Raw genomic sequence first — 57,671 nt, forward strand, 5'->3', positions numbered from 1 at the left:
GGTTCCGGCGACGATCGGGAAAAAGGGTCGGCATTTTAGCCAAGTTGGCGCCGGGATGCGCGGTTTGTCGGATAAAGCGCTGCCGTGGACGTCGTCACCTTGAATCGACCACTTCCACGTCAAACCACAAGTGGTCGATGCCCTGCCTGACTAGTGCCGATGCCTGCGTACCAGGGTGATACCGTGAAGGTCGAAATCACCCTTGACCCGGAGTTCGTCGCCGCTCACCAGTTCGTATGCCAGAATCTCGACCTGGCCCCTGTAGTGATCGGCATCACGATCAAAATTGACGGTCACCGTGCCGCTATCGGTGACATACCAGCCCGATGCCGAGGCGATGGCGCCCAGCCGCGTGAGTTCAGGGTCGACATTAAAGGTATAGGTGCCGTTTTGGACGTCAGGCAGCAAGCCGATCAGAATGGTTCGTACGGGGCTGTTCTCGCTTTCCTGTATGCCGCTTATCTCGATGGTGTGGTGCAGTGTCAGATAGAGCAGGTCTGCGTTGAAGTTTGCAACACCGTTAACCGTCGCGGTGAAGGTGCCAGTGGTTGCCTTGTAGGTGTTCATGATCCAGTCCCTCTGTCGCCTGCATACCCAATCGTCTGCAGGATGAGCTCAAGCATATGAGTCGTGGACAAGGGCGATCTACTGTCAGAAATGACAGGTTCCTAGACGTTTTCTCGATATAGGGCTCGCGGTATCGACTATAAGACGCGGCTACTTTAAGACGCGGCTACTTTCGGCGTTCATGGCAAATGTACTGTCGCACGTCGGGACGCGACTGAGAAAGCCGAGGCCGTGATTCCCCACTGGCCCAGCCAGTAAGTGATGATCAGCAAGTAGGGCGCGGCTTCGAATGCCACCACGAACCGGTTGATTCCGATCAGCGTATCGGAAAACACAAACGATACTGCGCCCGCCGCCGCCAGCAGCGCCGAGCGTCTGGGCACCTCGCTGCCCAAGCGGGCCAGGGCCCGCCACAGCATGGCACTGATCACCAGGGCATAGATCACCACCGGCACCAGCAATGGGCCCAGGCCATGGGCGATCAGGATGCTCAACAAGCTTGCACCGGCTATCAGGGCCAGCACCAGGGCGACAAGCGCCGGGCGGCGGCAATCGCTGAAATAGGCTTTCAGGTAGCTCAGGTGAGCGCACAGGAAAGCGCCGAGGCCGAAAATGAAGAGATCGCCGGGCCACGCCAGCAGCACATCCCCCACCAGGGAAAAAATCAGTCCCAGGCTGATCCAGCGCCGGTAATCGGTTGGCTGGGCATCATGCAGCCAGCCCAGCAGTGCCAGTACCGGAAGGGGTTTGACCAACAGGCACAGCAGGGTTGCGTGGGTGCTCAGGCCGTAGAGAAAGGTTCCCGCGCCCATCAGGGCGAGAATCAGCCAGGGCATGTCAGTTCACCACGATCGGGCAGTCGAAGCTTTGCACGGGCGGGACTTCCGGTTCCCAGGGCTGCTGATAGGTCAGGCGCAGACGCCCGGTGCCGGCGGCGAAGGCCTGGAAGCGCCAGGTCGATTGCCCGGCGGCGCCGATCACATCACTGTTCTGCGGATTGCGATAGACCTCCGGTCCCAGGCTTTTCAGCACGCCACCGGCGGAGTCCTGGATGGCCCAGCGATAACCGGTGGTGGGATTGCTCGGCAGGCTGAGGATCATGTTCTGCCCGGTCTTGAGCTGCATCGGGCATTCACGCTGGTTTTCCACCGTGACGTTCTGGCGGGGTTGCTGCGCGCAGGCGGTCAGTAGCACAAGGCTTGACGCAAGCATCAGGCGAATCGGGGTCATAGTGTCTCCAATCATTACAGCGGTGACGGAGCATAACCCAAGATTCGCCCGCTGCCATTGCCTCGGGCATCTGATCGTTCCCACGCTCTGCGTGGGAATATCTCACTGGACGCTCTGCGTCCGCTCCCGATTTGTGACGCGGAGCGTCACGGGCTGCGCGCCCACGCGGAGCATGGGAGCGATCATCGGCTCCAAGTTTCGCACCGATACCTGATCGTTCCCACGCTCTGCGTGGGAATGCCTCACTGGACGCTCTGCGTCCGCTTTGCCGCCCTCAGAACAATACCTTCGCCACATCGGCGAAACGCTTGGCGAAGTGCACGGTGATGCCTTCCTTCAGGTAGTCCGGCAACTCCTCGAAATTGCCCCGGTTCGGTTCCGGCAGGATCAGTTCGTGAATCTTCTGCCGCCGCGCCGCGATCACCTTCTCGCGCACGCCGCCAATCGGCAGTACGTGCCCGGTCAGGGTCAGTTCGCCGGTCATGGCCACGCCCTTCTTCGGCGGCTGGTTGCGGGCCAGGGACAGCAGGGCGCTGGCCATGGTCACCCCGGCACTCGGGCCATCCTTCGGCGTGGCGCCTTCCGGCACGTGCAGGTGGACAAAGGCCTCGTCGAAGAACCGCGGATCACCCCCGAACTGCTTGAGGTTGGAACTGACGTAGCTGTAGGCGATCTCCGCCGACTCCTTCATCACCTCGCCCAACTGCCCGGTCAGCTTGAAGCCGCGATTGAGGGTATGGATCCGCGTCGCTTCGATCGGCAGGGTCGCGCCACCCATGCTGGTCCAGGCCAGGCCGGTGATCACACCGGTGCCGCTCAGTACCTGCTCGTTGCGGAACACCGGCATGCCGAGGGACGCTTCGAGGTCCTTGTTGCCGATCTTGATCGTGCTGTCCGGCGCATCCAACAGCTTGACCACCGACTTGCGCACCAGCTTGCCCAGCTGTTTTTCCAGTTGGCGCACGCCGGCTTCGCGGGCATAACCGTCGATCACCGCGCGCAGGGCGCTATCGCTGATGGACAGGCTGCTTTTCGCCACGCCGGCCTTTTCCAGCTGCTTGGGCCACAGGTGGCGCTTGGCGATCGCCAGTTTTTCCTCGGTGATATAGCCCGACAGGCGAATCACTTCCATGCGGTCCAGCAACGGGCCGGGAATCGAGTCCAGGGTGTTGGCGGTGCAGACGAACAGCACTTTCGACAGGTCCAGGCGCAGGTCCAGGTAATGGTCGAGGAAGTCGACGTTCTGTTCCGGATCGAGGGTTTCCAGCAGCGCCGAGGCCGGGTCGCCCTGGAAGCTCTGGCCCATCTTGTCGATCTCGTCGAGCATGATCACCGGGTTCATCACTTCGACGTCCTTCAGCGCCTGCACCAGCTTGCCCGGCTGGGCACCGATATAGGTGCGGCGATGGCCCTTGATCTCGGCCTCGTCGCGCATGCCGCCGACGCTGAAACGGTAGAACGGTCGGCCGAGGGATTCGGCGATGGATTTGCCAACGCTGGTCTTGCCCACGCCCGGCGGCCCCACCAGCAACACGATGGAACCGCTGATCTCGCCCTTGTAGGCGCCGACCGCGAGGAATTCGAGAATCCGCGACTTGATGTCATCCAGGCCGGCATGGTGCTGGTCGAGAATCTTGCGCGCATGCTTGAGGTCGAGCTTGTCTTCGCCGTACACGCCCCAGGGCACGGACGTCGCCCATTCCAGGTAGTTGCGGGTGACGGCGTATTCCGGCGAGCCGGTCTCGAGGATCGACAGCTTGGCCATTTCCTCGGTGATGCGCTTCTGCGCCTGGGACGGCAGGACCTTGCCCTGCAAGCGCTGCTCGAACTGTTCGATATCGGCGCTGCGGTCGTCCTTGGTCAGGCCCAGCTCCTGCTGGATGACCTTGAGCTGTTCCTTGAGGAAGAACTCACGCTGGTGCTCGCCGATCTTGCGGTTCACCTCGGCGGAGATTTCCTTCTGCAGGCGCGCGACCTCGACTTCCTTGCGCAGCATCGGCAGGACTTTCTCCATGCGCTTGAGCATCGGCACGCAATCGAGCACTTCCTGCAACTCGTTACCGGTGGCGGAAGTCAGGGCGGCGGCGAAGTCGGTCAGCGGCGACGGGTCGTTGGGGCTGAAGCGGTTGAGGTAGTTCTTCAGTTCTTCGCTGTACAGCGGATTGAGCGGCAGCAGTTCCTTGATCGCATTGATCAGCGCCATGCCGTAGGCCTTGACCTCGTCGGTCGGCTCGCTCGGCTGATGCGGGTATTCGACTTCCACCAGGTACGGCGGACGGTGGTGCTTGAGCCAGGTGCGGATACGCACGCGGGTCAGGCCCTGGGCGACGAACTGCAATTTGCCGCCATCGCGGCTGGCATGGTGGACCTTCACCAGGGTGCCGTACTCCGGCAGGCTCTTGGTGTCGAAATGGCGGGTGTCTTCGGTCGGCGTATCGACGAAGAACAGGGCCAGGGAGTGATGCTCGGACTTGCTCACCAGTTCCAGGGTTTCGGCCCAGGGTTCTTCGTTGACGATGACCGGCAGGACCTGCGCCGGGAAGAACGGACGGTTGTGGATCGGGATGATATAGACCTTGTCCGGCAGGTTCTGTCCCGGCAGGGCCAGGCCGGTACCGACGCTCGCATGGGTGTCGGAGCTGCCTTCGGTGCGCTCGGCGTCGGCCTGTTGGGTCGGATGATCGGGGAATTCTTGCTGGTTGCTCATGGGGCACCTGCACAGTTGAGTATGCAAGTTAGATGGGGCGAGCCCACGGTGGTTTCAATGGCCTGGGGCTATAGCTTTGTTCAATCCGGCCGATAGTCGAGGGAGAGACTTGTACATGTCTGTTTTTAATGTAGAACTTTTTTCCGGGTAACGGTCGTTCGTCGGGTCGGTTCAAATAGTGGCCAAAGGCCGCATTTGTTACGTGATCTTCTGCGCGGCGCCCGGTAATCTGCACCGCAGAACCCTTTGCCAAGGCAGGCCATCCTTAACCCTACGAACTCATGAGTAGTTGCTGCATGGCCCGCCCGACCTCGTTGCTTGGATTGTTTCTATGTGTTGCCGGTTTGCTGTCGAGCGGCCTGAGCCAGGCCGCCGGTTTCCAGGCCGAGATGGTCGATCAGCAGGGCAAGCCCCTGGTGGGCGCCGTGGTGACCTTGCAGGGCAACGCCACCGCCGCCACCTATCCCCTCAAGGCCGACATGGACCAGCGCGACAAGCAGTTCGCACCCCATGTCCTGGCGGTGCACACCGGCACCCAGATCAGGTTTCCCAACAGCGACAACATCCGCCACCAGGTCTATTCGTTCTCGCAGCCCAAGCGCTTCGAGCTGCGCCTCTATGAAGGCACGCCGTCGGACCCGGTGCTGTTCGACAAACCGGGGATCGTCGTGCTGGGCTGCAACATCCATGACTGGATGCTTGGTTATGTCTATGTCACCGATGAGCCCTGGTTCGCGGTCAGCGATGAGAAGGGCCGGATCGCCTTCGACAAGCTGCCGGCCGGCCGTTACCGCGTGACGCTCTGGCACCCTCAGGTGACGGATATGCAGCCGCAACCGGGAGGCGAAATCGAAGTGCCGGCCACGGGCCTGAAGCAGCGCTTGAGCCTGACGATCCAACCACTGTCGCCGGATGCTCCGTCGGCGCCAGCTCCGAGTGCCTTTGGCGATGCCTTCAATAAAGCTCTCAGTGAAACTGCGCAGTAGTTTCCAGGCACGGGTCGCCTGTGTCCTGATCCTGCTGTTGCTGGTGGTCGTCGGCGCGCTGTACTTCAGCGTCAAGGTGGCCACCAACGACGCGGTGCGCAGCCAGGCACGCGAGCAATTGGACGTGGGCGCGCGGGTCTTCGAACGCCTGCTGGATGTGCAGAGCCGGCGCCTGGGCGACGGCGTGCAACTGCTGGCGGCCGACTTCGGCTTTCGCGACGCGGTGTCCAGCGGCGATTCGGCGACCATCCGCTCGGTGCTGATCAACCACGGCAAGCGCATCAACGCCAGCGACATGATCCTGCTGAGCATGGACGGCAAGGTCCTCGCCAGTACCCTGGCGGACCAGCCCGACGGTACGCCGTTCCGTTATGACCAGGCCCTGCGCGAGGCGCGCCGCAACAAGCAGGCGACCTTGATCGTGCCGTTGCAGGGCAAGCCGCACCTGCTGGTGGAAGCCCCCGTGCTGGCGCCGTTGCCGATCGCCCGGGTGGTGATGGGCTTCTCCATGGACAACGCCTTCGCCTCGGAACTGCGCTCGCTGACCAACCTCGAAGTGTCGTTCCTCACCGTCGATCACCAGCAGCCCGGGGAACTGGTCAGCACCCAGCCGGGCTCCCTGGCGTCGAGCATTGTCCGGTTGATGCTCGAGGCCTCCCAGGGGCGCCAGTTGCAGATGACCGAGCATCTCAACCAGAGCTTCCTGAGCCAGTCGCTGATGCTCGCCAGCAGTACCGCGAGCAGCGACAGACAGGTCATCGCTCTGCTGCAAAGTCCGCTGGATGCGGCCATGCAGGCCTTCGCCCCGCTGGATCAGAAAATCCTCCTGATCGCGTTGATCTCGCTGCTGGCCTCGCTGGCCGGGGCGCTGTTGCTCGCCCGCAGTGTGTCGCAGCCGGTGCGCTCGCTGGCGCAGGCGGCCGAGCGGATCGGCCAGGGCGACTACCAGACGCCGCTGGCGTTGCAACGCAGTGACGAACTGGGTCTGCTGGCGACGGCCTTCAATTCCATGCAGAGCGAGATTGCCGAGCGCGAGCAGGAGTTGGCGCACAACGCCCTGCATGACCGCCTGACCGGCCTGCCCAACCGGGCGCTGGCGATGGAACGCCTGGGCAGTGCGATAGCTGCCGGTCGTCCCGTGGCCCTGGTCTACCTGGAGATCGACAACCTGCGCTCGGTCGACGATAGCGGCGGACCCGGTGCCGTCGACCTGATGCTGCAGAACGTCAGCCAGCGCCTGCAAGCGGCCTTGCGCCCCGGCGATACCGTTGCCCACCTGATCGCCGGTGAGTTCCTGTTGCTGCTGCAGAATGTCGGCAGCGACGGCGCGGTGGCCACCGCCGACCAGATCCAGCAACTGCTGCTCAAGCCCCAGCGGGTAGCCGGTCACGATATGGCCCTGGATTGCCGGATGGGCATCGCCGCATTTCCTGCCGACGGCCAGGCTCCGGAAGAACTGCTCGGGCGCGCCGCCATCGCCATGAAAGACGCCGAGCAGATGCCCGGACGCCTGCAGATCTACCAACACGGGCGCGACCTGGCCCACCGCCGCCAGATCACCCTGATCCGCGACCTGCGCCATGCCGCGGCCAACGGCGAACTGCTGCTGCATTACCAGCCCAAGCTGGATATTCGCCAGGGCCGCGTGCGCCAGGCCGAAGCCTTGTTGCGCTGGCAGCATCCGCAGTTCGGCATGGTCTCGCCGGCGGAGTTCATCGTGCTGGCCGAACGCACCGGCAGCATCCAGGTGCTGACCCGCTGGGTGATCGAAGAGGGCATGCGCCAACTCGCCGAGTGGAACCTGCGTGGCTTGCGCTTGCAGCTGTCGTTGAACATTTCCGCGGACGACCTGCTCAGCGGCGACCTGGCCGACCGTGTATCGGCGTTGCTCAAGATCTACCGCCTGCCGGCCGAACAACTGATCTTCGAGATCACCGAAAGCGCGGTGATGCGCGAGCCGGAGCAGGCGCTCAAGGTCCTGCACCGCTTGCGCGAGTGCGGCATCAGCCTGTCGGTGGATGACTTCGGCACCGGTTACTCGTCACTGGCGCACTTGAAACGCCTGCCGGTACAGGAACTGAAGATCGACCAGTCCTTCGTGCGCAACCTGGATGAAACCAGCGAGGACGCGGTGATCGTCCGCTCGACCATCGAGATGAGCCACAACCTCGGGCTGAAGGTGGTCGCCGAAGGCGTCGAGTACGCCCACAGCCTGCGCCTGCTGGAGCGTTGGCAGTGCGACACCGCCCAGGGTTACCTGATCAGCCGTCCGCTGACCGCGACGGCCTTCGAGGCCTGGGTTGCCCTACCTTTGAGTTCACCGTCCGTCATGGTTCATTGAGTGATATGAAACGTCGTTTTCCTGCATTGTGCCTGTTGAGTCTTGCCTGTCTCGGTGCGGGCGCCGCCCTGGCCGATAACGGCCGTCTGATCGCCACCGGCGGCGCCAGCAGCCTGGAAGGCGCGGCGGGTGGTGGCATCACACCGTGGGCGGTCCTGACCGGCTACGGCGAGCAGAACGAATGGAGCGCCACGGCGTTCGCCACCACGGTCAATGTCCCGGACTATCGGCTGGATGTGGCCGGGGTCGCGGCGTCCTATGACAACCGCGTGGAAGTGTCCTTCGCCCGCCAGCGTTTCGACCTGGGGTCGCTGGTGCACAAGCTCGACCTGCCCGAGGATCATCTGGGACAGGACATCATCGGCCTCAAGGTGCGCCTGTTCGGTGATCTGATCTACGACCAGTTGCCGCAGGTATCCCTGGGCCTGGAGTACAAGCACCAGACCAACTTCGACATTCCCGAACTGGTGGGCGCCAAGCGTGACCAGGATGTCGAAGGCTACCTGACCGCCAGCCGCCTGTTCATGGGCGCGGCCTTTGGCTACAACGTGCTGGTCAACGGCGGTGTGCGCTACAGCCGGGCCAACGAACTGGGGTTGATGGGCTTTGGCGGCGACCGTCGCGACACCCGTAGCGTGCTCAAGGAAGGTTCGGTGGCGGTGCTGTTCAATCCGCGCTGGGCCATGGGCGTGGAATACCGGCAGAAACCGGACAACCTGTCGTTCGCGGGGGAAAGCGACTGGGCCGACCTGTTTGTCGGCTACTTTCCCAGCAAGCATGTGTCATTGGTGCTGGCCTATGCCCGGCTGGGTGAAATCGCCACCCTGGACAACCAGAACGGCCCTTACCTGTCCGTGCAGGGGAGTTTCTGATGCGTGCCTTGAAACTGCTGGCGATGATTGTCCTGCTGGCCGGTTGTGCCCAGCAGCCGCCCAAGGATGACAGCCTCTATCGCGACCTCGGCGAGCGCGCCGGGATTACCCGCATCGTCGAAGGCACGCTGATCCACATTGCCCGGGATCGAAGAATCGCCGAGCGCTTCCGCAAGATCGATATCCAGCGTCTGCGCGACAAGCTGGTGGAGCAGTTCTGCGTCGAGGCGGGCGGACCTTGCGTGTACACCGGGGATACCATGGCCGAGAGCCACAAGGGCCAGAATGTCAGTCGCAGCGATTTTAATGCCCTGGTGGAAGACCTGATCGCGGCGATGGATGATCAAGGCATTCCGGTGCCTGTGCAAAACCGCCTGATTGCGCGGCTGGCACCGATGCGCGGTGAAGTGATCGACCACTAGGTTCTGACGCGGTCAATGTGGTCGCTTGTGCAGGCCATGTGGGAGCTGGCTTGCCAGCGAAGGCGTCCGAGCGGGCGGTGCAGGGCTCAAGGGCCTCTTCGTGGGCAAGCCCACTCCCACAATGACCATCGCGTCAGGCGCACATCTTGTGCACGCCGCGATCCTTGTGGGAGCTGTGTACGAGCGCGGCTGCCGTTGGTCAGGACTGTCATTTCTGACAGTAGAGTCTTGCCTCGCGTTCTTCTAGGGTCCTGTTCTACACACCGCCTGTTCATGAGCGCCCAATCGGTTGCGCGCTTTGCCGTCGCAGGTGCCGCGTAGCCAAGGAGCCAGGGTCATGGGCGATGAAATGGTTGTAACGCAGGACGGACGTGGGATCGCTGTGAAGATTGCGGCACTGCTGGGGTGGTTCGCGTTGCTGCTTCAGCTGTATCTGATCCTGGCTTCGCGCTGGCAGGGCGATAAAAGCCTGCTGGGCGGGGTGGATATCTTCTTCAGCTACTTTACGGTCCTGACCAATATCCTCGTGGCGATCGTGCTGACCTGCGCGGCGACATCGGGGGATTCGGCGCCGCGTCGCTTCTTTCTCAAACCCACTGTCCAGACTGGCGTGGCTGCCGCCATCGTGGTGGTCGGGCTGGCGTACAACCTGCTGTTGCGCGAGACCTGGAGCCCAGAGGGCTTGCAGTGGTGGGCCGATGAATTACTGCACGACGTGATGCCGGTACTGTTTGTGATCTATTGGTGGCTCTGCGTGCCCAAGGGCACATTGCACTGGCGGGATCTCTGGCCGTGGCTGCTCTATCCGTTGGTCTATTTCATCTATGCCCTGGTGCGTGGGCACTTTGTCGGTTCCTACCCCTATCCCTTTATCGAAGTGGACAAACTGGGTTATCCACAGGTGTTTATCAACGCCTTGATGATATTGGTGGGGTTCGTGGTGGTGTCGCTGGTGCTGATTGCCCTGGATCGGTGGAAAGGCAAGCGTTGATTACCTGAAAAGGTTTCAGTGAATTTGATATTAATCGCTAATGATTATTGGGTACTGTCAATATTGACAGTACCCAACTGTGCATGATTGAGGGAGTCTTGAGTCCGATGGCAATGCAGCCGTCTTTAACAGGAGTCGCTGATCATGAGTATGAAAATCGATTCAAGCGTAGATATTATTTCATTTTTTGTGGGTGTAGGCCTCGATGTAGCCGAGTTTGGAACCATCTGGGATGTAGAGCCTGGAGAAATCCAGAACAGGACAGGGGTACTGGTTCGTATACCGGCTAATACAGACGTACCCTATTCCGCGGGAGATGTAATGGAAGATGGCTGGAAGGACACCAGAATCCCGGGAAGCATAGCATTGCCGGTTCCAATCCCTCGTCCTGGCGATAAGTGGTCCTATGAGGGGTATAGGCGGTATTGTTCCGCGGAAGGTGATCTCTCGAAACTCTCGGAAAGTGGTATTACACCGTTCGCTACAAGTCACGCAGGGGAATTGCTTTTTAAGTTTGGGAGGGAAGGGCGAGCGTTGCCCGTATATAATGGAGGTCACGCTGATATGATCAATGATACCGGCAGCATGCATGTGGGTATCAATGTTCCGGCGGATGAGTTGCATACGGTTAGTGGTAGCGTAACAATTGCGCTGGGAATGTTTCGCCCCTCAAACCAATTAGTCACTTTTTCTTTTGATGTAAGCGATGGATGGCTCGATATGTCCCAGACGAGGCGGCTTGGCTGGGCGGATTTTCTTGACGACATCGCGCCGAAAAGTGATAGAGGGCATTATTTGACGCTTGAGGCCCCCGCGGTGGCTCAACGTGATGCACGCTGGAATATCAATTATACGTTGTATGATGGTACGGTCGTTACCGAGTGTGGGCCCAACGGGGTGAATTCACAGGCTATTGAAGGAGATAGCCGTTTTCCCTATAGCGGAGAAGGTGCCAGGTACGGTCAGCTTATTTACTCTTGGGGCGGTGTGGTTCGACCTGTGTGGCATGGTGGCGCGTCCTTCGAAGAGTATTCTGGGGAGGGGCATTTATACATGAGGATGAATGATTCAGAAATGGGCAATAACCAGGGTTATATCCATGTCCTGGGGAGTTGAGCCCTGCGTGCTTGTCTGAGCCGTTGTCCGCCTGTGTGCGAAGCTGACCTTCAGGTTGTGGAGGATGTATGGGGTTATGCCGTGAAATTTATAATACGTGGGGAAGCAGGCAGGTTATCCAGTTGATCAAAAAGCCGGTCAGGTTAGCTGGCTGGCTTTTTGATCAGGTGTTTAGAGCAAGGCGATAGCGCCAAGGGTCATTAAGTGGGGAAGAAGTTTACACGGATGCTATTGTATGCATCAGTATTTCCCCATATAAAATTATCATCTTCATTAAGTCCGATTATTCTTTTGTGAATGGGGACGGTAATTTCATACTTTTTTCCGATGAACGTTGCCAACCCTTCTTGGCGATTGGAGAATTTTCCGATTTCGGGTACTATTTCTTCTGGTGCCCACGTTGCGGATATTTTGCCAATAAAACCCTTCACCGGCTTTCTAGTGATATTCGAAAGGGTTTGAGCGAAAGAGGAACTTCCGCCGTCGGCTGAGTGGCACATCAATAGACGAATATAGTCATAGTTTTTAACATCGTAGCCAAGGCTTTTTGCCAGGTCTACGGCCTCGCCTGGACCGAGTAGTTTTCCACCGACAACCATTAGTGCTGACTCATCTCCCGGAGGAATAGTGCCATGAACATTGAAAGTTAAGCGTTTTCCTCCTTTGAACGCTTCTTGACTCAATGTAAGACTGTCTTCGGTTAATTTTATTTTTTCTATCGGTCCTCCCAGGACTTGGGTTATTTTTCTTGTTTGTCCAAAGTGCTCGGTCGATAAGGACGCGGCCCGTCTGAAGTCGCGGAGGGTGGAATAGATGGTTTTTCCTGCACGAAATGAACCATAGGCAATATTCGAAAGTCCCAAGCCAAGGGATGCCCAGCCTAGTTTTTCCGAAAGTTTTGGATTGCTCCTTTCAGTCAATGCGCTGGCTATACCAAATGAAGTAGCGGCGATCTCTGTCCCTAGAAGCGCACCTCCCAATAGAAGCGAGGTGCCACCGGTCGGTATGGCCGCCATGATTGCCACTCCTCCCCAGAGAATCGTACTAATCAAACTTCCATGATTGATTGATGAGTCGTCTTGTACATTCATCCAATGGCTGGCATGCCCGGTCGGATCGCTGTAGTTGATGGGGTCCGAGCAGTAACTGTAACTATTTATTCCTCCTGCACCAAAGGGGCTTTGGCTATCGGGCGATTGGAAGCGCAGGATGACGGGGCTGTAGGTTCGATAACCATTGCCCAAGTGGTAGAGTCCTGTTACTGAATCCATGGGTTCGCCATTGAAGCCGAGGAAAGATCGATTGTTATTATCAAGCGGCCTGTAGCCATGCGCGGTGTAAGAAAAGTAGGAGGCTGTTTTGTTGATGGTGTCGTAGCTGGCGATGAGAGAACCATGTGAGTCCTTCAACTCCATGCAGCGGGTGGTCTGGGTGGCTCCTGTAGTGTGGTCAAATACAGATTTTACCTGGATGCAACAAGAGTTACTTGAGTTGAGCTGGCTATTGGTGACCGAATGCGTTTGTCCCTGACCGACCGAGAATATATTTTCAGATTGGGCAAATACAGAGGATCCTTTATAAAAGAAATTCTGGGTGCGAAGAGCGCTTTTTGTTCCCGCTATCCGGTTATAGGCATCATACGTATAAGTGATGGCGATGCTTTGATCGGCTGAAAAGACTTCTTTTAACTGCCCAAGGCTGTCGTAGCTCAGGGTTCTTCCGGCTTCGTCTTTAGTCAGCCGTCCGGCGCTATCATATTCAAGGAGTATCGAATTGGGGTAAGCTGGGTGTGTGTTGGTGATGGAGCTTAGTTGAGTCTTATCATAGGGGTTGTCATAATGGTACGATGTGATGTTTGTCTCGGCACCAAATTGGCTGGTGCAGGTTGATATGTTATTCAGGGCGTCATAAGTGAAGTTCTGCGCGGTGAGTGTGTTTCCCCAGGGGTCCACTGGACATTCAGTACCGTAGTAGGAGCAAGTCTGCAGTTGCCCCGAAGGAAAGTAGGTGAAGGTTTCCTGACGGATTAAGATGTTGTCTCTGCTGAATGTTATGTTGCTGATTAACCAGTCGGGTTGATAATTGCATGCTATTGTTAATGTTGGAAATCCTGCCGTAGAAAAAACACGGCTTGTTTCACGATGGTTTTCATCGTACGTGTAGCTAATGCTTGTCGTCGTGCCGGAGCCAGCGTCGTATACGTCCTCTTTTATTAATAAACCTGAGTTGTCATGATACAGCTGTGTATTTATTGTGGGACTGGAAGAACCTATGTAGCGGCCATTCTGATTGTAGTGATAGGTTGTTTCGTTTCCAAGGAAATCGGTTTCTGACGTTAATAGGCCGTTTAGAGAATATCGATAGGTGGAGGATTTGTTGGCTTCGTTATTGAGGTTTGAAAGTTCTTCTGTCAGCAGAGAGCCATTCGCGTTGTAGTAGCGATTTACAGAGGCTCCCGGTATTCTATACGCTGTTTCTGAAAGGTTGCCAGGTGTTTGATAAGTATATGCCTGCTGCTGCCCGCTGGACGTTACGCTCTGCTTTATAAGTTTGTTGTCGAGTTCTGCCTGGTACTCGAAGCTGACTTCTCGAGTATCAGGCAGAGTAGCCGTGGTGGCTGAGTTTGACGATGTTGCATAGGTGAAGGTATAGGATCTTCCGCCGCTGGCTGAGTGAACGAGCCGATTTAGCGTGTCATAATTTTGCTGCCCGAGATTATAGGAGGCGTAGTTTGAGTGATCGAGCACTGAAATTCCGGATATTACTTTTTCTGGTGTGTGATTTGGATAGATATAGCTGATGGTTTTATTTTCGGAGGTTATGGTGCTGGGCCTGCCGAAATTGTCGTAGGTGTAGGTGATGTCGAGACTGTTTGAGAGCGAGCGGGTTTTTTGGGTTTGTGTAGTGATTCGCTGAAAACCGTCATATTGGTAACTTTGGGTTGCTTGTGTATTTCCCCATATGTCTGAGCTGGTGATAAGGACTATTTCTCCTTGCGGGTTGTAAGTCGTCAGGGTCTTACCGCAAGGAGTGCCGCCAAATTCTATCCAGCTCTCCAATGTATTGCTTATTGGGTTGTAATTTGAGTATATGGTTTTTTCATTGTTGACAATTGATTTGTTTGGGTTTCCCCAGTTGTCATAGTGTGTTTCTGTCCAGGAGCTGAGTACTGAACCGTCTGCAAGGTGGTCATAGAGGAAGATTTTTTCCTCTCGACCTAGAGCGTCATACTGGGTAGACGTAACGCTCAGCCATTGAGGTGAGCCGGTAATGTCCGTCCATATTTCTGTGCTGATAGGGCGTTGCAGAGCGTCACTTTTTATCCACTGTTTGACGCCGGTATCGTTGGTGATAACGACGGAGGGGCCGGAGGCTGTCTGGATGTACTGGTAGTCCGTTGTTTTACGGTATTGGTAGCTTTGTGAGTTTTGAGTTGTTTTGACGGTTCGACCAAGAGAGTCGTATGTGTATTCAGTTGTATTTTTCAGTGTGTCGATAAATTTTACGACTCTTCCGCTGAAAATGGAGGTCGTCTCTTCAATTGTGTTCGAGATACCTTCGGATGACACGACTTCTGTTATTTTTCTCAGGTAAGCATCTGTGATTTCGTAGTAAAAATTAGTAGTGTATTTGGAGTAGGGTACGGTGTTTCCATAGGCATCCAGAATTTCAGTGGTTGTGGACTGCACCCGGCCGTGATGGGGAGAGGATGGATCTTTGATATAAGCTATCGTTTCGAGAACCATTGATCCATCTTTCCATCGGCCTAGGGAAGATCCTCCGACGGAATCCGGACTGTATACCGTTAGACATAATGACGGACGAAGGTTTCCTGCCGCTAGTGAGGGTTCTTTTTTGGGTAAAAGAGTATAGCTGTAGAATTTTCTTATCAAATCGCCATCTTGACTGCTTTGAATGTTATAGAATTGTTCGGATTCTATGTGTCTTTCGGATATGTTGAGAAGGTTGGAGTATGTGTCGTTGTCAAGCTGGATTGGGTATTCCAGGTTGACTGGTATGTTAAAGGCTTGTTTGGCGTTTGATGTATTATTGTTTGCGTATTTCCAGCGTGTGGAAACTCCGCTCGTATCGCTATAGATTATGTTGTTTTCTGGTGAGAAGAGTGTCTGCTTCGTTGGGGTTTCTCTGAATGCCCCACTGTTTTGGTTTTTGTATTGCGTTTTATTAAGATAGGGGGCGGAGCCTAGATATTCATATTTTATTGTCGTGCTGCATTCGTTGATGATTTGGGTTTCTGATGTGAGAAGGTTTTTTTCGAAGGTGAAAATCTTACTGATGACCTGCTCGGATGTATAGTTTGTCGAAGTTGTAGTATACGAATCACTTGAAACTCTTGTGTAACTATACCCCGTAATTATCTCGGGTTGTCCTCCGCCCGGGGTCAGGGTGTGCTGTGTTACCCAGGGGAATGTCGTATTGTTAATTGTGGCTCCTTGATTTTTATAAAGCACTTTCTCTATCAGTCCCGACGAGCTGGTTACGGTGGTGAGAACCTGGCCTAAAGTCGGGTTGGGTTCGTAGTAAAAATTTTGGCTGGAGGGAGTAGATGAGTCGGGGAAAGTGACAGAGTTCAAGGTGGTGTTGAAATTTAAAACTGCACTGTGTTGTTCTTGTGTGTTTGGCCATATGATGAAAGTTGCACTATTGTCAGTGTAGGTCGCACTGAGTAACGTGTTTTTTTCATCTCTGATGGATGTGAGCCTGGTCACGTTGCCCAGGTTGCCTCGTTGGATTTCCCAGGTTATATCAAGGGTGAAGCCATGAGTTGTTATTATTTTAGTTGGTAATAGTTCGTGGTTGGCGCCCGTGAAATTAAGTTTTTCGATGCTTCCATCTTTGTGATATATCTGGATCGCTTGTTTTGGCGTTCCATATTCATCATATTCCTTATCTGCTCCAAGCGTAAATCCATACGATCTTAGGACATCTCGGCCGTCCATGTTACTTGGGTTGTCAACGGATACTCCCGTCGAAAGAGTCAGGGTCTTGTAGATCAAATCATAACTTGATAGACGAAATTTCCAGCCTGTACCTATTCCAAATCTATCCACTTTGCTTGGGCGATAAAATAAGTCAATGTCCAGGTTTGGGCCTTGAGCGGCATTGGCGATCAAGGAAACAATAGGGAAATACGCATTGAACAGGCCGGTTCTTGGGTCTACATAGTTTTCTTTTTTATTTGCAGTATTGAATATCTCATTTTTTAAGAGACTGTCGTAATCAATACCAGGTCCGGACTGGACGGTATAGTACTGTTCGCCTGACCAGCCGGAGTCCTGGCCGTTGGCTGATTGGTAGGCGACGATGGGGTAGGTGCCAACCTCTTCGTTGACGTTGGGAATCGACCAGTTGCCATAGGCATCGGCGTAGAGTTGGTCATTGTCGTAGCGCGGTTGTCCCCCGGACCTGTAGACCATGACCTTGGCATTGGGAGTGGCCTTGCCGCTGATGGTGAATGGCGAGGTGAGAGGCCCTGCCGGCGCATCGATCACGGGAGCAGCGGGCTTGGCGGATTGGACGGTATAGGGCTGTTCGCCCGTCCAACCGGAGTCCTGGCCGTTGGCTGATTGGTAGGCGACGATGGGGTAGGTGCCGACCTCTTCGTTGACGTTGGGAATCGACCAGTTGCCATAGGCATCGGCGTAGAGTTGGTCATTGTCGTAGCGCGTGGCGCCCCCGGATTTGTAGACCATGACCTTGGCATTGGGTATGGCCTTGCCGCTGATGGTGAACGGCGAGGTGAGAGGCCCTGCCGGCGCATCGATCACGGGAGCAGCGGGCTTGGCGGACTGAACGGTATAGAGTTGTTCGCCTGACCAACCGGAATCCTGGCCGTTGGCTGATTGGTAGGCGACGATGGAGTAGGTGCCAACCTCTTCGTTGACATTGGGAATCGACCAGTTGCCATAGGCATCGGCGTAGAGTTGGTCATTGTCGTAGCGCGGCTGTCCTCCGGACCTGTAGACCATGACCTTGGCATTGGGAGTGGCCGTGCCGCTTATGGTGAACGGCGAGGTTACGGGGCCTGCCGGGGCGTCGATGACGACGGCCATGTCTGAGGTATTCATGTTGTTTCTCCCTCCATCAGGCTGAATGGGAGTAGGGGTCCGCACTTCAGCAACAAGAGCGTTTCCAGGAATGGGCGGGAGCGATCGCCGATGCCGAGCACCTTTTCCCGTCCGGTATGGAAGCGATGCTAGGAGTCGGCCATTTCAGTGGCTACTGTCAGAAATGACAGTAGCGACAAACGGTGATCCCTTCTGAGGCAGGGAAATTCCTTGAACAGTTTCCCGTTGGCATTGGTGCCGATTGCACGGAACCGTTCGTCGTTACTGTCATTTCTGACAGGTAGACAGTGGCTTTTCTTTAACCTTGAATAAGGGGCATGGCATTAGGGAAAAGTGCTGCTGCGTAGTCGTTTCTTTCAGGGAAGAGAGGGTTGTTACTTAAAGGATAATCACAACCGAATCCACGAGGGACTGTAAAATGAAGATAATTTGGATATTCCCAAAAGAGGAAGGCAAGGAACCCGCTGATGACAGCACCGTTGCTACTTGGATGATTCCAAGTCCTGGTGATGTTGTCAGGTTCGCGGATGGTTCAGCGTATAAAGTCAGTGGAAGGCTGTATGACTATCTTAAGGATAACAGAATGGCTGGTATTCAAATGTTGCTTGTATATCAGTGACTATCCTTAGGCCGATTCATAAGTTTTATTATCGCACCAGGTTCTCTGGAGCAGAACTTCAGCTGATAGGATTTTTGCTATTCTAAAAAAAGCGGCCATTTCCATGGCCGCTTTTTTATATCTGTCCGAAGTTATTCGGACAGTTTGTACGCCAGCACGTAATCGCCCTGTCTGGTCCCCAGCGAACCATGCCCGCCGGCCATGACCAGCACGTACTGCTTGCCGTCCTTGCCGGTGTAGGTCATCGGTGTGGTCTGGGCGCCCGCAGGCAGGCGGCCTTCCCAGAGCTGCTTGCCGTTTTTCACGTCATAGGCGCGCAGGTACTGGTCCAGGGTGCCGCTGAGGAAGGCCACGCCACCGGCGGTGGTGAAGGTCCCGCCCAGGCTCGGTACGCCCATGCTCAGGGGAATCGGTACCGGTGAGCTGTCGCGCACGGTGCCGTTCTTGTGCATCCAGATCGTCTTGTGGGTGGTCAGGTCGACCGCCGCGACATAACCCCAGGCCGGAGCCTGGCACGGCAGGCCCATCGGCGACAGCAGGGCTTCGAGGATGACGCCATAAGGCGCGCCCTTGTTCGGCTGCACGCCTTCGGTTTCACTCTTGCGCGGGCCCTGGGCGGCGATGTCCGCCGCCGGGATCAGCTTGGAGCGGAAAGCCATGTAGCTCGGGTTGACGAAGGCGATCTGGCGCACCGGATCCACCGAGATACCGCCCCAGTCGAACACACCGAAGTTGCCGGGATAGACGATCGAGCCCTGCAGCGATGGCGGGGTGAACGGCCCGTCATAACGCAGCGACTTGAAGTCGATCCGGCAGAGCATCTGGTCGAACGGGGTCACGCCCCACATGTCGCGTTCCTTGAGGGGCGGCGGCATGAAGTTGAGGTCGGACTTCGGTTGCGTCGGCGAGGTGTGGTCGCCGGCGACGGCTCCTTGGGGCACCGGCACTTCGTTGATCGGCACGATCGGCTTGCCGTTGCTGCGGTCCAGCACGTAGATGCTGCCCTGCTTGGTCGAGGCCAGTACGGCGGGTTTCACGCCGTCGGTGGTTTTCAGGTCCATCAGGGTCGGCTGGCCGCCCACGTCCATGTCCCACAGGTCGTGGTGGGTGAACTGGAAGCTCCAGCGCACATGGCCGGTGTCGATATCCAGGGCGGTCAGGCCGGCGCTGAATTTCTCCGAATCCGGGGTGCGGGCGCCACCGAACTGGTCGGGCGTCTGGTTGCCCATCGGCAGGTAGAGCATGCCGAGTTTTTCATCGACGGCGAACATCGACCACATGTTGGGCGAGTTGCGGGTGTAGGTCTTGCCCGGGGCGATCGGAGTGGTGTCGTCCGGGTTGCCGCTGTCCCAGTTCCACACCAGCTTGCCGGTGTGCACGTCGAAGGCACGGATCACGCCGCTGGGTTCGTCGGTGGAGACGTTGTCGGTGACGTGGCCGCCGATCACCACCAGGTTGCGGGTCACGGCCGGTGGCGAGGTCGAGTAGTAGCCGCCCGGGGCGAAGGTGCCGATATTGGCGCCGAGGTCGACCTGGCCCTTGTCGCCGAAGTCTTCGCACATCTTGCCGGTGTCGGCGTTCAGGGCAATCAGGCGGGTGTCGGCGGTCGGCAGGAAGATGCGCCGCGGGCACTGGTTTTCCTGGCCAATGGCGGTCAGTTGGCCGGTCGGCGCGCTGTTGCCATCCACTGACGCAGTGGCGGACGCGGCCGGTGCGGATGAGCTGGCATCGGCGATGTAGGCGTTGTCATCGTGATACGACACGCCACGGCAGGTCATGTGCGCCCAACCCTTGAAGTTCGCCGCCTTCTGCGTCGAGAGCTTCGGATCGAAACGCCAGATTTCCTTGCCGGTGTCCGGGTCAAGGGCGATCACCTGGCTGTGTGGCGTGCACACGTAGAGCATGCCGTTGACTTTCAGCGGGGTGTTTTCCGCGGTGGTTTCACCCGGGTCGTTCGGCCCCGGGATGTCACCGGTCCGATAGGTCCAGGCCGGCACTAGCTTGTGGGCATTCTCTGGAGTGATCTGCGCGAGAGGCGAGTAGCGATCGCCATGGGCACTGCGGCCGTAGGAGTTCCAGTCGCCGTCGGCCATGGCCGGGGCGGTGTTGCTCATGCCGGGGACTCCGTCGCGATCCAGCTGGCCCTTGATTTCACCGGGGTGGGTGAACTGGCTGGCCACCGCGGCGGCACCCGCCAGGACCACGGCCACGCCGAGTGCGCCAGTGCCCATCGGCGCCGCGCCACTGTGCAGCAACGGACGGCGGAACCACGGCAGCAGCATGACGATACCGAGGGCGAACAGCAGTGCCAGGCGCGGCACCAGTTGCCACCAGTCCAGGCCGACTTCCCACAAGGCCCACAGCGTACTGGCGAACAGCACCAGCGCGTAGAGGCCCAGCGCGGCCCGGCGGGCGGCCAGCAGCAGGCCGCCGGTCAGCACCAGGCCGATGCCGGCCAGCAGGTAGTACAGCGAGCCGCCGAGCAGGCTCAGCTTGATCCCTCCGGCCAGCAGGGCCAGGCCCATCAGCAGCAGCACGATGCCGAGCAGGCTGGGCAGCAGACGGCTTCGACTCGAAGCAGGGTCGGTGCTCATAGTGTGGTTTCTCCGTGACGTTATAAGGTGTCCCGCGCTATATCACTGTAGATGACGATCTGGCGCGGGCTTGGTTCAATCGGGTGACGGTCTTCGAGGACGCGGCCAGCTGTGCGGGCGCGCACGGCGGCACGCGGCGTGGCCTGGGCGCAGCTCGGGAAGTCGGGGATAAAACCAGGAACCGGGACGTTTCTTGCGCAAGTCACGCAAGGTGAAACGTTTCAGTTGTTAGCTGGCTAAGGATAAAGCCAAGGTGAGGGGGGAAACAGGGTGTTCCCTGAGATGGATCATTGTGGAATCGGTAATAGTGCGGTTGTGGGAGCGGGCTTGCCCGCGAAGCTTCTGGTGCTCTCACTGGCCTCTTCGCGGGCAAGCCCGCTCCCACAGTCAGCTCCCTCAGGCCGCACAGTCATCTCGCGCGGGCCTGGGGAGTGGTGTGATTCCTAGAACGTGGTGCGCAAGCCGAATTCAACGCTGCGTCCCGGTGCCGGCGCGATGTCGCGCAGGATCGAGCTGGCGTAGCGCACGGTCTGGTTGGTCAGGTTGTCGCCCTTGACGAACGCCAGCCACTGGCTGCTGCCGATATCGAAGTGATAACCGGCGCTGGCGCCGAAGGTGGTGTAGCCCGAAGTGCCTGATTCGTTGGCCGGTACCCGGCCCTGTCCCGCCGCGTGCTCGACATCGATGCGCGCCTGCCAGCGCTCCAGTTCCCACAGCAGGCCACTGTTCAGGCGCAGTGGCGCGATACGTGGCAGGGCTTCGCCGGTATCGAGGTTGGTGGCGCGGGTGTAGTCCCCGGACAGTTCCAGGGCAAACTTGCCGTAGGCGCTTTCGCCGAGTTTCCAGTGGTCCTGTGCCTCGAAGCCGGCGAAACGCGCTCGCACGCCCGAGTAGCGGTATTCGGGAATGCCGCCGGCATCCTCCTGGCCTTCATCGTTGAGGGTACGACCGCTGCCCAGCAGGCCGATGTAGTTGGAGAAGCGGCTGTAGAACACGCCGAAGCTGCCTTTGTGGGTGCCGTTGTCGAAGCGCAGGGCCAGGTCGCTGGACACGGCCTTTTCCTTCGACAGGTTGGCATCGCCGACTTCATAGGTGCCGGTGGCCACGTGGGCGCCGTTGGCATACAGCTCGTAGAAGGTCGGCGCGCGCTCGGTGTAGCCCAGGGTCGCGACCAGGGACCACACGGGCGTCAGGGTGTAGACCGCGCCGGAGGAGAGGCTGCCGGCGGTGAAGCTGTTGCTGCGGTCGGCATTGGCGAAACGCTCGTTGCCCTTGCTGTCCGGATCGACCGTGGTGTGTTCCAGGCGCCCACCGAGGCTGAAGGTCAGGCGGTCGCTGGCCTTGAGTTCTTCGAGCAGGAACAGCGCGCCGCTGTTGGTATCGGTCTGCGGGACAAAGGCTTCCTCGCCCAGGGCGGAGAATTCGTTGCGCGTGACCTGGGCGCCGATCACCCCGTTGAACGGCCCGACCGGCAGGTGGCGGGCTTCGACCCTGGCTTCATAACCCTTGTTCTTGAAGATCGTGCCGACTTCGCCGCCTTCGATTTCCCGGTGTTCGTAGTCGGTGTAGCCGGCATCGAGTTTCACCGAACTGAAGGGCCCTTGCAGGTTACGGATTTCCGAGGCGAAGGCGTAGTGATCCTGCTGCATGCGGATGCGTACATCCTGCTCGGCGGGGGAACCGTAGTTGCTGTCGTAGTTGCTGTAGGACAGGCCGGCATAACCATCGTCCCAGGTGTAGGAACCGCCTACCGCGCCACCGTCCTGGCGTCCGTCGCTGTTGCCCAGGCGACCCTTGCGGCCATCGCCGTCTTCACTGGCCGGGGCATTGCGGCTGCGGGCATAACCGGGAATCCGCAGGTCGTTGAACTCGCGGGCGTTGGCGTCCAGGTGCAAGGCGAAGGTGCCATCGCCGGCTTCCAGCTTGCCGGCACTGCTGCGGGTGGTGTCGGCGCCGCCATAACGCAGTTCGCCGGCGCCGTGGATGCCATCGATGGGGCTGGTCGGGATACGGTTGTCGAAGGTGTTGACCACCCCGCCGATGGCGCTGCCACCGTAGAGCAGGGCGGCCGGGCCGCGGACGATTTCGATCCGTTCGACATTGACCGGGTCCAGCGGCACCGCGTGGTCATAGGACAGGGCCGAGGCGTCCAGCGCACCGACGCCGTTGCGCAGCAGGCGGATGCGGTCGCCGTCCTGGCCACGAATGATCGGTCGACTGGCGCCCGGTCCGAAGTAGGACGATGACACGCCCGGTTGTTTGTTCAGGGTTTCGCCGAGACTGCCTTGTTGCTGCAGGGTCAGCTCGTCGCCTTCGAGCACGGTGCTCGGCGAGGCGGTCTGGGCGCTGCCCAGCGGGTTGGCGGTGATGACCTGGGGTTGCAGCTCCAGGGCATGCACCGGGCCGGCCATCAGCAAGGCGGCGGCCAGCGGAGTCAGACGAGTACGCAGGGGAGAGGAGAGAGGCATTGATGTTTCCTTGGCAAGCGAGGTGCAAGGTGCACCTTTGAGTCGAAAGAACAGGCTTGAAACGGCGGGGTTCTGCCGATGAATGGTATTGTGTTGTTATAACGTAACATATTTTATCGATTTGGAAACACTCCCGACGCCAGCGCCCCGTTCTGGCGCTAGACTCAATCCAGAGCGGTTTCTGCGTTATTGCACGATGCCGGACCCGTATCGCCCGTCGCGGCTCTTCCCCCTGGCGAAGGCCTCGGCTAAGGTGCGCGGCTTGTTCCATTTCCTCACTGAAGGTTCGGCATGACCGAGACACCCAACAACCCGCTGCATGGCGTGACCCTGGAGCAGATCCTCAACGCCCTGGTGGCTCATTACGAGTGGGAAGGCCTGGCCGAACGCATTGATATCCGTTGCTTCAAGAGTGATCCGAGCATCAAGTCGAGCCTGACCTTCCTGCGCAAGACCCCGTGGGCACGGGAAAAGGTCGAGAAGCTGTACGTGAAGTTGATGCGCACCAAGCGCTGAGACCTTGCCGTGGAGTTCAAGGGCATGCCTGACCATCAAGCCGCCGGCGCTTGTCCGCGTCTCGCGCTGCAGATCGCGGCGCTGCTGGGCTGGAGCGGCCTGAGCATCCAGTTGTACCTGATCCTGATTGCCCGCTGGCAGGTCGAGGCGAGCCTGCTGGGCGGGCTGCTGACATTCTTCAGTTTCTTTACCGTGCTGACCAACACCCTGGTGGCGGTGGTGCTGACCTGGGAAGTGACGCCGCGGGAGTCGGGCGCCCGGCGGTTCTTTCTCCGGCCTTCGGTGCGTACGGCGATTGTGGCGAATATCGTGGTGGTGGCGCTGGCGTACAACCTGTTGCTGCGCCCCCTGTGGCACCCCCAGGGCTTCCAGTGGCTGGCCGACGAGTTGCTGCACGACCTGATGCCGCTGCTGTTCGTGGTCTATTGGTGGCGCTGCGTGCCGAAGGGCACCTTGCGCTGGTGGCAGGTGCTGCCGTGGATGGTCTACCCGCTGGTGTATTTCGCCTATGTGCTGTTGCGCGGCCACCTGATCGGGACGTACCCCTATCCCTTTGTCGATGTCGACACCCTGGGTTATCCACAGGTGTTCATCAATGCCGGGCAGATCCTGCTGGGGTTTGTTCTGGTGTCGCTGCTGCTGATCGGCGTGGATCGCCGGGTGGGCAGCAGGTAGGGCTGTTGCATCTGGACCGACGCTTTCGCGGGCAAGCCCGGCACCTACAGTTTCGTGGTGTCCACTGACCTTGTGTACGACACCCACCCGCAGGTGCAGGGCTTGCCCGCGAAGAGGCCCTTGAGGCTTGTATCAGCCTCTCCGGTGCCGGATCAGTCTTCGGTGCTGTCGTCCAGCTTCCAGTAGCCGACCGCCTTGAGGAATTCCTCGCTCAAGCCATGGGTGCCCAGCAACACCTTGCGCACCTTGCGCGACAGCGCCGCCTCGGTGGCCACCCAGGCGTACAGGCTGCCGGACGGGATGCTCAAGTGTTCGACCGTCTGCAGCAGATCCTGCTCCGGTGCATCGCGCCGTACCCAGATCACTTCTACCTGTGCCGGGCTGTGCAGTGGCTGCTGTTCCGCCGCGTTCTCCACCTCGACCACCACCAGCGTCCGCCGGTTGGCCGCCAGGCCTTCCAGACGCCGGGCGATGGCCGGCAGGGCGGTCTCGTCGCCGATCAGCAGGTAGCTGTCGAAGATATCCGGCACCACCATCGAACCGCGCGGCCCGCCCATGTCCAGGAACTGCCCCGGCGCCGCCTGGGCAGCCCAGGTTGAAGCAGGGCCGTCACCGTGCAGGACGAAATCGATGTCCAGTTCGCCGATGGCCAGGTCAAAGCGCCGTGGCGTGTAGTCGCGCATCGCCGGCAGCGAACCGTTGTCCTTGGTGCCAGGAACCCAGGCATCCAGGGCCGCCTGTTCGGCGGCGTTCTGCGGGAACATCAGTTTCACGTGATCGTCCGTGCCCAGGCTGACAAAGCCGGCCAGCTCCGGGCCGCCGAGGGTGATGCGACGCATGCGTGGCGTCAGGTCGACCACGCGCAGCACTTTCAGGCGGCGGCGCTTGATCTCGTGCATGACACGGTGAATCCCTTGTTGATTGACTGCATTCATTCCGGTTTCTCCGAGCAGGATGGCGTGGCTACAGGTCCGTCGACGATGGCTTTGGCGGTGTCGTTGAGCAGGTCGCGCACGCGCAGGATTTCCTCCGCGCTCCAGCGACCGTGATGCAGTTGCAGGGCGTGCCGCAGGTTGTGCACGGCCTCGTGGATTTCCGGCGGACGGTCATGTCCACGCAGGGAACGCTTGCTGACATCGATGCGCATGCGCACGCCATCCAGGGCAATGGCCTGGTCGGCCAGGGACTGGCGTCCGCTGTCGGTCACGCTGTAGCGCTTTTTCCCACCTTCCGCGTCGCCGGTGATCAGCTCGCTTTCTTCCAGGAAGGTCAGGGTCGGATAGATCACGCCGGGGCTCGGGCTGTAGGCGCCGTCGAACATGCCTTCGATCTGGCGGATCAGGTCGTAGCCATGGCAGGGCTGTTCGGCGATCAGCGCCAGCAACAGCAGTTTCAGGTCGCCCGGGGCGAAGACCCGCGGGCCGCGACCGCCGCGTTCGCGGCCGGGACGACGCTCGAAACCGTCATGGCCGTCGCCGAATTCGCGGTGGGGGTGATGGTGATGCTCTCTCATTTTCTCTTTCTCCTGTCTTCGTTAGATATACCTTAAGATATATCTTAACTGTCGTGCAAGAAAAACGACGAACGTCATCCCGACCGCGAGAAGAACCCGGGAGTGCCGATCGAGCAGTAGGGCGGTTTGGCCGTGCTACAGGGGAGAGGAGATTTTCGCGTGGTTTCCTAGGATGTTTCCTACGTGAAGCTGAGAAAAGCACTCTGAGCAAGCCCTGGGCCGCTCCGTACCATGCCGCCTGATGTCCACAAAGGCGACGTTTATCATGTCCAGGTCAGTGTTGGTTGTATTGTTATTGATGGTGCTGGGAAGCTTCGGATCAGCCCATGCCACCCTCAAGTCAGCGAAAAATTCTTCGGCCAGGACCACTCAGGTCCCGGCCACCGGTGGGGCCGCGGAGTCGTCCATCGATAATGTCATCGACCGCGCGCACCAGTTGATCGGTACGCCTTATCGTTGGGGCGGCATGTCGGTCAAGGGCTTCGATTGCAGTGGCCTGCTGGTCTATCTGTTCCAGAACGAGGCCGATATCAAGCTGCCACGAACCACGGTGGGGATGCGTCGCTCCAGCGCCAGGACCATCCAGCGCGGCAGCCTGCAGCCCGGCGATGCGGTGTTTTTCAATCGCAATGGCCAGGGCAGCGTGAGCCATGTCGGGCTCTATGTGGGCGGCGGCAAGTTCATCCACTCGCCACGCAGCGGCAAGACCGTGCGCATCGACTCCTTGAGCAACTCCTATTGGAAAAAGAGCTACACCCTGGCCAAGCGCTTTCATTCCGAGAGTTGATGTCACCTTGATTGTAGGAGCCAGCCAGCGGGCTCCTACAAGGGGTGGGCCTGTGCGACGCTGGTGGTGGTGCACAAGGTGTTGCTGCCCGCCTGTAGGTAGGGCGTCAGGATCGGGGCCATGCCCTTGAGCACCTGGACCGGCAGGGCCGAGGTGAACTTGAAGGTTTCGGCCGAGCGCCCCGGGACAAAGGCGGTCAGGGTGCCGAAGTGATGGGCGCCGATGTAGAACACGAAAGTCGCCGTACGGTTGATCGATTTCGAACTCAACACCCGGCCGCCGGCGCCGATGGCCTCGATCCGGTTATCCCCTGTGCCGGTCTTGCCGCCCATGGCCAGTGGAGTGCCGTCCGGCTGTTTGAAACTGCCGGACACACGCCGGGCAGTCCCCGCATCCACCACCTGTGACAGCGCCAGGCGCAGAGCCGTGGCCACCTCCGAGGGCAGCACCCGCTTGCCCTTGCCCGGATCATTGACCAGCTGCGTTTCGTACGGCGTGTTGGCGGCGAAGTGCAGGCTGTCGATGCGCAGTATCGGCATGCGCACGCCGTCGTTGAGAATGATCCCCATCAGTTCGGCCAATGCCGCCGGCCGGTCGCCGGAGCTGCCGATGGCGGTCGCCAGCGACGGTACCAGGTGATCGAAGGGATAGCCGACCTGTTGCCAGCGCTGATGGATATCGAGGAAGGCCTCGATCTCCACCATCACCCGGATCCGGCTGTCGCGGGCGCTCTTGTGCTTGCTCTTGAACAGCCAGCCATAGACTTCCTGGCGTTCGAATTCGCTGGCGGCCACCACCTGGCTGAACTTGGCCTGGGGATTCTTCAGCAGGTAGCCCAGCAACCACAGGTCGAGCGGGTGGACCTTGGCGATATAGCCCTGGTCCGGGAGGTCGTAGGTCCCGGGACCATAACTCTTGTAGAGCTTGGCGAGGCGTTCGTCGGTGACCTTCTCGGTTTTCAGGTGGGCCCGGACAAAGGTGTTGAAGGCCGCCTGCGGGGCCTCCGGCAACAGGTAGCGGTGCACGGCCGCCAGGCGGATCGGTGTCGGATGCATGCTGTCGAGGAAGGTCTCCAGGCGTTCCTGGGAATCCTTGTTCTGGTACTTCTTCCAGAAGCGCAGCATGAAGGCCGTGCCCTCGCGGTCGGCGAAGCGCGCCAGGTATTCCTGGCGACGCGGATTGTCATCGTCCTTGAGCAATTCGGCGCTGTTGTTCGGGCCCTGGTAGGTGCTGTAGCGCACCAGGTCGCGCATCAGCCGGATAAAGGGCAGGTTGATCGATTCGCGCAGGGCCTCGAGCAAGGTCGGGTTGCGGCCATTGTCTTCGTTGCGGAAGTTGTGGAAGTGATGCAGGCCGCCGCCGGTGAAGAAGCTTTCGCCGGGGCTTGCCGAATACTGCCGGTTGAGCGCCGCCTCGAGCATTTTCGGCAGGTCGCGGTCGCTGTTTTGCGCCAGGTAGTCCACGGCCCAGCGGGTGATCCGGTCCTGGTCGTTGATCTCGACTTTCTTCAGCGCCGCCGGGGTCTGGTCGCCATAGCGATCATGCAGCTCGGCGATGATCTGCAGGTAAGTGGTCAGGACCCGCAACTTGGCGGTGGAGCCCAGTTCCAGCTTGCTGCCCTCGTTGATATCGAACGGCTGGTCGGTGCTGTCGGTCTGTACCCGCACCCGATAGCTGTCCGGGGTCAGTTCGAACAGGGTGAAGCTGTAGCGCACCTGCTGGGTGCTGCTGGCGGTCAGCAGGCGCTCGCCCAGCAGGCCGATGGAATTGGCGAACTCCGGGTTCGCCAGGCGGCGCAGGTAGTCGCTGACCTGGCCTTGCAGGTCCGATTGCAAGGTACTGGTGGCCGACAGGTCGAGACGGTCGAGGTCGTACAGGGGACGGTCGAGCATCGCTGCCAGGCGGCTGCGGGCGACGCTGATGCCCTTGTTCGACTCCACCGGCTGGATCGTCGGCTCCTGCAGCCAGTCGCGGTAGCTGACCTTGCTCGCCAGCGCGGCGGCGGCCAGCGGGGCGTCGATCACGCCACTCTGGGCCAGCAGGCGCAGGTGGCTGTCGGTCAGGTCGGCCAGTTCATCGCGGCCCCGTGCCAGGTAGTGTGACGGCCGCCGCTGGGCGATCATCAGCGATAGCACTTCGCGCAGCGCCAGCCCGCGTTTGGCCAGGCTCTGCGGATCGCTGGCGGTGCTGCTCAACTGCGCGTTGACCTGGGCGAAATCCGCGCCATACCAGACCCGCAAGCCTTCGGCCATGCCATGCACTTCACCGTGACCGGGCACCGCCGACAGGGGCACGCTGTTGAGGTAGTCACGCACCACGTTCTGCCGCACCTGCAGGGTCTGTGGCCCGTCCTGGTAGGCGCGCACGCTGGCGGAAATCATCTGGCGGATCTTCTCGCTGCCGGACAAAGTCAGGCCATCCGGCGAGTGCCGGTACTTCTCCAACTGGGTCGCCAGGGTACTGCCGCCAGCGGTCTGGCCGCCGACATGCAGGACCTTGGCGATCTGCGACAGCACCGCCTTGCCGAAACGCGGCCAGTCCACGGCGGGGTTGGCCATGGGTTGCGCGGGGTCGAGCAGATCGCGGTTTTCGATGAACAGCAGGCTGTTGACCACCAGCGGCGGGATGGCCGCGAAGCTGGCATAGAGCTGTTGTGGATAGTTGTACTGGTAGAGGTCAGCGCCCCGGCAGTCGGTGATCGACAGGCCGGCCTGGATTTTCTCCACATAGGGTACGAAGAAGCCGGCCTTGCTGTAGTCGAGCAGGGCGGGGGAGAAGCGCGCCTGCGCCTCGATCAGGTAGCCGCGTTTGGCCAGCCGGGTGAGAAAAGTCCCCAGGTCGCTGTAGCCCAGGCGTTTGTCGAAGGGGCCTTCGCCGGGATACAGCAATGAATCGCTGGGACCCGAGGCGAGGGAGTAACCCAGGTCGCCGGCAAAACGGCTGAATTCCCGGGCCTGGAGTTTCGACGTGCGCATCTCGCGGGACGCGGCGACGCCGAGCAGAATCAGGGCGATCAACACCACCAGCCAGAACAGGCGCCACCAGGGCCTGCGTCTGCGGGGTTTTTTCGGTAAAGGCGCCTCATCCGAACTGTTGGTTGGCACCACAGTCTTGGTCGAATCGGAGTTCCATTGAGCACCCATAGTCGATTCATCCATTCACGCAGATTGATCGCACTTGCCTGAAGCTTAGACGCTGCCAGAAGGCCAGGAAAATTTTGTGAGGGCGGTCAGGTATTTCCGACCGGTAACGGTTTTTCGGTGCAGATACGTCGGGAACACGACGTCAGGCGTATGGCCGGGCCAAGGGCTGACAAGCCTGGGATAGAGCCCCGCGCAGAGTAGGAACGGTCCGGGCGGGAGGCATGACGCTGCACCATTGTTGTGCAATACTCGCCGGCCCGCTGATCCTGCAGGTCTGCCCTGCGGGACGGCTGCGCTCACGAAGCGCAGCCGGCATCCGGGAGTCCGGGCCTACCCGTCCGTCGCTCCTTTGCCCGGTGGTTCATATCCAATAACAAGACGAGGTTGTCCCCCATGCCCGTTGGCACCCCCCTGCCCCCTGGCGAGACCGCTCAAGGCGGCCCGCTCAAACGCGAACTCGGTGAGCGGCATATCCGCCTGATGGCGCTCGGCGCCTGTATCGGCGTCGGCCTGTTCCTCGGCTCCGCCAAGGCCATCGAAATGGCCGGTCCGGCGATCATGCTGTCCTACATCATCGGTGGCCTGGCGATCCTGGTGATCATGCGCGCCCTCGGCGAAATGGCCGTGCACAATCCGGTCGCCGGCTCCTTCAGCCGCTATGCCCAGGACTATCTCGGCCCGCTGGCGGGCTTTCTCACCGGCTGGAACTACTGGTTCCTGTGGCTGGTGACCTGCGTCGCGGAAATCACCGCGGTCGCGGTATACATGGGCGTCTGGTTCCCCGATGTGCCACGCTGGATCTGGGCTCTGGCGGCACTGGTCAGCATGGGCACGATCAACCTGATCGCGGTGAAGGCCTTTGGCGAATTCGAGTTCTGGTTCGCCTTGATCAAGATCGTCACCATCATCGCCATGGTCATCGGCGGCGTGGGCGTGATTGCCTTCGGCTTCGGCAACGATGGCGTGGCCCTGGGCATTTCCAACCTGTGGAGCAATGGCGGCTTCATGCCCAACGGCATCAGTGGTGTGCTGATGTCCCTGCAGATGGTGATGTTCGCCTACCTGGGCGTGGAGATGATCGGCCTGACCGCCGGCGAGGCCCGCAACCCGCAGAAGACCATTCCGAATGCAATCGGCTCGGTGTTCTGGCGCATCCTGCTGTTCTACGTCGGCGCGCTGTTCGTGATCCTGTCGATCTACCCCTGGAACGCCATCGGCACCCAGGGCAGCCCATTCGTGATGACCTTCGAACGCCTGGGGATCAAGACCGCTGCGGGCATCATCAACTTCGTGGTGATTACCGCCGCGTTGTCCTCCTGCAACGGTGGCATCTTCAGCACCGGGCGCATGCTCTACAGCCTGGCGCAGAACGGCCAGGCGCCGGCGAGCTTCGCCAAGACCTCGAGCAACGGCGTGCCACGCCGCGCATTGTTGCTGTCCATCGGTGCCTTGCTGCTGGGCGTGCTGCTCAACTACCTGGTGCCGGAGAAAGTCTTTGTCTGGGTGACGTCCATCGCCACTTTCGGCGCGATCTGGACCTGGGTGATGATCCTGCTGGCACAACTGAAGTTCCGCCGTGGCCTGACGGCGGCGCAGCGTGCCGGCCTGCAGTACCGCATGTGGTTGTACCCGGTCAGTTCCTACCTGGCGCTGGCGTTCCTGGTGCTGGTGGTCGGCCTGATGGCGTACTTCCCGGACACGCGCGTCGCGCTGTATATCGGCCCGGCGTTCCTGGTGCTGCTGACGCTGCTGTTCCATGTGTTCAAGCTGCAACCGAACAGCGTATCGGCCGGTGCCACCCACTCGGCCTCGTAAACGCCGGATCGCGATGAAAAAGCCCGCAGGCGAGTGATCGGCTGCGGGCTTTTTTACGGGTGTCGTCGTTCTACGCTGTCGCTGTCCGAGCCGGTTGTTCCAGGCGCTGGCCAAGGCGCTTGTTGAAATCCAGCCACGCCCCCAGCAATGCCATCAGCCCGGCACCGACCAGGGCGGTGAATATCTGCATGGCGAAGGCATCGTCGGCCATGGCATTGATCATGTCCGCCAGCGGTGCCAGCAACACGCCCAGGCAGAAGACTTCCAGCGAGTAACGCCCCATGCGGCAGGTCTGGCGGGCCAGCCAGTTGTCTGTCCAGTTGCCCCTGGGCAGCAACTTCGCGGTGACATAGGCCAGCGCCAGGAAGTGCAGCAGGCGTACCGGCGACAGATCGGTCTTGCTGATGGGGTAGATCAGCTCACTCAGCGTCGCCGGAACCAGGGCATCGTGGACCTGTGGCCATCGCCAGGCAATGGTGAGCACGGCGCACACCAGCACATAGAGGGCCGCCACCATGAACAGTGGCTGGCGCGACAGCCCCAGCGGCTGCACGGGCTTGGGTTGCTGCGCGTGAATCGCCGCCGCGCCGCCGAGCACGAACAGCAACTGCCAGGTGACCGGATTGAAGTACCACACGCCGTCGGCAATCGCCGCCAGATTCCAGCCCAGCCTTGGCGCGAGCAGGTACACCGTCAGCGACACCAGCACCACCAGCCAGGTCTTGCGCAGCAGCAGGGGCAACACCAGCGGCAGGCCACCCAGCAGCACGATATACAGAGGAAGCGGGTCCATCAGGTTCGGTTTGAAACGCAGCAGCAGTTCATCCACCAGGGCCTGTTGCGGGTGGGTGACGAAGTGGGTCAGGCCCATTTCCTGGACCAGGTCACGGGTTTCCACGTGGCTGTTGGCGAAGAACACGATGCCCATCAGCATCGCCAGCAGGAAGATATGCACCACATACAACACCCAGGTGCGGCGCAGGATTTTCAAGGTGGCGAACCAGTAACCGTCGCGTTGCAGGATTTTGCCGTAGGCAAGAATCGCCGCGTAGCCGGCGAGGAACACGAAGACCTCCGCCGCATCGCTGAAACCGATGTTGCGCAGGGTGATCTGGCCGAGTGGATTGTGGGGCACGTGATCCCAGAAAATGAAGATCAGCGCCAGTCCCCGAAAAAAGTCGATGCGCGGGTCGCGTCCGTTCAGCATGGCAGCGGGCTCTGTGGGCGAATGTTGAATATGACCGGTGCGGCTGTCAGAAATTGCACACCACAGGTCGGCGGCGCGCAGGGTGGCGTGATTTTCCGTTAATTGCAAAAGTGGGCTATTACCAAATGTCACATTTTTCTGCCTACGCGCGCGAGGCGAGTCTTTGCGTGCGTTGACAGGCGTGGGGCCGGCCCACGAATCGGCCCGGGGGGGCGGTTCGCGGGCGGCTGCGGTGATCTACTTGTCGTCGAGGAAGTGCAGGAGGGCGGCATTGAACAATGCCGGATCCTGAAGGAACGCAAAGTGGCTGGCATTGGGCAGGATCAGCAGGCCCGCGCCGGGAATGGTCGCCGCCATGTACTCGGTATTCTCGCGCTTGATCGCCTCGTCGTGGTCACCGTCGACGATCAGTACCGGGGTCTTGATCTTCGCCAGGTCTGCGTCCGTCCAGTTCGGCTGGCTGGCCCACATATGGCCGATCTGTTCGACGAAGGCATCATATTCCCCGGGTGTCGGCGACAGCCTGGCGTATTCCTTGCCGGCCCGCTCGATGTAGGCGGCGAAGGTCGGGTTCTTCTCGACATTGTCTTTCACGCCCGCGGTCGTGCTGTTGGCGGCGAAGGCGAAGATCTTGCCGACACGCGTTGGATGACGCATGGCCAGGTCCAGGCCGAGGATCGCACCGTCACTCCAGCCGACGATGTCGGCCTTGGGGATTTTCAGGGTATCGAGGACCGCGACCACATCATCGGCCATCAGGTCGTAGCCGTAGGGTTGGGCATCGCGCGAGCTGCGCCCATGACCCCGGCTGTCAATGCTGATCACCGTGTGTTTCGCCGCCAGGGCCTTGACCTGGTTGCCCCAGTAATCGGAGTTGCCTAGGCCACCGTGCAACAGCACCACCGGGGAGCCGTGGCCGGTCCGTGTGTAGTAGAGCTTGATGCCGTTGACGGCGGCATAACCGGTTTTTGCACCGGCGACAGGAGTCGGGGTCGGCGGCAGGGTTTCCCAGCGTTCGGCGGCCTGGGCCAGGGTGAACGACATCAACAGACAGACAGCAACCAGCAAGCGATTTCGCATCGTGATCTCCAGCTTGTGAGAGGGCGGGACTGGCAGCGCCATGGCCGGGTAAAGGGCAGGCGCCGCCTGATCATAGAACCGATGTCACCGGCAAACCGAGGCCCGGGCTGCATTGTTTATAAAAAGTTTAACAGCCCGCCCGCAGCCGACAGGCCGGTCATCGAGCGCTCTGCCTGATAGGCCTGACCGGTGCCCGGACCTTGCACCGACCAGTCGTCACGGTCTCAGGCCGCGACGACTTCGTGGGGTTCGAAGCTGTCGGCCCGGGCCATCTGCCACATGCGCGAATAGAACTCGCCGTTGACTTCACCGGTGAGCAGTTCGCCCGGCTTGAGGAACACGTGCAGTTGCGAGAACAGCTTGATCTCGGTTGCCGACATCCGCCGGACCAGGTGCTTGGCTTCCAGCTGGGACGGGTGATCCAAGCCCGCCGCAGCAAGCATTTCCGCCAGGGCCTTCAGGGTGTTGCGATGGAAATTGAATACCCGCTGGGCCTTGTCCGGCACCACCAGGGCGCGTTGGCGCAAGGTGTCCTGGGTGGCGACGCCGGTCGGGCATTTGTTGGTGTGGCAGCTCTGCGACTGGATGCAGCCGATGGCGAACATGAAGCCGCGCGCCGAGTTGGCCCAGTCGGCGCCGATGGCGAGGACGCTGGCGATATCGAAGGCGCTGACGATCTTGCCGCTGGCGCCGAGCTTGATCTTGTCCCGCAGGTTCAGGCCGACCAGGGTGTTGTGCACGAACAGCAGGCCTTCGCGCATCGGTACGCCGATATGGTCGGTGAACTCCACCGGTGCCGCGCCGGTGCCGCCTTCCTTGCCGTCGACCACGATGAAGTCGGGGTAGATGCCGGTCTCCAGCATCGCCTTGGCGATGCCCATGAACTCCCATGGGTGGCCCAGGCAGAACTTGAAGCCCACCGGCTTGCCGCCGGACAGCTCACGCAACTGGGCGATGAACCGCATCAGTTCGAGCGGGGTCGAGAAGGCGCTGTGACGTGACGGCGAGATGCAGTCTTCGCCCATCATGATCCCGCGGGTCTCGGCGATCTCCCTGGTCACCTTGTGCTTGGGCAGGATGCCGCCGTGGCCGGGCTTGGCGCCCTGGCTCATCTTGATTTCGATCATCCGTACCTGCGGGTCCTGCGCCTGGGCGGCGAAGCGCTCCGGGTCGAAACGGCCGTCGGCGGTGCGACAGCCGAAATAGCCGCTGCCCAGTTCCCAGGTCAGGTCGCCGCCGTTTTCCCGGTGGTAGGGGCTGATGCTGCCTTCGCCGGTGTCATGGGCGAAGTTGCCGAGCTTGGCGCCCTGGTTCAGGGCCCGGATGGCGTTGGCACTGAGGGAGCCGAAGCTCATTGCCGAGATATTGAACACCGAGGCCGAGTACGGTTGCTTGCACTGCGGTCCGCCGACGATCACCCGAAAGGCGCTGGGATCGCTCAACGGCGCGGGGCGCATCGAGTGGCCGATGAATTCGAAGCCCGACTGGTACACGTCGATCAGGGTGCCGAAGGGCTTGTCGGCGCTTTCATTCTTGGCCCGCGAGTACACCAGCGAGCGCTGGGCACGGGAGAAGGGCAGGGCGTCGCTGTCGGATTCCAGCAGGTACTGGCGGATTTCCGGGCGGATGCCTTCGACCAGATAGCGGATATTGCCCAGGATCGGATAGTTGCGGCGTACCGCGTGGGGACTCTGCAGCAGGTCGAACAGGCCCAGCAGGCTGAGCAGGCCGGTGACCAGGGTGAACGGCCAGAGCCAGTCATGTTCCAGGAACGGCAGGCTGGCGAGGGTGAAGATCACACAGCCGGCAAAGAAGGCGTAGCGGCTCAGAAGGGACAGGCTCATACGGTTTCCTTGGGTTCGGACTCATCAGGTCGGTCAGGCATTCTGCGCCTGGAGGAAAATCGAGAACAACTCGGATTGGGATTTGATCCCCAGCTTGCTGTACATGTGTTTCTTGTGGACTTTCACGGTTTCGATGGAGATTTCCAGCTTGCGGGCGATTTCCTTGCTCGAACAGCCGCTGAGCATCAGGCGCCCGACATCCAGCTCGCGGGCGGTCAGTTGCGCGCCCTTGAGTTGTTGTACCGAGGCTTCCAGCTGGATGCGCCAGTCGCCCTGTTGCGGTGTGGCCGGTACGGCGGTCTCTTCGTGGACCTCATGGGGCAGGCGCTGGCGCAACAAGCCCAGCACCCAGGGTTGGATCAGTGAGAGGAGGGCGATCTGCTCCGCGCTGAAACGACTGGTGGAGCCCAGCGACAGGCACAGGGTGCGGTCGTCGTCGAGCTGGCAATTGAACTGGATTTCGTCGGCCACCACATTCAGACGAAAGTAGCGCTGGTAGTACTCGGTCAGTTCGAAGTGCTCCGGCGCCACTTCGGCCAGGCGATACAGGCCGGTGCGCGAATACTCGCGGCTGGCGATGTAGAACGGGTCCAGCAGGTACAGGCCCTTGAGGTAATCCTGGAACAACTGGTCGGGACTGCCGTCTTCTCCCGGGCATTCGGCGAACACTTCCGGGCGCCGCTGGCTGCTGAACAGCAGGACCACCCAGCTGTCGAACGTCACGTACTGGTTGAGCAGGCGCACCAGTTGCGTCCAGAAGTTCGGCCGGTCGAGGGCTTCGATCATTTGCCCCACCGAGCGGTGCCAGGCGATGTCATCGAGGACAAGTGTCATTCGTCTACCCCTATCGAGTTACCCCGGCCGCGTAATTCCCATGGCCCGGCGTGGGTGCGCATACTGAGGCCACACGCAATGGCCCGGCACTTATTGTGCCAGCTCGGCGCCGTCATTGAGCTCTGCCTGCGACAGAAAACAAGGAATACCCATGAAAGTCGAACTTGCCCAGCTTGCTGGCCGGGACAACGATACAGCTTACAACCTCGAACGGGCACTCGCCGCCATCGCTGCCTGCGCGGCCGATACCCAGTTGATCGTGTTTCCGGAAACCCACCTGATGGGCTTCCCGTCCGCCGAGACCGTGGCCGCGATCGCCGAGCCGCTGGACGGCCCGACCGTGCAGGCAGTGCAGCAGGCCGCCCGCGAGCGCAACGTGGCGGTGGTCATTGGCATGGCCGAGAACGACAACGGCCAGTTCTACAACACCACCCTGATGATCACCCCGCAGGGCATCGCCCTGCGCTATCGCAAGACCCACCTGTGGGCCTCGGATCGCGGTGTGTTCAATCCCGGCGATCGCTATGTGACCTGCGAGTGGAACGGCGTGCGCGTCGGCCTGTTGATCTGCTACGACATCGAATTCCCGGAAACCGCCCGCGCCCTGGCGCAGCTGGGTGCCGAACTGCTGATCGTCACCAACGGCAACATGGACCCCTACGGGCCGACCCACCGCACCGCGATCATGGCCCGGGCCCAGGAAAACCAGGCCTTCGCGCTGATGGTCAACCGGGTGGAGGAGGGCGATGGCGGCCTGCTGTTCGCCGGTGGCAGTGCCCTGGTGGATCCGTTCGGGACCCTGCTCATGGAAGCCGGTCGCGAGGAAGGGCGGTTCAGCGTGCAGCTGGACCTGGGCCAACTGGCCGCGGCCCGGCGTGACTACCGTTATCTGGACGACCAGCGCCTGCGCTTGCCGGGCGAGGTCATCGAACACGCCAATGGCGTGCGGGAGTTGCTGATTCCGCAGATCTGATCGAGGGAGGCCCGGACAGCGCTGTTGTGCTTCAGGGCCTCTTCGCGGGCAAGCCCGCTCCCACAGTGGCAGTGCAAGGCCAGGAGGGATGGGCTTGTCTGCAGGGCGTGATGCAAGGCCCGGAAGGATGAGCTTGTCTGCAGGGCGCGATGCAAGGCCTGAAGGGAAGGGCCTGTCTGCAGGGCGCGATGCAAGGCCAGGAGGGATGGGCTTGTCTGCAGGGCGTGATGCAAGGCCTGGAGGGATGGGCTTGTCTGCAGGGCGCGATGCAAGGGCTGGGGGAGCTGGACGGATCTGCAGGGACGATGCAAGGCCTGTGGGAGTGGGCTTGCCCACGAAGGCGCCGGCCCCGACACCACAGGATCTGAATGCTGCACTCATAAGAATTTCGTAGTACCGCTGCACCTTTGCCGAACTCGGCTCTGCCATAAATCCAATAACATTCGGAGTAGTCGCCTCATGGCTCGTTTGCAACGCACCCTTTCGCTGGGGTCGGTGGTGCTGTTCGGCATCGCCTATATGACGCCGATCATTGTCCTCGGTACTTTCGGCATTCTCGCTCAATCCACGGCAGGCATGGTGCCGGCCGCCTATCTCGCGGCGCTGGTGGCGATGTTCTTCACCGCCATGAGCTACGGTCGCATGGCCGCGGCCTTCCCGGTGGCCGGCTCGGCCTACAGCTATGTGCGCAAGGCCATCAGCCCGAAACTCGGTTTTATCGCCGGCTGGGCGGTACTGCTCGACTATCTGTTCCTGCCGATGGCGATCTGGCTGATCGGCGCGGCCTACCTCAATTCGGCATTTCCCGCGGTACCGCAGGCGGTCTGGGTGCTGGCCTTCATCGTCATCACCAGCCTGATCAATATCGTCGGCCTGCGCCTGGCCAACGGCATCAACGCGTTGCTGATGCTGGTGCAGTTCCTGGTGCTGATGGCCTTTGTCGCCCTGGCCATCCACTATATCGGTGGTGACGCCAGCAAGCCGCTGTGGACCCTGGCGCCCTTCTTCAATGGCGACATGCAGATGCCGCTGGTGATGAGCGGCGCGGCGATTGCCTGCTATTCCTTCCTGGGCTTCGACGCGGTCAGCACCCTGACCGAGGAAACCCGCGACCCGCGCCGCACCATTCCACGGGCGATCATGCTGATCACCCTGATCGGTGGCCTGATCTTCGTCGGCGTGTCGTATTTCGTGCAGTTGGCCCATCCGGCGTTCGTGTTCGACAACGTCGACTCGGCGGCCTACGAGATCGCCCGCAATATCGGCGGTGACCTGTTCGTGACCATCTTCCTGATCGGCCTGATCGTCGGCCAGTTCGCCTCGGGTCTGTCGGCCCAGGCCAGCGGTTCGCGCCTGCTGTACGCCATGGGCCGCGACGGCGTGTTGCCGAAGGCGTTCTTCGGCAGCCTGAGCGAACGTTTCGGCACGCCGATCAACAGCATCCTGCTGTGCGCCGTGGTGGCCTTGCTGGCGCTGAAGCTGGACGTGACCACCTCGACCTCTTTCATCAACTTCGGTGCGTTCCTGGCCTTCAGCCTGGTCAACCTGTCGGTGATCTTCCACTACTGGATCGGTGGCGAGAAACGCGGCCCGCGCGAGCTGCTGCTGTTCCTGATCTGCCCGCTGATCGGCCTGCTGGCAGACCTGTGGCTGATGGTCAGCCTCGATCACCTGGCGATCTACCTGGGCGTCAGCTGGCTGGCAATCGGCCTGATCTACCTGGCGTTCCTGACCGGCGGCTTTCGCAAGCAGCCACCGGAGATGGATTTCCAAGAAGCCAACTGAGCCAGGGCCAGGCCCTTGATTGATCGTTTCCACGCTTTGCGCCCGCTTTTGTGACGCGGAGCGTCACGGGCTGCATTCCCACGCAGAGCGTGGGAACGATCAAAGGGTGGGCGCGATCATGTGCCGGTCTTGCTCTGGCGGATCGGCAGCTCGACCCTGAAGGTCGTGCCTGTTCCCAACTCGCTGCGTACCGAAATCTGCCCGGCGTGTTTCTGCACGATGCCATAGGACAGTGACAATCCCAGCCCGGTGCCCTGGCCGACCGGCTTGGTGGTGAAGAACGGATCGAAGATCTTCTGCACGGTTTCCGGCGCCATGCCGGAACCGGTATCGGCCACCTCCAGCCAGACGCGGTCCCCCGCGACCCCGCCGAGCAGGCTGATGGTGCCGCGTTCCGGGCCTATCGCCTGGGCGGCATTGACCACCAGGTTCATGATGACCTGGTTGATCTGCGAGGGCAGGCATTCGATTTCCGGCAGTCCGGCGTAGTCCTTGATCACATCGGCCTTGTACTTGAGCTCGTTGGCGACGATGTTCAGGGTGGATTCGATCCCCTGCTGGAGATTGCTCCATTGCCATTCCTGGGTCGAGTCGACCCGGGAGAAGTTCTTCAGGTCCTTGACGATCTGCCCGACCCGCCCGATGCCCTCCTTGGACTCCTTGATCAGCAACGGGATATCTTCCTTGAGAAAATCCAGTTCGACCCTTTCGCGCAAGGCCTGCAGGCGCGCGAGCAATTCGCTCGAAGCGATGCCTTCCTCGGCGCCGCGGTAGGCGTCGAGCATTTCTTGCAGTTGGTTGAAATAGCCATCGAGGGTGCCGAGGTTGGAGCCGATGAAACCGATGGGGTTGTTGATTTCATGGGCGACCCCGGCGGCCAGCTGGCCGAGGGAGGCGAGTTTCTCCGACTGCACCAGCTGGCTTTCGAGCTGCTTGCGCTCGTCGATCTCGTGCTGCAGGGCCTGGCTCGCCTGCCTGAGGGCCAGGGTGCGCTGTTCCACCAGGTCTTCGAGGGTGTGCATCTGCAGGTTGGCGCGCTGGGTCATTTCCCATTTGTTGGTCAGGGTATTGGCCAACTGCTGGACCTCGATATTGTCGAAGGGCTTTTTCAGGATCAACAGCCGGTCATGGCCGTGCAGGCGCTCCAGCAACTCTTCCCAGGAATAGTCGGTATAGGCGGTACAGACCACCACCTGCAGGTTCGGGTCGACTTTCCACAGGTGCTCGATGGTTTCGGCACCGTCCCAACCCTGGGGCATGCGCATATCGACGAATGCCAGCGCATAAGGCCGTTCATGGGCCAGGGCGTACTCGACCTTGGCCAGGCCTTCCTGGCCACCATAGGCGGAGTCGAGTTCAAACGGCTGGCGACTGTCGGCCTTGACCTCGTGGCCGAACAGCGCCGCTTCCATCAGGTCGAGGTCCGGGCTTTCGTCCGCGGCCGGCATCAGTATCTTGCGAAAGTCATCGTGGATCGACGGTGTGTCGTCCACCAGCAGGATGCGACGGTTCGAGTGCGTTGTCATGAGACCCCCACGGCGGTTTTCAATGGCAATTCGAGGGTGAAGACAGCGCCTTTTCCAGGGCCGTCGCTATGGGCGGTGAGGTGTCCGTTCATCTCTATCGCGGCCAGGGCGCAACTGTGCAGGCCGAAGCCGTGGCCGTCCTTGCGGGTGGTGAAACCGTGGGCAAAGATGCGCGTCATGTTCTCCGGCAGGATGCCTTCGCCGTCGTCCTTGACGCTGATATGCAGGGTCGAGCCCTCGACCACCCGGACCTGCAGGGTCAGCTTGCGAGCCCGGTCGGACAGGCTGGACATCGCCTGCTTGGCATTGCTGATCAGGTTGATCAGGATCAGCAGCATGCGGTGCTTGTCGGCCATCACCTGGGGCACATCCTCGTAGTCGCGGACCACGGTGACATTGTGTCGGGTCAGGGCGCCGGAGTTCATGCGCAGGGCATCTTCGAGCAGCTCGCCGATGTGCAGCGGTTCTTCGAGGCTGGAGACCCCGGCATAGGATTGCTGGGTGGAGACGATGTCCTTGATGTGGTCGACGCTTTTGCTCAGCTGGACCAGCTCGTCGGCCATGCCTTGCTGTTCCGCGGCAATGGCCTCGACCAGCTGGTTGAGGTAGCCCGGCAGCAACTTGCCCTTTTCGTCACGGGTCAGGAACTCGCCGAGATCGTCGCGATGCTCGTTCATCAGCGCGACCGCCCGGCCCAGGCCCAGTGCCTTGCTGGTGCGCAGCTTGCGGGCCACCAGGTCGGCGGAGATGTTCACGCTGTTGAGCACGTTGCCGACGTTGTGCAGCACGTTGGTGGCGATCTCGGCCATGCCGGCGTGGCGGGCGGTGTCCATCAGTTCGCTCTGCGCCTCGCGCAGTTCGCGGGTGCGTTCCTCGACCCGTTGCTCCAGGTGCTCGTTGGCGGTCTGCAGGTCCCGGTTGATCTGGTTGATCTGCGCATAGCTGCGAACCAGGCGGCTGGCCAGGTACAGCAGCAGGACGACCATCAGGGCGGAGAAGATCAACAGGTACAGGTGATATTGCTGGTCGACGCGGTCGGCGCTCTGCTGGTCCTGGTTCAACTGGTCGGTGATCGCATCCAGGCTTTCGGACACCGGGACGGCGGCGATCTCGTCGAGCAGGGTGTTGACCAGAGGTTGCTCGCGCAGGATCAGTTGCACATGGTTGAGCAGGATCTCCATCGGCACCTTGAAGTCCGCCGGCAGGCGCTGCTGGTCGACCGTGACCTGGTTGATCCCCAGGAGAATGCTGTTGGCGCGATCTTCCGTGGTGCTCTGGGCAAACTCCAGGGTGCTGAGCAACAGGTCGTAGATGTCATTGGAAGTGGCCTGGAGCATCAGTTTGTCGTAGTCCTGGAGCCCGCTGAGCTGACGCTGGATGTCGTCTTCGGCGGTCGGCAGGAAGGCCAGCGAGTTGCGCAGCACGGCGTTGTGGGACTTGAACTGTTCGACCAGCCGGGTTTTCTCCGAGAGTGCCTGGCTCAGGGTCGCCCGACGTTCCTTCCAGGCGCCCGGATCATCTTTCGGCTGGTTCAGCGCTGTCGCTTCGAACGTATGCAGCAGGGTCTTCATGTCGACCTGGGGCTTGATCAGCGGATCGTAATTACGCGCGACGGCAATCCTGGCTTTGAGGATTTCCGTGTCCCAGCGCGCGTCCAGTTGCTTGACCTGGGCAATCAGGTCGCGGGCTCCGGCGTAGTCCTGGGATGTGTCGGGGCGTGACATGAGGTACAGAAACACCAGCACCGACGCCAGTACGAGGGTGAGCAGCGGCAAGAGCACGCGGTTCAACAAGCGACGGGTCAGTATCATAGCGGCTTGCCTCCCAGTTCTCCGGTCAGTGTCTTGAGAAACAGGATGATCAGGCGCTTGTCCTCGGCAGAGGGAATGCGCCCCAGTTGATAGGTGAACATCACGCTGACCGCCTCATCGAGGGTCTTCGCCGATCCATCATGAAAGTACGGTGCGGTGAGGGCGACGTTACGCAGGCTGGGAACCTTGAATACGTGACGGTCTTCCTCGTCCCCGGTGGTCAGGTAGCGTCCCAGGTCGGCCTCGGTCGGATTGCCGCGGGCCTGGAAGTAGTCGCCCATCACCCCGAACTTCTGGAACATGTTGCCGCCGATATTCACTCCCTGGTGGCAGGCGATGCAGCCGTAGTCCTTGAAGCGCTGGTAGCCGTATTTCTCGTCGAGGCTGAGAATTTCGGTGTTGCCCAGCAGGTACTGGTCGAACCGCGAATTGGGCGTCAGCAGGGTGCGTTCGTAGCTGCTCAGGGCGTTCTGCACGTTGACGGCGCTCACGCCATCGGGATAGGCGCCGCGAAAGGCCGCCTGGTACGCCGGGTCCTTGACCAGGACGTCGATGATGTTCGGCCAGCTGTTGCCCATCTCGATCGGGCTGCGCACCACTTCCTCGACCTGTGCTTCCAGGCTCTCGGCGCGTCCGTTCCAGAATTGCCGGAAGTTCAGCGCGGCATTGAGTACGGTCGGGGTATTCACGCCGACCGTCGCGCCATGAAAACCGATGGAAAACGGCTTGTCGTCGGCACCGCCCTTTTCCAGTTGATGGCAGGTGGCACAGGACACGCTGCCATTGATCGACAGGCGCTTCTCATTGAACAACTGGCGACCCAGTTCCACCCGGCGCGGGTCCTGTTGCGGGATATCCGGTAGGGGCTTGAGCGGTTCATCGAGGGGCGCGGCCAGGACGGGCAGGCACAGCGCTGTCCAGAGCAACAACACAAGCTTTCCAGGTGATGACATCGCGTGCTTCCTTGGCGGTAAGGGCTGTGGTGTCAATCAGTCGTGTCGCGGCGTTTCGAATCGCCGGTCCTTCAACAGGCGGGCAAACTCATCGGCCGCGACGGCCTTGCTGAAGTAATAGCCCTGGCCTTCCTCGCAATGATGGGCCTTGAGGAAGTTCAGTTGTTCAAGGGTTTCCACGCCCTCGGCGATAATGTTCAGGTTCAGGCTCCTGCCCAGGCTGATGATCGCGTCGACCAGTGCCGCATCGTTGCCTTCGCCCTTGAGATTGAGCACGAACGACTGGTCGATCTTCAACACGTCGATGGGGAAACGCTGCAGGTAGCTGAGGCTGGAGTAGCCGGTGCCGAAATCATCGATGGCCAGGCGGATGCCCAGGGCCTTGATGGCATGCAGCAGTTCGATCGTTGCCTCGACATTCTGCATCAGCACGCCTTCGGTGATTTCCAGTTCCAGCCGTTTCGGGTCCAGGCCGGTTTCCTCCAACACCTCTTGGATACCTTCGAGAAAACCTCGCTGTCGGAAGTCAATGGCCGAGATGTTGACGGAGATGATGATCGGGTCGAGTCCTTCCCGTTGCCAGCTTTGGGCCTGGGCACAGGCCTGGCGCAATACCCAGCGGCTCAGGGGCACGATCAGGCCACTGTCCTCGGCCACCGGAATAAAGTCCGCGGGATAGACCCAGCCGCGCTCCGGGTGTCGCCAGCGGATCAATGCTTCGGCGCCGACCACCCTACCGTGGCTCAGTTCCAGCTTGGGTTGGTAGTGCAGCACGAACTCATCGCGTTCCAGGGCCTGGCGGATACCGGACTCGATGGACTGCTGTTCGCGGGCCCGCAGGTTCATGTCCTCGATGAAAAAGGCGAAACCGCTGGGCCCGTGCTCCTTGGCGCTGCGCATGGCGGTTTCGGCCTTCTTGATCAGGCTCAGCGCATCCACGCCATCGCCAGGGAAGAGACTGATACCCAGGCTTGCGGTGACCCGCAGATCATGCCCGGCCACTTCCAGGGGCGTATTCACGGCGGCCAGGGCCTTTTCGGCGATACCCTTGGTCTGGTGGGGGTGGGCGATATCGGGCAGCAGCAGGACAAACTCGTCGGAGCCGTAGCGAAACACCGAATCCGACTGGCGCAACGCGCCGATCAGGCAGCGCGCCACATGCTTGAGCATTTCATCGCCGGCCGGATGACCGAGTGCGTTGTTGATGCGCTTGAAGCGATCGAGGCCGAGGAACATCACCGCCACCTGTTCGTCGTGGCGCCGGGCCAGGGCGATGGCCTGGCCCAGCCGGTCGCCGAGCAGGGTGCTGTTGGGCAGTTCGGTCAACACATCGAATTGCAGCAGGCGCGAGACCTGCAACAGTTCCTGGACCCGCTCCTCGATCGTGCGCTCCAGGTCGGACATGCGCATGGCCATGTCCTGGGCGAGTTGCCATTTCCAGGTCAGGGCACTGGCCATCTGGCGGATTTCCAGGCTGTCGAAGGGCTTTTTCAGGATCAGCAACTGGTCGCCGAACTCCAGGCGGTCGGCCATGGATTCCCAGGAGTAATCCGAATAGGCGGTGCACAGGGCGATCTGCAGGTCCGGGGCAACTTTCCACAGCCGCTCGATGGTTTCCAGGCCGTCCCAGCCCGGCGGCATGCGCATATCGATAAAGGCCATGGCGTAGGGGCGGCTGGCGGCCTGGGCGAGCTTGACCAGTTCCAGGGCTTCCTGCCCCTGGTAGGCCGAGTCCAGTTCGAACGTCTGGCGCTCGGGTCTGGAAACACCGAACAGCAGGGTTTCGGTGGAATCCAGGCTCAGTTCGTCGTCCTGCTCCGGACCGAGGATCTTGCGAAAGTCATCATGAATCGAGGTGGTGTCGTCGATGATCAGAATGCGCCGATTGGCGGCGCCGGCCAGGACGTTCATCACGGTACCTCGCGATCGTGCGGCGTTTCAGGGTTGATATTGCCCGCCTGCAACAACTGCGAGGCGTGCTGGCTGTCGACGGCCTTGCTGAAGTAATAGCCCTGGGCGTTCATCGGCGAACCGGTGGAAATCAGCGAGCTGCGCTGCTCGAGGGTTTCCACCCCTTCGGCGATGATGCCGATGCCCACTTCCCGGGCGAAGTTGATGATGGCGCGCAGGGTATTGGCGCTCTCCGGATCCTGGGTCGCGTGACGGATGAACGACTGCGCCAGTTTCAGGTGATTGACCCGGTAGGTCCTCAGGTAGTCGAACGACGAGTAGTCGGTGCCGAAATCGTCGATGGCGATCTTCACCCCGAGTTCGCGCAATTGCGGCAGCACGTCGTTCTGTGTCCATTTGGTCTGGGCCAGGGTCGCCTCGGTGACATCGAACTCCAGGTCCGCGGGCGAAATACCCCAGCGGGTGGTGGTTTCGACCACGTCGCGAACCAGTTCACCACCACTCTTGAGTTGGACTAGCGACAGGTTGATCGCGATCACCGGCGGAGCCATGCCTTCGTCGCGCCATTGGCGCATCTGCCGGCAGGCCCGGTCCAGCACCCAGTGGCCGAGGGCGACGATGGTGCCGGTCTTTTCCGCCGCCGGAATAAACACATCGGCACCGAGCAGGCCGCGTTCGGGGTGGTTCCAGCGCACCAGTGCCTCCATGCCGAGGATCTTGCCGCTGGCCAGGTCGACTTCGGGCAGGTAGTGCAGTTCCAGTTCATCGTGTTCGATGGCATGTTTCAGGTCATTGGCAATGGCGACTCGCTCGGTGACCTCCTGATTGATCTCCTCGGAATGGAAGTGGTACTGGTTGCGACCCTGTTCCTTGGAGCGGTACAGCGCCATGTCGGCCTGGACCAGCAGGGTATCGGCGCTTTCGCTGTCCGGGGCGTAGGTGCTGATGCCGATGCTGACGGAAATCCGCACGTCGTTGCCGTCGAGTTGGTAGGGCTCGACCAGGGCATTGCGGATTCTCGCTGCCAAGGCACCGGAATGGGCCGGGTCGCTCATCTCGGTCTGCAGCACCGCGAACTCATCGCCGCCCAGGCGTGCCACCACATCGCTGTCGCGGGTACAGGCCTTGATGCGGCGGGACACTTCCTGGAGCAGCAAGTCGCCGACAGGATGGCCGAGTGTGTCGTTGATGCGCTTGAAATGGTCCAGGTCGAGATAGAACACCGCGAATGGCGAGGCCCCGCGCTGGGCGGCGGCGAAGCTCTGGTGCAGGCGTTCGATCATGGTCGAGCGGTTGGCCAGCCCGGTGAGCCCGTCGGTGCGGGCGAGCAGGGCGATCTTTTCCTCGGCCACCTTGCGCTCGGTGATATCGATGATGATGCCTTCTACCTCGAGCAGGCGGCCTTCGCCATCGCGCACCGGCACATAGCGGTTCTCGACCCAGCGCCAGTGACCGTCGCCCGTGCGCAGGCGGTATTCGATGGAGGCGCCCTGGGCGTCCTTGTCCAGCACCCGGGCCATGGCCGTGTCGACCTTGGTCTGGTCCTCGGCATGAATCAGCACCTGGCGCCAATCCTCCGAGCCCACCAGGTCCTTGGCCACATGCCCGAACTTGGTGATGTTGTGGGAGATGTACATCAGTGGAAACGATGGCTCGCCCCGCAGGCGGTAGAGGATGGTCGGGCTGTTCTGGACGATGATGTTGGCATCGGACAGTTCGCGGGTACGCTCCTCGACGGCCTGTTCGAGCTGGTCCATTTTCAGGGCCGCGTCCTCGGTCATCTGCCATTTGGCGGTCAGGGCGCTGGCGAGCTGGCGGATCTCGATCGCATCGAACGGTTTTTTCAGGATCAACAGGCGATCGCCCATGTCGACACGCTCGTTCATGTCCTCCAGCGAGTAATCGGAGTAGGCGGTGCACAGGGCGATCTGCAGCTTGGGATCGACCTGCCAGAGTCGCTCGATGGTTTCCAGGCCGTCCCAGCCGGGCGGCATGCGCATGTCGATAAAGGCCATGGCATAGGGACGTCCCTCAGCCAGCGCCTGCTCGACCCGGGCCAGGCCGTCCTGGCCCTGGAACGCCGAGTCCAGCTCGAACGCGTATTGCGCACGGGTGACGGGAGTACCGAACAAGGCTTCCTCGGCCGATTGCAGATCGTCTTCGACGACGTGTGGGCAGAGGATCTTGCGGAAATCTTCGTGGATCGACGCCGTATCGTCGATGACCAGGATGCGCCGGTTGCTGCGGTCCGCCGTGCTGTTCATCGCAGGGCTCGGATCATATGATTGTCGAAATGTACCGAATGCATGCAGAAATCCTTTCCCGGTGGGCACACAGCGACTGCGCGCTCGACTGCCTGGAGCATAGATCGGCTTGCACACACATGTCGAAATAGTTGCGTTGATCGGTGGTCGAGGCGGCCATAAAAATCTACCCTAAGGGCGAAGACAGGGATCGTCGGCCATTTAGAGATCCCGCACGCGAAAGTCCTATGCTGACATGAGGTGCTCCATGGATGAATCCACCGCCGGTTCCGTGACCAGACCCCGTGTTCTGCTGGTCGATGACGAAGAATCGATTCTCAATAGCCTGCGACGCCTGTTGCGCAGCCAGCCCTACGAGCTGTTCCTCGCCAATAGTGGAGCCAGTGCCCTGGAAATCATGGCCGGGCAGCCCATCGACCTGGTCATCAGCGATGCGCGCATGCCGAACATGGATGGCGCCACCCTGCTGGCGAGCATCCATGAGCTGTATCCCGCCACGCTGCGGATCCTGCTGACCGGTTATGCCGATATGGACATGATCATCAAGGCGATCAACGAGGGGCAGATCTATCGCTATATCAGCAAACCCTGGAACGACGAGGAACTGATGTTGACGGTGCGCCAGGCCCTGGCGTTCCAGCATTCGGAAAGCGAGCGCCAGCGCCTGCAGGCGCTGGCCCGGGAACAGAACCAGCAGTTGCAGACGCTCAACGCGACCCTGGAAAAACGCGTGCTGGCACGCACCAGCGAAGTCCAGCAGACCGCCGACATGCTCGACCTGGCCTATGAGGAACTCAAGCGCAGCTATGCGGTGACCGCCGAGGTGTTTTCGCGGATGGTCGAGTGGCGCCTGCCCCAGGACAAGCAGACCAACCGGGCGATCATCGATCTGGTGAAGGCCTGGTGCAAGGCCCATGAGCTGGACGAGGCCGATACCCGCAACCTGGCCATGGCGGCGGCGTTGCACAACATCGGCAAGATGAGCTGGACCGACGGCATGATGGGCGCGCCGGCGGACCTGCTGCACCATACCGATCGTGAGCGTTATCGTGGTTATCCAAAGCAGAGCGAATCATTGCTGATGACCCTGGAGCCGATGCAGGACGCGGCCCGCTTGATTCTTCATCATCAGGAGCGCTGGGATGGCAGCGGTTTCCCCGATCACCTCAAGGGCGACGCCATTCCCCTCGGCGCACGGGTGCTGAAACTGGCCGTCGATTTTGTCGAGTTGCAGCGTGGGTTGATTCTCGAGCGGCATCTGAACAGCGACGAGGCCCTGGTGTTCATCCGCAAGTATGCGGGGCGCCTGTACGACCCGGAACTGGTCGAGGCGTTCGTCAAGGTCTGTGCCGACCACCTGAGCGATGTCACCGCTGGCGATCCGAGCGTCAAGGTACTGGGCACCCGCGAGCTGGTGGCGGGCATGATCCTGGCGCGCAACCTGAATGCCGACAACGGCATGCTGCTGCTCAATGCCGGCAAGGTGCTGAGTGGCCTGCTGGTGGAGAAGTTGATCAGCTTCGAGGCCATGGAGAAAGCCAAGTACAGCGTCTTCGTCAAGGTGCCCGAAGAGGTGGCGCTACTGGAGCAGGCGACCTGAATCCGATCCGATAACCTGTACGCGCCGGGGGCGTATTCGCCTTGACCGACAGGTTCAGGGCTTGCCTGCCGGCCGCCCGGGATGTGATCCTGCCGGCTTTTTTCAGGACCGTGCCGAGACCATGACCGCCTTTTCCGCTTCCCGGACCATCCGTATCGCCGCCGCCCTGCTGATCGGCCCCGATGGCCGGACCCTGCTGGTACGCAAGCGTGGCACCCAGGCTTTCATGCAGCCCGGAGGCAAGATCGAAGCCCATGAACAGCCGGCCACGGCCCTGGTCCGCGAGCTTGAGGAAGAGCTGGGGCTGCGCGTCGATCCCGCTGCCGCCCGCTACCTCGGGCAGTTCTGCGCGCCGGCCGCCAACGAACCCGGTTTCGATGTGAGCGCCGAGCTGTTCCTGCTCGATATCGGTGAAGCGGTCGAGCCTGCGGCCGAGATCGAAGAGGTGGTGTGGATCGATCCGGCCACCGACGGCAATCTGTGCCTGGCGCCATTGACACGGGACCTGATCCTGCCGTTCTATCGTGCCTCGCTGCAGGCCCCTGCCTGATCCCAGTGGAACCTGACTTGTTTTGTCGACCAAGGACTGTCCATGATTCCCGCCCAAGAGTTGCTGCTGTTCGCTGCCGCCAGTCTGTTGATGGTCCTGACTCCGGGACCGAACATGATCTACCTGATCTCCCGCTCGATCTGCCAGGGACCCAAGGCCGGGGTGGTGTCGCTGCTCGGGGTGGTGGGCGGTTTCTTCGTTCACCTGTTTGCCGCGGCGGCGGGGCTGACGGCGGTGTTCATGGCCGTGCCGGTGGCCTATGAAGTGCTCAAGTGGGCCGGTGCGCTGTACCTGCTGTGGCTGGCCTGGCAGGCCCTCAAGCCGGGTGCCCGCTCGCCGTTCGAGCCCCGCCAGTTGCCACCGGACTCTTCGGCGCGGCTGATCGCCATGGGCTTTCTCACCAGTGCCCTGAACCCGAAGATCGCGGTGTTCTACCTCTCGGTGTTTCCGCAGTTCATTACCCCGGAGCACGGTTCGGTATTTGCCCAGAGCCTGATGCTCGGTGTCACCCAGATCAGCGTGAGTTTCACCGTCAATCTGCTGATCGCCCTGTTTGCCGGCGGCCTCGCCACCTGGTTCATGCACAACCCGCTGTGGCTGGCGGTGCAACGTTACTTCATGGGCTTCGTCCTGGCCGGGCTGGCCGTGCGCCTGATGCTCGAGCAACGCCGTACCGCTTGAACAGGGTGTGGCGCGTCAGCGCACCGCGCTGACGCCGTCCAGGGTCGAGAACGAGGTGTCCTTGGCCGTCAGCAGGAAGTCGCGCATATAGGGGGCATCGAGCATGTCCGCGCGGATGGCCGCGTACAGCGTGGCGAACAGGCCTTTCTCACCCAGGCGCTTGGCCTTCACATAACCCCGTGAGCTGTACTCATGCAGTGCCCAGTGGGGCATGCCGCAGACACCGCGGCCGCTGGCCACCAGCTGCATCATCATCACTGTCAGTTCCGAGGTGCGCACCTGCGCCGGCTCGATATCGGCCGGTTCCAGGAAGCGTGTGAAGATATCCAGCCGATCGCGCTCCACCGGGTAGGTGATCAGGGTTTCCTTGAGCAGGTCCTCGGGCACGATATACGCCTTGTTCGCCAGGGCGTGCTGGTTGGCGACCGCGAGCATCGCCTCGTAGGTGAACAGCGGGACATAGGTGATGCCCGCCAGTTCCAGCGGATCGGAGGTCACCACCAGATCCAGGTCGCCGCGTGCCAGGGCCGGCAGCGGGGCGAAGGAAAACCCGGAGGCCAGGTCCAGTTCGACTTCCGGCCAGGCATCGCGGAACTGGTCGATGGTCGGCATCAGCCACTGGAAACAACTGTGGCATTCGATCGCCATGTGCAGCCGCCCCGCGGTGCCACCGGCCAGTCGCGCGATATCCCGTTCCGCCCCACGCAGCAGCGGCAGGGTGGCATCCGCCAGTTGCAGCAGGCGCAGGCCGGCGCTGGTGAAGCGTACCGGCTTGGTCTTGCGCACGAACAATGGCATGCCCAGGCGTTCCTCCAGTTCCTTGAACTGGTGGGACAGGGCCGACTGCGTCAGGTGCAGGCGTTCGGCGGCCTCCACCAGGCTGTCGGCTTCACGCAGGGCGTGCAGGGTTTTCAAGTGACGGATTTCCAGCACCAGGGGCTCCATGAGCAAAGTTTGTAATGAGCGCGCAGGGGGTGAGTTTGTCTCATGCTGGGGCGGCTGTCGACGGGTAGCGATCGGCCTGCCGGGGACGGTGGTGCCTTATCGCTCAAGCCGACTTCCACTGGGGTGGGCGACACAAGGCGCGGGTCGCTAGGCAAAAAAAGCGCCACTGGGCAATCTTCATCAAACTGTCATTGAACTGTGGCAGCGCGCTTGAACAAATTTCATCAGACTCGCGCTCCACTGGGGTTCTGCGTTTTGGTGTTTTTTCATGCGTGTAGTTATTTTCCTGGCCGCACTGTTGTTCGGCCTGCCGTCCTTTGCGGCTTCTCGATGCGATGTCAATGTTCCAACCGAGCATGTCGACCTGGATCAGGTCAGCCTGGCCTACCAGAGCATTGGTCGTGCCTCGGATCCGGCCTTGTTGCTGATCATGGGCCTGGGCGGGCAGTTGATCCACTGGCCGGACGAAGTGGTGGTCGCCCTGTGCCAGCAGGGTTTCCGGGTGATCCGCTATGACAACCGCGATGTCGGCCTGTCGAGCTGGCGACAGGCGCCGGCGAGCGCCAACCTGACGTTCGAGGTCCTGCGCTACAAGCTCGGTCTGCCGGTGGCGGCGCCGTACAGCCTGACCGATATGGCCGGTGATGCGCTGGGCTTGATGGATGCCTTGCAGATCGAGCAGTTCCACGTGCTCGGCGCGAGCATGGGCGGAATGATCGCCCAGCATGTGGCGGCGATGGCGCCGCAACGGGTCGAGAGCCTGACGCTGGTGATGACCAGTTCCGGTGCCGAAGGCCTGCCGGCGCCGAATGCGGCCCTGGTGCAGTTGCTGTCGCGGCGCAGTGCGCCGAATCGCGAGGTGGCGATCGAGCAGCAGGCCGATCTGCTGGCGGCGCTGGGCAGTCCCGAGGTCCGCGATGACCGGCACAAGCTGTTGCAGCAGGCGGCGACCTCCTATGACCGGGCGTTCAATCCGGAAGGGGTGAAGCGCCAGATCATGGCAATTCTCGCCGAACCGAGCCGGGTGCCGCTGCTGAATCAGCTGCGGGTGCCGACCCTGGTGGTGCATGGCACGGCCGATCCGTTGTTGCCGGTGATGCACGGCGTGCACCTGGCGGCCCATATCCAGGGCAGCCAGCTGGTGCTGATCCCGGGGCTGGCCCATCGTTTCCAGGAGGCATTCAAGGCGCCGTTGCTGGCGGCGGTGCTGCCGTACCTGCGGGCGCACCAGCAGGATGTCAGCCACTGGGCGCAACTCTGAGGCGGGTGTATCGTGCAGGCTTTACGGCGAATCAACGCCTGTGAGGTTGATCATGAGTACCCCGTTGAAAATCGATTTTGTCAGTGATGTGTCCTGCCCCTGGTGCGTGATCGGCCTGCGCGGCCTGACTGCGGCGCTGGATCGCCTGGGCGCCGAGGTCCAGGCCGAGATTCACTTCCAGCCGTTCGAGCTGAACCCGAAGATGGGCGCCGAAGGGCAGAACATCACCGAGCACATCACCCAGAAATACGGCTCGACGCCGGAGCAGTCGCAGAAAAACCGCGAGATGATCCGTGAGCGCGGGGCCGAGGTGGGCTTCAGTTTCAGGACCAGCGGCGACAGCCGTATCTACAACACCTTCGATGCCCATCGGCTATTGCATTGGGCCGGCCTGGAAGGGCGCCAGTACAACCTCAAGGAAGCCTTGTTCAAGGCGTACTTCACCGACCAGGGCAACCCGTCCGATCACGCCCAGTTGAGCCTGATCGCCGAGAGCGTCGGCCTGGATCGCCAGCGCGCCGAAGCGATTCTCGCCTCCGACGAGTACGCCGCCGAGGTCCGTGAACAGGAGCAATTGTGGGTGTCGCGCGGGGTGAGCTCCGTGCCGACCATCGTCTTCAACGATCAGTATGCGGTGAGTGGCGGACAGCCGGTGGAGACCTTTGTCGGTGCGATCCGGCAGATCATCGCCGAATCCACAAAGGCCTGACCTTGATGGGGGAGTGGGCTCTGTAGGAGGGGGGCTTGCCCCCGAAGCTTTTGGTGCCCTTGAGGGCCTCTTCGCGGGCAAGCCCGCTCTCACACAAGCCCCCCCTCGCAGAGCTCCTTCCCGCAGAGTTCCTCCCACAGGCGTCTCTACCGTCGCTGCCCAGGATGTTCAGCGAATGATCTTGTCCACCTGGATCGCCAGCTTCTTCAGGCGATACCAGAAGCTGCGCTCGGAAATCCCGATCATCTGCGCCGCCGCGGCCTGGACCCCATTGGTTTCATGCAGCGCGGCGAGGATGTAGGCCTTCTCCACTTCCGCCAACGCCGCATCCAGGTCCTTCGGCACCGCGGCGCCGACGTTCAAGGCCGCCGCCGTGTTGCCCGGTTCCGCTGACGGTGGGGCAAACAGGTAGGCCGGCAGGTCGCTTTCCTCGATCACCGGGCTGGCGGCGACAATGGTCGCCCGCTCCACGCAGTTCTGCAGCTCGCGGATATTGCCCGGCCAGCTGTAGTTGGCCATGGCTTGCATGGCCTGCGGGCTGAAACCGCTGATGCGCTTGCCGGCGCTGGCCCCCAGCGAGTGGGCGAAATGCCGGGCCAGCGGGGCGATGTCCTCGACCCGCTCGCGCAGGGAGGGCAGGGGAATCGGGAAAACGTTCAGGCGGTAGTACAAGTCTTCGCGAAACTCCTTGTTCGCCACCGCTTCGAGCAGGTTCTTGTTGGTCGCGGCAATCACCCGCACGTCGACCTTGCGTTCGCGCGGGTCCCCCACCGGTTCGATCACCCGCTCCTGCAGGGCCCGCAGGATCTTCGCCTGCAGGGCCAGCGGCATATCGCCGACTTCATCGAGAAACAGCGTGCCCTTGTCCGCCTGCATGAAGCGCCCGACACGGTCGGAGACGGCGCCGGTGAAGGCGCCCTTGCGGTGGCCGAACATCTCGCTTTCCAGCAGGCCTTCGGGAATGGCCGCGCAGTTCACCGCGACAAACGGCTTGTCGGCGCGGTTGCCGTGCTTGTGGATCGCCCGGGCGACCATTTCCTTGCCGGTCCCGCTCTCACCGGTCAGCAGGATGGTGGCGTTGCTGTCACGGACCGAGTCCACTGCCTGCAGGACCCGGCGAAAGGCCGGGCTGTCGCCCACCAGGCTGTCGATCTGCTGGTGTTCGTCGAGTTCGGCGCGCATCCGTGCGTTATCCCGCAGGATGTCGCGAAACTGCAGGGCCTTGCTGACGGTGATATCCAGTTCGTCGATATCGAAGGGCTTGGCGATATAGTCGAAAGCACCGTTGCGCATCGACTGCACGGCATTTTTCACGGTGCTGTAGGCGGTCATCACGATGACCGGCAACTGCGGGAAGCGCAGCTTGATCTCGGCCAGCAACTGCGGGCCGTCCATGCCGGGCATGCGCCAGTCGCTGATGACCAGGTCGATGTCTTCCTGATCCAGCACCACCAGGGCCTGGATGCCGTTGCCGGCGGTGAATACCTGGATCTCGTTCTGGCTCAGGGCCGAACTGAGCAGGTCGCAGAGCTTGGGTTCGTCATCGACCACCAGGACCTTATGCGTCATCGTCGTGTTCCTCGTCATCCTCGACATCCAGGTCTTCGCCATGGGCCGGAATGTACAGCTTGAAGCTGGCGCCTGCATCTTTCTCGCTGATGCATTCGATCCGTCCGTCATGGTTTTCCATGATCGAGAAGACTTTCGCCAGGCCCAGGCCGGTGCCCGAGGCCTTGGTAGTGACAAACGGCGTGAAGATCCGTTCGATCATGTCCGGTTCGATACCCTGGCCGGTGTCGGAGACGCTGATGATGGTGTTTTCCTGGTCCTTGGCAATGCCCAGGGTCAGGCGGCCACCCTTGGGCATGGCGTCGATGGCATTGAGGATCAGGTTCAGGCAGGCCTGCTTCAGTTGCCGGGCATCGGCGTACAGGGTCGCGCCGGGTGCCTGGTCGTCGATCCGCGCATCGATGTTGTGGGTGGCCAGTTCCGGTGCGCAGAAGCCGAGGATCTCCTCGGCCAACTCCCGCGCCGGCTGGATCGAGCGAATCGGCGCGCTCGGCTTGGCGAAGTCGAGGAACTCGGTGATCAGGTCGTTGATCCGCGACACTTCGCTGATCACGTATTCCAGGTGGCGCTTGTCGGTATCCGGCAGGTTGGCCCGGCGGTGCAGCAACTGGGTGGCGGTCTTGATGATGCCCAGCGGGTTGCGGATCTCGTGGGCCAGGCCCATGGCGACCTCGCCCAGCGCGTGCAGGCGATCGCGGCGGCGCAACTGGGCCTCGAGGTGATGCAGCTCGCCCAGGCGCTCGGTCATGTGGTTGAAGGTGTGGCTCAGTTCGGCCAGCTCGTCGCTGCCGGTCACCGGGATACGCTTGCTGTAGTTGCCGGAGATCACCGCCCGCACGCCTTCGGACAGGCCGCGCAGGGGCTGGGTCAGGCGCTGCGAGACCAGCCAGCCGACGCTCAGGGACAAGGCCGAGCCCATCAGGAAGATCAGGATGAACAGGTTGCTCTGGTTGACCAGCCCGACCAGGCTGCTGTGGCGCAGCAGGCCACTGAAGATCACCCCCTGCAGGTCGCCGGTATCGTTGAAGATCGGCCAGTACAGGCCGCTGTAGCGGCTGGTGAACAGTTCGCTGGGCAGGCGGGTGTCACGCAGGGTCTTTTCGATTTTCGCCGGGATCTGCAGCGGGTGATCCTCGAAGCGCTGGGTCGAGAAGATCTCGGAAAAGCCCTTGGAGTTCGCCAGGTACAGGCGCAGGTCGAGGGAGTGCACGTCGGCCACGCTGTTGAGGAAGCTGCTGTCCAGGTAGGTGGCGATCAGCAACTGGTAGTCGACGCCTTCCTGCGAGGTCTGGAAGGTCGAGACCACCACGCCGGTCGGCACCCCGGCGACCTTGATGGTCTGCAGGACCGCGTTGGGCGCCAGGCTGATCTGGCTGACGATATCGTCGGGCTCGGTGGTGAACACCACCTTGTGGTCCTGGGTGCGGATCAGCGCCACCAGGTCGATGCCCATGGCGTCGGCGATGTCGGCGGTGAGCTTGTCGTGCTTGGCGGCCTGGCGCGAGGTCGGCGGCCGGGTGTAGAGCAGGAACAACTGGGCGACCCGGGCGTTGTCGCGCTGGATCTCGCTGATCTCGTCCTTGACGATCTTGGTCGACTCCTGCAGCCAGATGCGCACGTTGCTGTCGAAGATCTGCGACAGGGTGGTCGCCGCCAGTTCGGCGGCGATCATGGTCGGCACCACGCTGACCAGCCAGAACGCCAGCAGCAGTTTGCGTTGCACACTCCAGCGCGAGATCGAGAAGGGGCGACGTTTACGGCGGCGTTCTGGAGTGGAAGTCATCAGGTTTCGCTTATCGCAGCAGCCATGGCAGGGTCGAATCGGTCCGGGCGGATAAACAGTTTGACCAGTCGTAGGACATTGTTGATCAGCCAGTTGCGATGGTGAAAGAACAGGTTGTTGCCCTGGAAGGTACAGCCCAGGCGAATCTTGCTGGCATAACCGGCCTGACCGCATTCGTACAGGGGAATCCCCTCGCGGATACAGTATTCGACATTGGCCAGCCAACTGCGGAAATACAGGTTGTGCTCGCGACTCTGGTTCGGGTCATGGCCGAAGAACTTGTCGATCAGCCGCTCCCCATCCAGCAGGATCAGGTTGAACGCCACCAGTTGCTCGTCGATCCAGTAAAGGACACAGGCCGCACGTTCGTCCAGGTGCTCCAGCACGCTGGTGAAGTAATCCGCCGGCAGGCGTTCGAACTGGGTTTCGCTGCGTTCCAGGGTCGCCTCGTACAGTCGCATGATCTGCGGCAGGACGTCATCGATATTGCGCCGCCATTCGATCCGCGGCCCCGGCGCCCGCAGCTTGCGCCGCAGGTCCTTGCGGGTGGACTTGCCCAGGGTGCCCAGGTACGCGTCGACCGAACCGAAGGGGATCGGCAACAGGGCGCTCGGCAGGCTGAGCACCTTCTGGAACCCGGCAGCCTTGCAGCTGGCGCTCCAGTCATCGTCGGCGCTGGGCGCGTCCTTGACCGCGGTCAGGCGGATCCGGAGGGTGGCGGCATCGTCGCGGGCCAGGATCAGCAGGCGCTCCAGCAGTTCCTGGCGCCGTTGCACCGGGACGTGGCTGGCAATGCCGGCACTGCATCGCTCCGCCACCGGCGAGCCGATGGCGTAGAGCGGGAATTCGAGCACGCCCGGCAGGATCCTGTTGATCCAGCCGGTAATGCGTTTACTGGTGCCTTGCACCGTGGTGTCGAGCTTGTAGCGGGTAA

41 protein-coding genes (1 of these 41 only partly in view) are annotated in these 57,671 nt (G+C 61.1%); 18 read left to right on the plus strand and 23 right to left on the minus strand.

Going from position 1 to position 57,671, the window contains the following annotated elements:
* Positions 1–150: 150 nt before the first annotated feature.
* The 4 genes from HX881_RS10560 to lon form a co-directional block, all read right to left on the minus strand.
* Positions 151–567 carry a hypothetical protein gene (locus tag HX881_RS10560; RefSeq protein ID WP_177084313.1) on the minus strand — a complete coding sequence of 139 codons (417 nt, stop codon included), beginning with the start codon at positions 565–567 and terminating at the stop codon, positions 151–153.
* Between the two features lie 179 nt (positions 568–746).
* Positions 747–1,403, minus strand: a complete 657-nt coding sequence (locus HX881_RS10565) for a lysoplasmalogenase (RefSeq protein ID WP_017123734.1) — start codon at positions 1,401–1,403, stop codon at positions 747–749.
* Between the two features lies 1 nt (position 1,404).
* Positions 1,405–1,797 carry a protease inhibitor I42 family protein gene (locus tag HX881_RS10570; RefSeq protein ID WP_017123735.1) on the minus strand — a complete coding sequence of 131 codons (393 nt, stop codon included), beginning with the start codon at positions 1,795–1,797 and terminating at the stop codon, positions 1,405–1,407.
* Positions 1,798–2,071: 274 nt separating this feature from the next.
* Positions 2,072–4,504 (minus strand): endopeptidase La, encoded by a 2,433-nt coding sequence (lon, locus tag HX881_RS10575; RefSeq protein ID WP_177084315.1) that lies wholly within the window; start codon positions 4,502–4,504, stop codon positions 2,072–2,074.
* 296 nt (positions 4,505–4,800) lie between these two features.
* Here lon and HX881_RS10580 point away from each other — a divergent pair, with 296 nt between their 5' ends.
* From HX881_RS10580 to HX881_RS10605, 6 genes are all read left to right on the plus strand, one after another.
* The gene (locus HX881_RS10580; RefSeq protein WP_177084318.1) at positions 4,801–5,490 is read left to right on the plus strand and encodes a methylamine utilization protein; all 690 of its coding nucleotides are present in this window, start codon (positions 4,801–4,803) and stop codon (positions 5,488–5,490) included.
* On the plus strand, positions 5,474–7,831 hold the full coding sequence (locus HX881_RS10585) for an EAL domain-containing protein (protein ID WP_177084320.1): 2,358 nt from the start codon (positions 5,474–5,476) through the stop codon (positions 7,829–7,831). Before HX881_RS10580 ends, HX881_RS10585 begins: the two co-directional genes overlap by 17 nt.
* Before the next feature lie 5 nt (positions 7,832–7,836).
* Positions 7,837–8,703, plus strand: coding sequence for a DUF3034 family protein (locus HX881_RS10590; RefSeq protein WP_017123901.1), 867 nt, complete (start codon positions 7,837–7,839; stop codon positions 8,701–8,703).
* Positions 8,703–9,125 carry a group I truncated hemoglobin gene (locus tag HX881_RS10595; RefSeq protein WP_177084322.1) on the plus strand — a complete coding sequence of 141 codons (423 nt, stop codon included), beginning with the start codon at positions 8,703–8,705 and terminating at the stop codon, positions 9,123–9,125. Before HX881_RS10590 ends, HX881_RS10595 begins: the two co-directional genes overlap by 1 nt.
* A gap of 337 nt (positions 9,126–9,462) precedes the next feature.
* A complete protein-coding gene (locus HX881_RS10600; RefSeq protein WP_177084324.1) occupies positions 9,463–10,116 on the plus strand; it encodes a Pr6Pr family membrane protein in 654 nt (217 codons plus the stop codon).
* Between the two features lie 144 nt (positions 10,117–10,260).
* Positions 10,261–11,232, plus strand: coding sequence for a hypothetical protein (locus tag HX881_RS10605; RefSeq protein ID WP_177084326.1), 972 nt, complete (start codon positions 10,261–10,263; stop codon positions 11,230–11,232).
* A gap of 200 nt (positions 11,233–11,432) precedes the next feature.
* Here the strand turns inward: HX881_RS10605 and HX881_RS10610 are convergent, their stop codons facing one another.
* Positions 11,433–17,321, minus strand: coding sequence for an RHS repeat-associated core domain-containing protein (locus HX881_RS10610; RefSeq protein ID WP_177084327.1), 5,889 nt, complete (start codon positions 17,319–17,321; stop codon positions 11,433–11,435).
* Positions 17,322–17,739: 418 nt separating this feature from the next.
* On the opposite strand from HX881_RS10610, the gene HX881_RS10615 reads away from it, so the two are divergent.
* Positions 17,740–17,940, plus strand: a complete 201-nt coding sequence (locus HX881_RS10615; RefSeq protein ID WP_177084329.1) for a hypothetical protein — start codon at positions 17,740–17,742, stop codon at positions 17,938–17,940.
* Between the two features lie 131 nt (positions 17,941–18,071).
* Here the strand turns inward: HX881_RS10615 and HX881_RS10620 are convergent, their stop codons facing one another.
* Together HX881_RS10620 and HX881_RS10625 are read right to left on the minus strand one after the other, a co-directional pair.
* Positions 18,072–20,534 carry a glucose/quinate/shikimate family membrane-bound PQQ-dependent dehydrogenase gene (locus tag HX881_RS10620; protein ID WP_177084331.1) on the minus strand — a complete coding sequence of 821 codons (2,463 nt, stop codon included), beginning with the start codon at positions 20,532–20,534 and terminating at the stop codon, positions 18,072–18,074.
* A gap of 443 nt (positions 20,535–20,977) precedes the next feature.
* Entirely contained in the window at positions 20,978–23,002 is a 2,025-nt protein-coding gene (locus HX881_RS10625; protein WP_177084333.1) for a TonB-dependent receptor, read from the minus strand.
* A 291-nt stretch (positions 23,003–23,293) separates the two neighbouring features.
* Between HX881_RS10625 and HX881_RS10630 the strand changes: the two genes are divergently transcribed.
* Positions 23,294–23,518: a VF530 family protein gene (locus tag HX881_RS10630; RefSeq protein ID WP_017126370.1), complete on the plus strand. Its 225-nt coding sequence runs from the start codon at positions 23,294–23,296 to the stop codon at positions 23,516–23,518.
* 24 nt (positions 23,519–23,542) lie between these two features.
* Complete coding sequence (locus tag HX881_RS10635) at positions 23,543–24,193, plus strand: Pr6Pr family membrane protein (protein ID WP_177084334.1); 651 nt, start codon at positions 23,543–23,545, stop codon at positions 24,191–24,193.
* 152 nt (positions 24,194–24,345) lie between these two features.
* Here the strand turns inward: HX881_RS10635 and HX881_RS10640 are convergent, their stop codons facing one another.
* Positions 24,346–25,128, minus strand: coding sequence for a siderophore-interacting protein (locus tag HX881_RS10640; protein ID WP_177084335.1), 783 nt, complete (start codon positions 25,126–25,128; stop codon positions 24,346–24,348).
* Entirely contained in the window at positions 25,125–25,706 is a 582-nt protein-coding gene (locus HX881_RS10645; RefSeq protein WP_177084337.1) for a PadR family transcriptional regulator, read from the minus strand. Before HX881_RS10645 ends, HX881_RS10640 begins: the two co-directional genes overlap by 4 nt.
* A 265-nt stretch (positions 25,707–25,971) precedes the next feature.
* On the opposite strand from HX881_RS10645, the gene HX881_RS10650 reads away from it, so the two are divergent.
* A complete protein-coding gene (locus HX881_RS10650; protein ID WP_042935332.1) occupies positions 25,972–26,493 on the plus strand; it encodes a C40 family peptidase in 522 nt (173 codons plus the stop codon).
* Between the two features lie 35 nt (positions 26,494–26,528).
* On the opposite strand, the gene HX881_RS10655 is transcribed toward HX881_RS10650, so the two are convergent.
* The gene (locus HX881_RS10655; RefSeq protein WP_177084339.1) at positions 26,529–29,636 is read right to left on the minus strand and encodes a transglycosylase domain-containing protein; all 3,108 of its coding nucleotides are present in this window, start codon (positions 29,634–29,636) and stop codon (positions 26,529–26,531) included.
* A gap of 393 nt (positions 29,637–30,029) precedes the next feature.
* Between HX881_RS10655 and HX881_RS10660 the strand changes: the two genes are divergently transcribed.
* Complete coding sequence (locus HX881_RS10660; RefSeq protein WP_177084341.1) at positions 30,030–31,451, plus strand: amino acid permease; 1,422 nt, start codon at positions 30,030–30,032, stop codon at positions 31,449–31,451.
* Between the two features lie 70 nt (positions 31,452–31,521).
* On the opposite strand, the gene HX881_RS10665 is transcribed toward HX881_RS10660, so the two are convergent.
* The 4 genes from HX881_RS10665 to HX881_RS10680 form a co-directional block, all read right to left on the minus strand.
* A complete protein-coding gene (locus HX881_RS10665; protein WP_017126363.1) occupies positions 31,522–32,658 on the minus strand; it encodes an OpgC family protein in 1,137 nt (378 codons plus the stop codon).
* A 237-nt stretch (positions 32,659–32,895) separates the two neighbouring features.
* Positions 32,896–33,738, minus strand: coding sequence for an alpha/beta fold hydrolase (locus HX881_RS10670; protein WP_177084343.1), 843 nt, complete (start codon positions 33,736–33,738; stop codon positions 32,896–32,898).
* Positions 33,739–33,962: 224 nt separating this feature from the next.
* Entirely contained in the window at positions 33,963–35,582 is a 1,620-nt protein-coding gene (locus HX881_RS10675; RefSeq protein ID WP_103033026.1) for an FMN-binding glutamate synthase family protein, read from the minus strand.
* A 33-nt stretch (positions 35,583–35,615) separates the two neighbouring features.
* Positions 35,616–36,416: a helix-turn-helix transcriptional regulator gene (locus tag HX881_RS10680; protein WP_017126359.1), complete on the minus strand. Its 801-nt coding sequence runs from the start codon at positions 36,414–36,416 to the stop codon at positions 35,616–35,618.
* A 151-nt stretch (positions 36,417–36,567) separates the two neighbouring features.
* On the opposite strand from HX881_RS10680, the gene HX881_RS10685 reads away from it, so the two are divergent.
* Both HX881_RS10685 and HX881_RS10690 read left to right on the plus strand, forming a co-directional pair.
* Positions 36,568–37,389, plus strand: a complete 822-nt coding sequence (locus HX881_RS10685; protein ID WP_177084345.1) for a carbon-nitrogen hydrolase family protein — start codon at positions 36,568–36,570, stop codon at positions 37,387–37,389.
* Positions 37,390–37,848: 459 nt separating this feature from the next.
* Entirely contained in the window at positions 37,849–39,174 is a 1,326-nt protein-coding gene (locus HX881_RS10690) for an APC family permease (RefSeq protein WP_177084347.1), read from the plus strand.
* Positions 39,175–39,290: 116 nt separating this feature from the next.
* Here the strand turns inward: HX881_RS10690 and HX881_RS10695 are convergent, their stop codons facing one another.
* From HX881_RS10695 to HX881_RS10715, 5 genes are read right to left on the minus strand one after another with little or no spacing between them, the layout of a single operon-like run.
* Positions 39,291–40,700: an ATP-binding protein gene (locus tag HX881_RS10695; RefSeq protein WP_103033027.1), complete on the minus strand. Its 1,410-nt coding sequence runs from the start codon at positions 40,698–40,700 to the stop codon at positions 39,291–39,293.
* On the minus strand, positions 40,697–42,511 hold the full coding sequence (locus HX881_RS10700; protein ID WP_177084349.1) for a DAHL domain-containing protein: 1,815 nt from the start codon (positions 42,509–42,511) through the stop codon (positions 40,697–40,699). The genes HX881_RS10695 and HX881_RS10700 overlap by 4 nt, the downstream gene beginning before the upstream one ends.
* A complete protein-coding gene (locus tag HX881_RS10705) occupies positions 42,508–43,464 on the minus strand; it encodes a cytochrome-c peroxidase (RefSeq protein ID WP_177084351.1) in 957 nt (318 codons plus the stop codon). Before HX881_RS10705 ends, HX881_RS10700 begins: the two co-directional genes overlap by 4 nt.
* A 36-nt stretch (positions 43,465–43,500) precedes the next feature.
* Complete coding sequence (locus HX881_RS10710; protein WP_177084353.1) at positions 43,501–45,375, minus strand: putative bifunctional diguanylate cyclase/phosphodiesterase; 1,875 nt, start codon at positions 45,373–45,375, stop codon at positions 43,501–43,503.
* Positions 45,375–47,639 carry a putative bifunctional diguanylate cyclase/phosphodiesterase gene (locus HX881_RS10715; protein ID WP_177084355.1) on the minus strand — a complete coding sequence of 755 codons (2,265 nt, stop codon included), beginning with the start codon at positions 47,637–47,639 and terminating at the stop codon, positions 45,375–45,377. Before HX881_RS10715 ends, HX881_RS10710 begins: the two co-directional genes overlap by 1 nt.
* Before the next feature lie 247 nt (positions 47,640–47,886).
* On the opposite strand from HX881_RS10715, the gene nosR reads away from it, so the two are divergent.
* From nosR to HX881_RS10730, 3 genes are all read left to right on the plus strand, one after another.
* Entirely contained in the window at positions 47,887–49,239 is a 1,353-nt protein-coding gene (gene nosR, locus HX881_RS10720) for a response regulator c-di-GMP phosphodiesterase, NosR family (protein ID WP_177084357.1), read from the plus strand.
* Positions 49,240–49,360: 121 nt separating this feature from the next.
* Complete coding sequence (locus tag HX881_RS10725) at positions 49,361–49,789, plus strand: NUDIX hydrolase (protein ID WP_177084359.1); 429 nt, start codon at positions 49,361–49,363, stop codon at positions 49,787–49,789.
* 42 nt (positions 49,790–49,831) lie between these two features.
* Entirely contained in the window at positions 49,832–50,470 is a 639-nt protein-coding gene (locus HX881_RS10730; RefSeq protein WP_017126349.1) for a LysE family translocator, read from the plus strand.
* A 15-nt stretch (positions 50,471–50,485) separates the two neighbouring features.
* Here HX881_RS10730 and metR read toward each other — a convergent pair whose 3' ends face one another.
* Positions 50,486–51,403: a transcriptional regulator MetR gene (gene metR / locus HX881_RS10735; protein WP_042935381.1), complete on the minus strand. Its 918-nt coding sequence runs from the start codon at positions 51,401–51,403 to the stop codon at positions 50,486–50,488.
* 280 nt (positions 51,404–51,683) lie between these two features.
* On the opposite strand from metR, the gene HX881_RS10740 reads away from it, so the two are divergent.
* Both HX881_RS10740 and HX881_RS10745 read left to right on the plus strand, forming a co-directional pair.
* Positions 51,684–52,676 (plus strand): alpha/beta fold hydrolase, encoded by a 993-nt coding sequence (locus tag HX881_RS10740; protein WP_103033028.1) that lies wholly within the window; start codon positions 51,684–51,686, stop codon positions 52,674–52,676.
* A gap of 52 nt (positions 52,677–52,728) precedes the next feature.
* Entirely contained in the window at positions 52,729–53,385 is a 657-nt protein-coding gene (locus HX881_RS10745) for a DsbA family oxidoreductase (RefSeq protein WP_177084361.1), read from the plus strand.
* 168 nt (positions 53,386–53,553) lie between these two features.
* Here HX881_RS10745 and HX881_RS10750 read toward each other — a convergent pair whose 3' ends face one another.
* The 3 genes in view from HX881_RS10750 to HX881_RS10760 are tightly spaced (each overlapping or abutting the next) and all read right to left on the minus strand, a layout consistent with a single transcriptional unit that may run on beyond the window.
* Positions 53,554–54,954 (minus strand): sigma-54-dependent transcriptional regulator, encoded by a 1,401-nt coding sequence (locus HX881_RS10750; RefSeq protein WP_177084363.1) that lies wholly within the window; start codon positions 54,952–54,954, stop codon positions 53,554–53,556.
* Positions 54,944–56,737, minus strand: coding sequence for a sensor histidine kinase (locus HX881_RS10755; protein ID WP_042935329.1), 1,794 nt, complete (start codon positions 56,735–56,737; stop codon positions 54,944–54,946). Before HX881_RS10755 ends, HX881_RS10750 begins: the two co-directional genes overlap by 11 nt.
* On the minus strand, positions 56,737–57,671 hold the 3' portion of the coding sequence (locus HX881_RS10760) for a GNAT family N-acetyltransferase (RefSeq protein WP_017126343.1). 190 nt of this gene lie beyond the right edge of the window; the window shows 935 of its 1,125 coding nt (coding positions 191–1,125); the start codon falls outside the window, past its right edge; it ends in the stop codon at positions 56,737–56,739. The genes HX881_RS10755 and HX881_RS10760 overlap by 1 nt, the downstream gene beginning before the upstream one ends.

Origin of the sequence: Pseudomonas gingeri, from assembly GCF_013386115.1 — a bacterium.
In the GTDB taxonomy this organism is placed as follows: domain Bacteria; phylum Pseudomonadota; class Gammaproteobacteria; order Pseudomonadales; family Pseudomonadaceae; genus Aquipseudomonas; species Aquipseudomonas gingeri.

What these genes read in the sequence shown, in the direction of transcription:
- HX881_RS10600 (WP_177084324.1), top strand. Translation starts at nt 9,463, where the DNA reads ATGGGCGATGAAATGGTTGTAACGCAGGACGGACGTGGGATCGCTGTG.
- HX881_RS10605 (WP_177084326.1), top strand. Translation starts at nt 10,261, where the DNA reads ATGAGTATGAAAATCGATTCAAGCGTAGATATTATTTCATTTTTTGTG.
- HX881_RS10665 (WP_017126363.1), bottom strand. Translation starts at nt 32,658, where the DNA reads ATGCTGAACGGACGCGACCCGCGCATCGACTTTTTTCGGGGACTGGCG.
- HX881_RS10750 (WP_177084363.1), bottom strand. Translation starts at nt 54,954, where the DNA reads ATGACGCATAAGGTCCTGGTGGTCGATGACGAACCCAAGCTCTGCGAC.
- HX881_RS10675 (WP_103033026.1), bottom strand. Translation starts at nt 35,582, where the DNA reads ATGAGCCTGTCCCTTCTGAGCCGCTACGCCTTCTTTGCCGGCTGTGTG.
- HX881_RS10610 (WP_177084327.1), bottom strand. Translation starts at nt 17,321, where the DNA reads ATGAATACCTCAGACATGGCCGTCGTCATCGACGCCCCGGCAGGCCCC.
- HX881_RS10590 (WP_017123901.1), top strand. Translation starts at nt 7,837, where the DNA reads ATGAAACGTCGTTTTCCTGCATTGTGCCTGTTGAGTCTTGCCTGTCTC.
- HX881_RS10615 (WP_177084329.1), top strand. Translation starts at nt 17,740, where the DNA reads ATGAAGATAATTTGGATATTCCCAAAAGAGGAAGGCAAGGAACCCGCT.
- lon (WP_177084315.1), bottom strand. Translation starts at nt 4,504, where the DNA reads ATGAGCAACCAGCAAGAATTCCCCGATCATCCGACCCAACAGGCCGAC.
- HX881_RS10635 (WP_177084334.1), top strand. Translation starts at nt 23,543, where the DNA reads ATGCCTGACCATCAAGCCGCCGGCGCTTGTCCGCGTCTCGCGCTGCAG.
- HX881_RS10680 (WP_017126359.1), bottom strand. Translation starts at nt 36,416, where the DNA reads ATGACACTTGTCCTCGATGACATCGCCTGGCACCGCTCGGTGGGGCAA.
- HX881_RS10745 (WP_177084361.1), top strand. Translation starts at nt 52,729, where the DNA reads ATGAGTACCCCGTTGAAAATCGATTTTGTCAGTGATGTGTCCTGCCCC.
- HX881_RS10685 (WP_177084345.1), top strand. Translation starts at nt 36,568, where the DNA reads ATGAAAGTCGAACTTGCCCAGCTTGCTGGCCGGGACAACGATACAGCT.
- HX881_RS10740 (WP_103033028.1), top strand. Translation starts at nt 51,684, where the DNA reads ATGCGTGTAGTTATTTTCCTGGCCGCACTGTTGTTCGGCCTGCCGTCC.
- HX881_RS10620 (WP_177084331.1), bottom strand. Translation starts at nt 20,534, where the DNA reads ATGAGCACCGACCCTGCTTCGAGTCGAAGCCGTCTGCTGCCCAGCCTG.
- nosR (WP_177084357.1), top strand. Translation starts at nt 47,887, where the DNA reads ATGGATGAATCCACCGCCGGTTCCGTGACCAGACCCCGTGTTCTGCTG.
- HX881_RS10645 (WP_177084337.1), bottom strand. Translation starts at nt 25,706, where the DNA reads ATGAGAGAGCATCACCATCACCCCCACCGCGAATTCGGCGACGGCCAT.
- HX881_RS10630 (WP_017126370.1), top strand. Translation starts at nt 23,294, where the DNA reads ATGACCGAGACACCCAACAACCCGCTGCATGGCGTGACCCTGGAGCAG.
- HX881_RS10725 (WP_177084359.1), top strand. Translation starts at nt 49,361, where the DNA reads ATGACCGCCTTTTCCGCTTCCCGGACCATCCGTATCGCCGCCGCCCTG.
- HX881_RS10625 (WP_177084333.1), bottom strand. Translation starts at nt 23,002, where the DNA reads ATGCCTCTCTCCTCTCCCCTGCGTACTCGTCTGACTCCGCTGGCCGCC.
- HX881_RS10705 (WP_177084351.1), bottom strand. Translation starts at nt 43,464, where the DNA reads ATGTCATCACCTGGAAAGCTTGTGTTGTTGCTCTGGACAGCGCTGTGC.
- HX881_RS10640 (WP_177084335.1), bottom strand. Translation starts at nt 25,128, where the DNA reads ATGAATGCAGTCAATCAACAAGGGATTCACCGTGTCATGCACGAGATC.
- HX881_RS10560 (WP_177084313.1), bottom strand. Translation starts at nt 567, where the DNA reads ATGAACACCTACAAGGCAACCACTGGCACCTTCACCGCGACGGTTAAC.
- HX881_RS10700 (WP_177084349.1), bottom strand. Translation starts at nt 42,511, where the DNA reads ATGATACTGACCCGTCGCTTGTTGAACCGCGTGCTCTTGCCGCTGCTC.
- HX881_RS10580 (WP_177084318.1), top strand. Translation starts at nt 4,801, where the DNA reads ATGGCCCGCCCGACCTCGTTGCTTGGATTGTTTCTATGTGTTGCCGGT.
- HX881_RS10595 (WP_177084322.1), top strand. Translation starts at nt 8,703, where the DNA reads ATGCGTGCCTTGAAACTGCTGGCGATGATTGTCCTGCTGGCCGGTTGT.
- HX881_RS10755 (WP_042935329.1), bottom strand. Translation starts at nt 56,737, where the DNA reads ATGACTTCCACTCCAGAACGCCGCCGTAAACGTCGCCCCTTCTCGATC.
- HX881_RS10655 (WP_177084339.1), bottom strand. Translation starts at nt 29,636, where the DNA reads ATGGGTGCTCAATGGAACTCCGATTCGACCAAGACTGTGGTGCCAACC.
- HX881_RS10690 (WP_177084347.1), top strand. Translation starts at nt 37,849, where the DNA reads ATGGCTCGTTTGCAACGCACCCTTTCGCTGGGGTCGGTGGTGCTGTTC.
- HX881_RS10660 (WP_177084341.1), top strand. Translation starts at nt 30,030, where the DNA reads ATGCCCGTTGGCACCCCCCTGCCCCCTGGCGAGACCGCTCAAGGCGGC.
- HX881_RS10650 (WP_042935332.1), top strand. Translation starts at nt 25,972, where the DNA reads ATGTCCAGGTCAGTGTTGGTTGTATTGTTATTGATGGTGCTGGGAAGC.
- HX881_RS10715 (WP_177084355.1), bottom strand. Translation starts at nt 47,639, where the DNA reads ATGAACAGCACGGCGGACCGCAGCAACCGGCGCATCCTGGTCATCGAC.
- HX881_RS10710 (WP_177084353.1), bottom strand. Translation starts at nt 45,375, where the DNA reads ATGAACGTCCTGGCCGGCGCCGCCAATCGGCGCATTCTGATCATCGAC.
- HX881_RS10570 (WP_017123735.1), bottom strand. Translation starts at nt 1,797, where the DNA reads ATGACCCCGATTCGCCTGATGCTTGCGTCAAGCCTTGTGCTACTGACC.
- HX881_RS10695 (WP_103033027.1), bottom strand. Translation starts at nt 40,700, where the DNA reads ATGACAACGCACTCGAACCGTCGCATCCTGCTGGTGGACGACACACCG.
- HX881_RS10670 (WP_177084343.1), bottom strand. Translation starts at nt 33,738, where the DNA reads ATGCGAAATCGCTTGCTGGTTGCTGTCTGTCTGTTGATGTCGTTCACC.
- HX881_RS10730 (WP_017126349.1), top strand. Translation starts at nt 49,832, where the DNA reads ATGATTCCCGCCCAAGAGTTGCTGCTGTTCGCTGCCGCCAGTCTGTTG.
- HX881_RS10565 (WP_017123734.1), bottom strand. Translation starts at nt 1,403, where the DNA reads ATGCCCTGGCTGATTCTCGCCCTGATGGGCGCGGGAACCTTTCTCTAC.